Origin of the sequence: Kitasatospora sp. NPDC097691 (genome assembly GCF_040302665.1) — a bacterium.
GTDB lineage: Bacteria > Actinomycetota > Actinomycetes > Streptomycetales > Streptomycetaceae > Kitasatospora.
The window spans coordinates 1-57,671 of sequence record NZ_JBEORY010000057.1; the positions used below are offsets into that span (position 1 = coordinate 1).

At 73.4% G+C, this 57,671-nt stretch carries 41 protein-coding genes, 1 other RNA gene and 1 pseudogene (1 of these 43 running past the window's edge); 31 read left to right on the forward strand and 12 right to left on the reverse strand.

Annotated elements, in window-relative coordinates; genetic code table 11:
* Positions 1–232 precede the first annotated feature (232 nt).
* Entirely contained in the window at positions 233–640 is a 408-nt protein-coding gene (locus tag ABTY56_RS30195) for a YciI family protein (RefSeq protein WP_350632527.1), read from the forward strand.
* Positions 641–648: 8 nt separating this feature from the next.
* A complete protein-coding gene (locus ABTY56_RS30200) occupies positions 649–1,806 on the forward strand; it encodes an RNA polymerase sigma factor (RefSeq protein WP_350632562.1) in 1,158 nt (385 codons plus the stop codon).
* A 23-nt stretch (positions 1,807–1,829) separates the two neighbouring features.
* Here the strand turns inward: ABTY56_RS30200 and ABTY56_RS30205 are convergent, their stop codons facing one another.
* The 5 genes from ABTY56_RS30205 to ABTY56_RS30225 all read right to left on the reverse strand — a co-directional run bounded on the left by ABTY56_RS30205 (position 1,830) and on the right by ABTY56_RS30225 (position 7,400).
* Positions 1,830–3,140 (reverse strand): DUF58 domain-containing protein, encoded by a 1,311-nt coding sequence (locus ABTY56_RS30205; RefSeq protein WP_350632528.1) that lies wholly within the window; start codon positions 3,138–3,140, stop codon positions 1,830–1,832.
* 147 nt (positions 3,141–3,287) lie between these two features.
* The gene (locus ABTY56_RS30210; protein ID WP_502893214.1) at positions 3,288–4,301 is read right to left on the reverse strand and encodes an AAA family ATPase; all 1,014 of its coding nucleotides are present in this window, start codon (positions 4,299–4,301) and stop codon (positions 3,288–3,290) included.
* On the reverse strand, positions 4,298–5,518 hold the full coding sequence (locus ABTY56_RS30215) for a DUF4350 domain-containing protein (RefSeq protein ID WP_350632529.1): 1,221 nt from the start codon (positions 5,516–5,518) through the stop codon (positions 4,298–4,300). Before ABTY56_RS30215 ends, ABTY56_RS30210 begins: the two co-directional genes overlap by 4 nt.
* Positions 5,515–6,222 carry a DUF4129 domain-containing protein gene (locus tag ABTY56_RS30220; RefSeq protein ID WP_350632530.1) on the reverse strand — a complete coding sequence of 236 codons (708 nt, stop codon included), beginning with the start codon at positions 6,220–6,222 and terminating at the stop codon, positions 5,515–5,517. Before ABTY56_RS30220 ends, ABTY56_RS30215 begins: the two co-directional genes overlap by 4 nt.
* Positions 6,223–6,227: 5 nt before the next feature.
* Entirely contained in the window at positions 6,228–7,400 is a 1,173-nt protein-coding gene (locus tag ABTY56_RS30225; RefSeq protein ID WP_350632531.1) for a DUF7847 domain-containing protein, read from the reverse strand.
* Positions 7,401–7,688: 288 nt separating this feature from the next.
* Here ABTY56_RS30225 and mtrA point away from each other — a divergent pair, with 288 nt between their 5' ends.
* Genes mtrA through ABTY56_RS30240 form a run of 3 tightly spaced genes read left to right on the forward strand, consistent with a single transcriptional unit; the run spans position 7,689 to position 12,340 of the window.
* Entirely contained in the window at positions 7,689–8,366 is a 678-nt protein-coding gene (mtrA, locus tag ABTY56_RS30230) for an MtrAB system response regulator MtrA (RefSeq protein ID WP_030061806.1), read from the forward strand.
* A 1-nt stretch (position 8,367) separates the two neighbouring features.
* Positions 8,368–10,473 carry an MtrAB system histidine kinase MtrB gene (gene mtrB / locus ABTY56_RS30235; RefSeq protein WP_502893215.1) on the forward strand — a complete coding sequence of 702 codons (2,106 nt, stop codon included), beginning with the start codon at positions 8,368–8,370 and terminating at the stop codon, positions 10,471–10,473.
* Entirely contained in the window at positions 10,448–12,340 is a 1,893-nt protein-coding gene (locus ABTY56_RS30240) for an LpqB family beta-propeller domain-containing protein (RefSeq protein WP_350632532.1), read from the forward strand. The genes mtrB and ABTY56_RS30240 overlap by 26 nt, the downstream gene beginning before the upstream one ends.
* Positions 12,341–12,436: 96 nt before the next feature.
* Here the strand turns inward: ABTY56_RS30240 and ABTY56_RS30245 are convergent, their stop codons facing one another.
* Positions 12,437–13,159 (reverse strand): ComF family protein, encoded by a 723-nt coding sequence (locus ABTY56_RS30245; protein ID WP_350632533.1) that lies wholly within the window; start codon positions 13,157–13,159, stop codon positions 12,437–12,439.
* A 372-nt stretch (positions 13,160–13,531) separates the two neighbouring features.
* Between ABTY56_RS30245 and hpf the strand changes: the two genes are divergently transcribed.
* Both hpf and ABTY56_RS30255 read left to right on the forward strand, forming a co-directional pair.
* The gene (gene hpf / locus ABTY56_RS30250; protein ID WP_350521750.1) at positions 13,532–14,224 is read left to right on the forward strand and encodes a ribosome hibernation-promoting factor, HPF/YfiA family; all 693 of its coding nucleotides are present in this window, start codon (positions 13,532–13,534) and stop codon (positions 14,222–14,224) included.
* Between the two features lie 202 nt (positions 14,225–14,426).
* Positions 14,427–15,179 (forward strand): response regulator, encoded by a 753-nt coding sequence (locus tag ABTY56_RS30255; protein WP_350521751.1) that lies wholly within the window; start codon positions 14,427–14,429, stop codon positions 15,177–15,179.
* 51 nt (positions 15,180–15,230) lie between these two features.
* Here ABTY56_RS30255 and ABTY56_RS30260 read toward each other — a convergent pair whose 3' ends face one another.
* On the reverse strand, positions 15,231–16,439 hold the full coding sequence (locus tag ABTY56_RS30260; protein WP_350632534.1) for a winged helix-turn-helix domain-containing protein: 1,209 nt from the start codon (positions 16,437–16,439) through the stop codon (positions 15,231–15,233).
* Positions 16,440–16,503: 64 nt separating this feature from the next.
* Complete coding sequence (locus tag ABTY56_RS30265) at positions 16,504–17,061, reverse strand: GNAT family N-acetyltransferase (protein WP_350632535.1); 558 nt, start codon at positions 17,059–17,061, stop codon at positions 16,504–16,506.
* A gap of 242 nt (positions 17,062–17,303) precedes the next feature.
* Between ABTY56_RS30265 and secA the strand changes: the two genes are divergently transcribed.
* Entirely contained in the window at positions 17,304–20,066 is a 2,763-nt protein-coding gene (gene secA, locus ABTY56_RS30270) for a preprotein translocase subunit SecA (protein ID WP_350632536.1), read from the forward strand.
* 107 nt (positions 20,067–20,173) lie between these two features.
* Here the strand turns inward: secA and ABTY56_RS30275 are convergent, their stop codons facing one another.
* Positions 20,174–20,653, reverse strand: a complete 480-nt coding sequence (locus ABTY56_RS30275; protein ID WP_350632537.1) for an Rv3235 family protein — start codon at positions 20,651–20,653, stop codon at positions 20,174–20,176.
* A 340-nt stretch (positions 20,654–20,993) separates the two neighbouring features.
* Between ABTY56_RS30275 and ABTY56_RS30280 the strand changes: the two genes are divergently transcribed.
* The 6 genes from ABTY56_RS30280 (at position 20,994) to ABTY56_RS30305 (ending at position 31,561) form a co-directional block, all read left to right on the forward strand.
* Positions 20,994–22,181 carry a patatin-like phospholipase family protein gene (locus ABTY56_RS30280; RefSeq protein ID WP_350632538.1) on the forward strand — a complete coding sequence of 396 codons (1,188 nt, stop codon included), beginning with the start codon at positions 20,994–20,996 and terminating at the stop codon, positions 22,179–22,181.
* 117 nt (positions 22,182–22,298) lie between these two features.
* Positions 22,299–22,808: a DUF6912 family protein gene (locus ABTY56_RS30285; protein ID WP_350632539.1), complete on the forward strand. Its 510-nt coding sequence runs from the start codon at positions 22,299–22,301 to the stop codon at positions 22,806–22,808.
* 96 nt (positions 22,809–22,904) lie between these two features.
* Positions 22,905–23,561 (forward strand): HAD family hydrolase, encoded by a 657-nt coding sequence (locus tag ABTY56_RS30290; protein ID WP_350632540.1) that lies wholly within the window; start codon positions 22,905–22,907, stop codon positions 23,559–23,561.
* A 130-nt stretch (positions 23,562–23,691) separates the two neighbouring features.
* Positions 23,692–25,317: an L-glutamate gamma-semialdehyde dehydrogenase gene (pruA, locus tag ABTY56_RS30295; RefSeq protein WP_350632565.1), complete on the forward strand. Its 1,626-nt coding sequence runs from the start codon at positions 23,692–23,694 to the stop codon at positions 25,315–25,317.
* Between the two features lie 286 nt (positions 25,318–25,603).
* A complete protein-coding gene (locus ABTY56_RS30300) occupies positions 25,604–30,550 on the forward strand; it encodes an NAD-glutamate dehydrogenase (RefSeq protein WP_350632541.1) in 4,947 nt (1,648 codons plus the stop codon).
* 162 nt (positions 30,551–30,712) lie between these two features.
* A complete protein-coding gene (locus ABTY56_RS30305) occupies positions 30,713–31,561 on the forward strand; it encodes a hypothetical protein (RefSeq protein ID WP_350632542.1) in 849 nt (282 codons plus the stop codon).
* Between the two features lie 159 nt (positions 31,562–31,720).
* Here ABTY56_RS30305 and ABTY56_RS30310 read toward each other — a convergent pair whose 3' ends face one another.
* The gene (locus tag ABTY56_RS30310) at positions 31,721–34,573 is read right to left on the reverse strand and encodes an FtsK/SpoIIIE domain-containing protein (protein WP_350632543.1); all 2,853 of its coding nucleotides are present in this window, start codon (positions 34,571–34,573) and stop codon (positions 31,721–31,723) included.
* A gap of 411 nt (positions 34,574–34,984) precedes the next feature.
* Between ABTY56_RS30310 and ABTY56_RS30315 the strand changes: the two genes are divergently transcribed.
* From ABTY56_RS30315 to prfB, 3 genes are all read left to right on the forward strand, one after another.
* Complete coding sequence (locus tag ABTY56_RS30315; protein ID WP_350632544.1) at positions 34,985–36,847, forward strand: serine/threonine-protein kinase; 1,863 nt, start codon at positions 34,985–34,987, stop codon at positions 36,845–36,847.
* A 279-nt stretch (positions 36,848–37,126) separates the two neighbouring features.
* Positions 37,127–38,380 (forward strand): serine/threonine-protein kinase, encoded by a 1,254-nt coding sequence (locus ABTY56_RS30320; protein WP_350632545.1) that lies wholly within the window; start codon positions 37,127–37,129, stop codon positions 38,378–38,380.
* A 58-nt stretch (positions 38,381–38,438) separates the two neighbouring features.
* Positions 38,439–39,554: a peptide chain release factor 2 gene (gene prfB, locus ABTY56_RS30325; protein ID WP_350632546.1), complete on the forward strand. Its 1,116-nt coding sequence runs from the start codon at positions 38,439–38,441 to the stop codon at positions 39,552–39,554.
* 151 nt (positions 39,555–39,705) lie between these two features.
* Here prfB and ABTY56_RS30330 read toward each other — a convergent pair whose 3' ends face one another.
* Positions 39,706–39,900 carry a hypothetical protein gene (locus ABTY56_RS30330; RefSeq protein ID WP_097237691.1) on the reverse strand — a complete coding sequence of 65 codons (195 nt, stop codon included), beginning with the start codon at positions 39,898–39,900 and terminating at the stop codon, positions 39,706–39,708.
* Positions 39,901–40,250: 350 nt separating this feature from the next.
* Between ABTY56_RS30330 and ftsE the strand changes: the two genes are divergently transcribed.
* The 8 genes from ftsE (at position 40,251) to ABTY56_RS30370 (ending at position 49,275) form a co-directional block, all read left to right on the forward strand.
* Positions 40,251–40,940: a cell division ATP-binding protein FtsE gene (gene ftsE / locus ABTY56_RS30335; RefSeq protein ID WP_030059730.1), complete on the forward strand. Its 690-nt coding sequence runs from the start codon at positions 40,251–40,253 to the stop codon at positions 40,938–40,940.
* Between the two features lie 79 nt (positions 40,941–41,019).
* Positions 41,020–41,931, forward strand: coding sequence for a permease-like cell division protein FtsX (ftsX, locus tag ABTY56_RS30340; RefSeq protein ID WP_350632547.1), 912 nt, complete (start codon positions 41,020–41,022; stop codon positions 41,929–41,931).
* Positions 41,932–42,042: 111 nt separating this feature from the next.
* Positions 42,043–43,182 carry a S41 family peptidase gene (locus tag ABTY56_RS30345; protein WP_350632548.1) on the forward strand — a complete coding sequence of 380 codons (1,140 nt, stop codon included), beginning with the start codon at positions 42,043–42,045 and terminating at the stop codon, positions 43,180–43,182.
* 64 nt (positions 43,183–43,246) lie between these two features.
* On the forward strand, positions 43,247–43,723 hold the full coding sequence (smpB, locus tag ABTY56_RS30350) for an SsrA-binding protein SmpB (protein ID WP_350632549.1): 477 nt from the start codon (positions 43,247–43,249) through the stop codon (positions 43,721–43,723).
* Positions 43,724–43,809: 86 nt separating this feature from the next.
* Positions 43,810–44,191: a transfer-messenger RNA gene (gene ssrA / locus ABTY56_RS30355) on the forward strand.
* 151 nt (positions 44,192–44,342) lie between these two features.
* On the forward strand, positions 44,343–46,643 hold the full coding sequence (locus ABTY56_RS30360; RefSeq protein ID WP_350632550.1) for a HelD family protein: 2,301 nt from the start codon (positions 44,343–44,345) through the stop codon (positions 46,641–46,643).
* Positions 46,644–47,009: 366 nt separating this feature from the next.
* Positions 47,010–48,482 carry an NAD-dependent malic enzyme gene (locus ABTY56_RS30365; RefSeq protein WP_350632551.1) on the forward strand — a complete coding sequence of 491 codons (1,473 nt, stop codon included), beginning with the start codon at positions 47,010–47,012 and terminating at the stop codon, positions 48,480–48,482.
* A 508-nt stretch (positions 48,483–48,990) separates the two neighbouring features.
* Positions 48,991–49,275: an HU family DNA-binding protein gene (locus tag ABTY56_RS30370; RefSeq protein WP_030242980.1), complete on the forward strand. Its 285-nt coding sequence runs from the start codon at positions 48,991–48,993 to the stop codon at positions 49,273–49,275.
* A gap of 76 nt (positions 49,276–49,351) precedes the next feature.
* On the opposite strand, the gene murA is transcribed toward ABTY56_RS30370, so the two are convergent.
* The gene (murA, locus tag ABTY56_RS30375; protein ID WP_350632552.1) at positions 49,352–50,692 is read right to left on the reverse strand and encodes a UDP-N-acetylglucosamine 1-carboxyvinyltransferase; all 1,341 of its coding nucleotides are present in this window, start codon (positions 50,690–50,692) and stop codon (positions 49,352–49,354) included.
* Between the two features lie 301 nt (positions 50,693–50,993).
* Between murA and ABTY56_RS30380 the strand changes: the two genes are divergently transcribed.
* From ABTY56_RS30380 to ABTY56_RS30405, 6 genes and pseudogenes are all read left to right on the forward strand, one after another.
* Positions 50,994–51,578, forward strand: a complete 585-nt coding sequence (locus tag ABTY56_RS30380) for a YqgE/AlgH family protein (RefSeq protein WP_350632553.1) — start codon at positions 50,994–50,996, stop codon at positions 51,576–51,578.
* Positions 51,579–51,640: 62 nt separating this feature from the next.
* Positions 51,641–51,919 (forward strand): DUF3039 domain-containing protein, encoded by a 279-nt coding sequence (locus ABTY56_RS30385; protein WP_350632554.1) that lies wholly within the window; start codon positions 51,641–51,643, stop codon positions 51,917–51,919.
* Between the two features lie 88 nt (positions 51,920–52,007).
* A complete protein-coding gene (locus ABTY56_RS30390; RefSeq protein WP_350632555.1) occupies positions 52,008–53,618 on the forward strand; it encodes a beta-N-acetylhexosaminidase in 1,611 nt (536 codons plus the stop codon).
* A gap of 345 nt (positions 53,619–53,963) precedes the next feature.
* Positions 53,964–54,830, forward strand: coding sequence for an FAD binding domain-containing protein (locus ABTY56_RS30395; RefSeq protein ID WP_350632566.1), 867 nt, complete (start codon positions 53,964–53,966; stop codon positions 54,828–54,830).
* 71 nt (positions 54,831–54,901) lie between these two features.
* Positions 54,902–55,426 (forward strand): annotated as a pseudogene (locus tag ABTY56_RS30400) ((2Fe-2S)-binding protein); the annotation flags it as partial.
* 710 nt (positions 55,427–56,136) lie between these two features.
* Positions 56,137–57,671: the 5' portion of a xanthine dehydrogenase family protein molybdopterin-binding subunit gene (locus ABTY56_RS30405; protein WP_350632556.1), read on the forward strand. It continues 793 nt past the right edge of the window; only the first 1,535 of its 2,328 coding nucleotides appear in the window; its start codon is at positions 56,137–56,139; the stop codon falls past the right edge of the window.

The following is a 57,671-nucleotide window of genomic DNA, read 5'->3' on the forward strand; positions in this document are numbered from 1 at the left end:
GTACTGCAGGGGGGACCCTGTGGGAGAGTAGGACGCCGCCGAACAATCATTGTGAAGAACCCCCATCCGGATTCCGGATGGGGGTTCTTCGCGTTCCCGGACCAGTGAGGGGCCGTTCGGGGAGGCGCCCCCAAAAAATCTTGGCCGGCGGTGTCGAGAAGCCGTGGTCTGCTCCGTCCCCGGGGTGAATGCGGCCCACAATGGGTGGCACCAGCACCGAGGGAGAAGCACGATGGCCAAGTACCTGCTGCTCAAGCACTACCGAGGCGCCCCGGACGCGGTGAACTGCGTGCCGATGGACCAGTGGACGCCGGAGGAGATCTCCGCGCACATCCGGTACATGCAGGACTTCGCGGTCCGGCTGGAGAAGACCGGCGAGTTCGTCGACGGCCAGGCACTCGCCCCCGAGGGGACGTGGGTGCGGTACGACGGTGAGGGCCGCCCGCCGGTCACCGACGGCCCGTTCGCGGAGACCAAGGACCTCATCGCCGGCTGGATGGTGATCGACGTCGACAGTTACGAGCGCGCCGTCGAACTGGCCGGGGAGCTGTCGGCGGCGCCGGGGGCGGGCGGCAAGCCGATCCACGAGTGGCTGGAGCTGCGTCCGTTCCTGGCCGCGCCGCCGACCATCACGGAGTGACCTTCCCGATGAACGAGGCCCTGCTCCGGAGCCTCACGCCGAGCGTGCTCGGGATCCTCGTCCGCCGCGGAGCCGACTTCGCGGCGGCCGAGGACGCGGTTCAGGAAGCGCTGGTCGAGGCGGTCCGCGTCTGGCCGGGTGAGCAGCCCCGCGACCCCAAGGGCTGGCTGGTCACCGTGGCCTGGCGCAAGTTCCTCGACGTTGCGCGGTCGGACACCGCCCGCCGCCGGCGTGAGGACCTGGTCGACCAGGAGCCGGCTCCGGGGCCGGCGGCCGAAGAGGACGACACGCTCCGGCTCTACTTCCTGTGCGCCCACCCGTCGTTGACGCCGTCCTCGGCGGTGGCGCTCACCCTGCGGGCCGTGGGAGGTCTGACCACCCGCCAGATCGCGCAGGCCTATCTGGTGCCGGAGGCGACCATGGCCCAGCGCATCAGCCGGGCCAAGCGCACCGTCTCCGGCGTGCGGTTCGACCAGCCGGGTGACCTCTCCACCGTGCTGCGAGTGCTGTACCTGGTGTTCAACGAGGGGTACTCCGGGGACGTCGACCTCGCCGCCGAGGCCATCCGGCTCACCCGGCAGCTCGCGGCCGCGATCGACCACCCCGAGGTGGCCGGACTGCTGGCCCTGATGCTGCTGCACCACGCCCGACGGGCCGGCCGCACCGCGTCCGACGGCAGCCTGGTGCCGCTGGCCGAGCAGGACCGCAGCAGGTGGGACACCGGGTCGATCGCCGAGGGCGTCGGGATCCTGCAGGGCGCCCTCGCCCGCGACCGGTTGGGCGAGTTCCAGGCCCAGGCCGCCGTGGCCGCGCTGCACGCCGACGCGCCCACGGCCGAGGAGACGGACTGGGTGCAGATCGTCGAGTGGTACGACGAGCTCGTGCGCCTGACGGGCAGTCCGGTCGCCCGGCTCAACCGTGCGGTGGCGGTCGGCGAGGCGGACGGGCCGCGGGCCGGGCTGGCGGCGCTCGCGGAGCTGGACGACTCGCTGCCCCGCCACACGGCGGTGGCGGCGTACCTCCACGAGCGCGACGGCGACCCGGGGACGGCGGCACGGCTGTACGTCGAGGCGGCGCAGAAGGCGTCCAACCTCGCCGAGCGCGACTACCTGACGCGTCAGGCGGCCCGGCTCAACGCCGGGTTGAACGCCCGTCGGCCACGCTGAGGGGGGCGCGCTGCCCGAACGGGTCAGAGGCGGCCGGCCGCCTTCAGCGCCAGGTAGGTGTCGGCCAGGGCCGGGGCGATCTGCGTGGGCGGGGCGTCGAGGACGGTGACGCCGTGGCGGGTGAGACGGTCGGCGGTGGTGCGGCGGTCGGCGCGGGTCTGCTCGGCGGCCGCCGCGCCGTAGACCGCCTCGACGGTGCCGCGGCCGGCGGCGAGGACGTCCAGCTGCGGGTCGGCGACGGAGGCGAGGACGACCTCGTGACGCTTGGTGAGCAGCGGCAGCAGCGGGCGCAGGCCGTCCTCGACCGGCGCCGCGTCGAGGCCGGTGAGCAGGACGATCAGCGAGCGCTGCGGCGCCATCTTGAGGGCGGTGGAGACCAGCGAGCGCATGTCGGTCTCGTGCAGCGCGGGCTCCAGGCCGGCCATCGCGTTGGTGAAGGCGGGCAGCACCTCGTGGGCCGAGCAGCCGGCCACGGAGACGCGCTTGACGGCGTCGTGGGCGAGCAGGTCGACGCGGTCCCCGGCGCGGGTGGCGAGGGCGGTGAGCAGCAGGGCCGCGTCGAGGGTGGCGTCCAGTCGGGGGGCGTCGCCGACACGGCCGGCCGAGGTGCGGCCGGTGTCGAGGACGACGAGGATGTGCCGGTCGCGTTCGGGGCGCCAGGTGCGGACGGCGACGGTGTTGCGGCGGGCGCTGGCGCGCCAGTCGATGGAGCGGACGTCGTCGCCGGGCAGGTACTCGCGCAGGGAGTCGAACTCGGTGCCCTGGCCGCGGGTCAACACCGAGGTGCGGCCGTCGAGTTCGCGCAGGCGGGCGAGCCGGGAGGGCAGGTGCTTGCGGCTGGCGAACGGGGGGAGCGCGCGGACCGTCCAGGGGACCAGGTGGGAGCCCTGGCGGGCGGCGAGGCCGAGCGGGCCGAACGAGCGGACCGTCACCCGGTGGGCGTGGTGGTCGCCGCGGCGGGTCGGGCCGAGCACGGTGACGGTCCGGCGCCGTTCGCCGCTCGGGACGGTCAGGGTGTGCCGGGAGGCGGTCTCGGCGGTGCCGGGGCGCCAGGAGGACGGGGCCCAGGCGTCCCGGACCAGGGCGCGGAGGGGACGCCCGGAGGGGTTGGTGACGGTCAGTTCGACCGACGCCGGCTCGCCGAGCCGGACGGTGGTGTCGCCGCCCCGCTCGAACCGCAGGCCGCGGACGGGCGCGGCGAGCACCAGGTCGACCGCGGCGGCGAGCAGGACCACGCCGGTGACCAGCCAGATCCCGGACGTCGACGGCAGCAGCAGGCCCACGACGAGCGCGCCGAGCGCGGCGAGCAGGGCGGTTCGCCCGGTGAGGGCCATGCGGTGCGCTCCTTCGGAGACCCGTCGCCCCGGGCCCCGCGGCGGGACGACGGGCGGCGGGGCGCGGTCGGTGGATCAGGCGGATCGGTCGGGATCAGGCGGATCGGTCGTGTCAGGCGGATCAGGCGGATCAGGTGACCGGTCGGATCAGCGGGGTGCGGGCGTCTGGGCGAGGACCGCCTGGATGACGGAGTCCGCGGTGACGCCCTCCATCTCGGCCTCGGCGCGCAGTGCCACCCGGTGCCGCAGGGTGGGCAGGGCGAGCGCCTTGACGTCGTCCGGGGTGACGTAGTCGCGGCCTGCCAGCCAGGCCCAGGCCCGCGAGGCCGCGAGCAGGGCGGTGGCGCCGCGCGGGGAGACGCCGATGGACAGCGACGGGGACTGCCGGGTGGCCCGGCAGAGGTCGACGATGTAGGCGAGGACCTCGGGGGACACGGTCAGCTTGGCGATCTGCGCGCGGGCGGCGGCGAGGTGCTCGGGCCCGGCGACCGGGCGGACGCCGGCGGCGGCGAGGTCGCGGGGGTCGAAGCCGGCGGCGTGCCGGGCGAGGACCTGGAACTCCTGGTCGCGGTCGGGCAGCGGCAGGATCAGCTTGAGAAGGAAACGGTCCAGCTGGGCCTCGGGCAGCGGGTAGGTGCCCTCGTACTCGACCGGGTTCTGGGTCGCGGCGACCAGGAACGGGACGGGCAGGGCGCGCGGTTCGCCGTCGACCGTGACCTGGTGCTCCTCCATGGCCTCCAGCAGGGCGGCCTGGGTCTTCGGCGGGGTGCGGTTGATCTCGTCGGCGAGCAGCAGGTTGGTGAAGACCGGGCCGGGCTGGAAGGAGAACTCGGCGGTGCGCGCGTCGTAGACGAGCGAGCCGGTGACGTCGCCGGGCATCAGGTCGGGGGTGAACTGGATGCGCTTGGTCTCCAGGCTGAGCGCGGTGGAGAGGGTGCGGATCAGCAGGGTCTTGGCGACGCCGGGGACGCCCTCCAGCAGCACGTGGCCGCCGCAGAGGAGCGCGACCACCAGCCCGGTGACGGCGGCGTCCTGGCCGACCACGGCCTTGCCGATCTCTGCGCGCAGGGCGGTCAGTGCCGCCCGTGGGTCGGTGCTGCCGGGGGTAGCGGTCGCCGTGCCGGGAACGGTGCGGAGCTGGGCGGTTGCCTGGTCGGTCACGGGTTCCGTACCTGCCTTTCGAGGGTGTCGAGGTCGTCGGCGAGCCGCAGCAGTGCGGCGTCGTCGGTCGGGGGCGGGCCGTACAGCAGGCCCCGGACGTCCCCGGCGGGCCGGTCGGGGAGCCGGTCGGCCACGGCCGCGCAGAGTGCTTCGGGGTCGGGCACGCCGGCCCGGAGCGGGACGCCCAGGGCCGGGGCGAGGCGGTGGGCGGCGGCACGGCGCAGGGCCTCGGCGGCGCGGCCGTGGGCCTTGGCGCGGCGGTAGAGGCGGGCACGGCCCTCGGTGGTCTCGGAGGCGCGGACCACCACGGGCAGGTCCTCGCTGACCACCGGCCCGAGCCGTCGGCCGCGCCAGAGGGCGGCGAGCCCGGCGGCGACGACGAGCTGGTAGTAGGCCCAGTGCCAGCCGCTCGGGATGTAGTCCTCGAAGCTCTTGATGCCGTTGTCCTCGGCGAGCGGGGCGGAGTAGTCCGGCAGGTGCCAGGTCAGGCGGGGCTGCGAGCCGAGCAGGCCGAGCGCCAGGGCGGCGTCGCCGTCCGTGGCGAGCTGCCCGTTCTGCAGGAAGGCGCCGCTGCCGAGCACGATGACGTCGCCGCCGTCGTCGTTCCGGGTGCCGACCAGCGGGTAGCCGTGGCCGCGCGGGTAGCAGCCCTCGCCGCGGCTGCCGCTGGTGTAGAGCATGCCGCCCAGGTGGGCGCTGCCGGCCCGGGCGGCCTCGATGAGCGCGCACTCCGCGTCGGTGCTGCGGACGGAGGCGTACGGCAGGCCGCCGTCCTCCTCGGACAGCCGGATGCCGGGGGCTAGCGCGGTGAGGGCGCCCGGGCCCGGGGCGATCAGGACCAGCCGCCGGTGCCGGGCGGCCGCGACGGCGCGCAGCTGGGCGGGGGAGAGCAGGTCGGGCTCGGGCAGGACGAGGGTGTCGGGGCCGGCCGGGCTGCCGGTCGGGTCGGCGGTGAACTCGGCCTTGAGGCCCTGGCGTTCGAGGAGTGCGACGACGGCGTGGGCACCGTCGTCGTCGTACGAGCGCGGGTCGAGCCGTGGGTAGAGGTGGTCCCGGCCGAGGGAGGTCACGAGGAGGGCGCCGATCAGCAGGGCGCCGAGGAAGGCCAGGTACCAGCGGGCGCGGCGCCACAGGCCGCGCCCGGTGGGGGCGAGGCTGGTCGGGGCGGTGCCGGGGGGCGTCTCGGAGACCGGCGGCGCGGCTTCGGTGGCGGTCATGCCGTTCCTCCCGGGGCCCGGGCCGGCGCGGGGGCCGGGACGGCCGCCGAGCCCGGTACGAGGACGGGACGGGAGCGCTCCAGCGTCCGGTCCAGCTCGTGCAGCAGTCGGTACGCGGCCTGGTCGGCGGTGCGCTCGCCGTACGCGATGTCGTCGAAGGTCCGGGCGGCCGCGGCCAGTGCGGCGGCGTGCTCGGGCAGCGCCCGGCCGGCCTCGGCGGCGGCCTCGTCGGCGGTGCGGCCGGGGCGGGTGTCGAGCAGGGTCCGCTCCTCCAGGCTCCGGACCAGGGCACGCATCTGCTCGCGGACGGCCTCGACCCAGCGCCCGGCGGCGGCGTGCTCGGCGGCGTCCGCCCGGTACTGCGCGGCGCTGCGCGGGCCCTCGACGCCGTACACGTCCCCGATGGTGCGGGCGGCGCGTCGGGGCGCGCCGAGGCGCCACCACAGTGCGGCGCCGATCAGCACCGCGACGATCAGGAAGAGCACCAGGCCGGTGGTGCCGTCGGTGCCGTCGCCGGAGATGCTGCCGAGCGCGCCGGAGATGTGGTCCCAGAACCAGTCCGTTACCCGTTGCAGGATCGACGGGTCGTGCTTGTGGTACTCGGCGTCGAGCAGCTCGTCCCGGGCGGCGTCGCGCGCGGGATCGCGCGGGACGGTGACCGGGGCGCCGCCCGCGGCGAGGAGCCTGTCCCCCCAGGTAGGCATCCGGTTCAGCGCCCCGCCGGGGTCTGGTCGGCCCGCTCGCCCCAGCCGGTGCCGCCGTACTCGGGGAGGCCGGCGGCGCGGGCGAGCTCGATGTCCAGGGCCTCGCGGCGGATCCGCTGGTCGACGTAGAGCAGTACGCCGACGGCGGCCATGAAGGGGGTGGTGAGGGTGCCGGCGATGATCCCGGCGACCGCCATGAGGGCCACCATCGCGGCGCCCTGCTGGGCGGCGCCGGTCAGGCCCCGGCTGTCGAGGCTGTCGAAGCCCAGCACCACGCCGAGGAAGCGGAACGGGACGGCGATGACCACCGCGACGACCATCGACAGCAGCTTGCTGACCAGGGTGATGCCGAACACCCGCCACCAGGCGCCGCGGACCAGGCGTCGCGAGCGGGACAGCGCGGTGGTCACGCCCTGCTTCTCCAGCATCAGCGCGGGGGCGGCGAGGCTGTAGCGGATCCACAGCCAGGCGGCCACCGGCAGGGCCAGCAGGCCGACGAGGGCCAGCAGCACGACGGTTCCGGGCTCAGTGGCGCCGGAGGTGATGTAGCCGACGTACGGCGCGAAGCCGAGCAGGGCCACACCGAAACCCATCAGGGCGGTGAGCAGGGTGAGCCCGAGCAGCTGCAGGAGCCGCGGCCGGGCGTCGCGCCAGGCCTCGCCGGCCGTCGCGGAGCGGCCGAGTACGGCGCGGCTGACGACGATGGTGAGCAGCGCGGCGGCCAGTACGTCGAGCAGCAGCTGCAGCGGCAGGGCGGCCAGCAGCCGCAGGGTCTGGGTGGCGGCGCCGGTCTTGCCCTTGACCAGCAGGTCGACCACGACGGTCCCGCCCTGGGCGACCACCGCGATGCCGAGTGAGAGCGCGAGTACCGTCCGCCACTGCCGGCGGACGGTGCTGACGGCGCCGTCGAGCAGTTCGCCCATGCCGAGGGGGCGCAGCGGGATGACGCCGGGCTTGGGGCTCTGCGGCGCGCCCCAGCCGTACGGCCGCGGGCTGCCGGGGGGCTGCTGTCCCCACTGCGGACGGCCGTGCTCGCCCGGGTGGGCGTTCCGGCCGGGGGTGGTCTGCGGTGGTGCCGACGGCCCGGGCACGGCGGCGGGCGCGTCGACCGGGGGCCGGACGCCGTCGCGGGGTGGCTCGGACGAGCCGGGCGAGGCCCAGCCCGGAGTGTCGGTCATCACTGCTCCTCGGAGGGGCGTCGTGGGCGCGACTCCGGATGGATCTTCCACCCGCGCGCAGCGCCAATCGTGCCATGGGGTCGGAGCAGGCCCCATGGGGATCCGGTTGCTGATCGGCAACGGGGGCCCGCGGTGGGGCGGGCTGCGGGCCGCGGACGGTTCGGAGGTGCTCCGCCGGGGGCCATTCGCCCGGTATGGCCGGAATTCACCCGGCGCAGGAGTTGGCCGTTCTGGAGCAATGGCACTGCTGTGCGGCAGGTCACAATCCGGTAATGAGAAGATGGACGCATGAAGGGACGCGTCCTCGTCGTTGATGACGACTCCGCACTGGCCGAGATGCTCGGCATCGTGTTGCGTGGTGAGGGTTTTGAGCCGTTTTTCGTCGCCGACGGGGACAAGGCACTAGCCGCGTTCCGGGAGACCAAGCCCGACCTGGTCCTGCTCGACCTGATGCTGCCCGGTCGGGACGGCATCGACGTGTGTCGGCAGATCCGGGCCGAGTCCGGCATTCCGATCGTCATGCTGACCGCGAAGACCGACACGGTCGACGTCGTGGTGGGCCTGGAGTCGGGCGCCGACGACTACGTCACCAAGCCGTTCAAGCCCAAGGAGCTGGTGGCCCGGGTTCGTGCCCGGCTGCGCCGCGCCGAGGAGCCGACGCCCGAGCAGCTGACCATCGGCGACCTGGTGATCGACGTGGCCGGCCACTCGGTGAAGCGGGACGGCCGGGGCATCCCGCTGACTCCGCTGGAGTTCGACCTGCTGGTCGCGCTGGCCCGCAAGCCCTGGCAGGTGTTCACCCGCGAGGTGCTGCTGGAGCAGGTCTGGGGCTACCGCCACGCGGCGGACACCCGCCTGGTCAACGTCCATGTGCAGCGCCTCCGTTCCAAGATCGAGAAGGACCCGGAGCGCCCCGAGATCGTGGTGACCGTCCGCGGCGTCGGCTACAAGGCCGGACCCAGCTGACGTGACGGACCGGGCTGACGAGACCCCGTCGGGTACCGCGACCGACGGGGCCGGGGCCGTGCGCGGGGACGTGCTGAGTTCGACCACCCGCCGCCGCCGCGGCCCTTCCGGCGTGATCGGACTGGTGAAGCGTCAGCTGCGCCGTCCCACCCACCGGGTGACCGCGCTGTACCGGCGGTCGATCCAGCTGCGCGTGGTCGCGGTGTCCCTGCTGGCCTCCATCGCGGTGGTCCTGGTGCTGGGCGTGGTCGTGGTGGCGCAGGTGCGCACCGGCCTGCTCGACACCAAGATGGACGCCGCGCGGGCGCAGGCGAGGATCGGCTTCCAGGTCGAGCAGAAGAAGATCGACGAGGCCAGGGACCAGAAGCTGCGGGGCACCGCCGACCCGACCGTCGACGAGACCGGCACCTGGCTGCTGCGGCAGGTCAACGACCTGGCCGGGAGCGGGCAGACGGTCTACTCGGTGATCGCGATGGCGCCCGGCACCGGCGCCGTCGTCCCGGACAGCGGGGGCTTCGCGCCGCGCTACTCGGGCGACATCCAGCCCAGCAGCATCCCGGACACCCTGCGGGCCAAGCTCATGTCCGAGCCCGGCCAGATGTTCGACCAGCCGACCCGGATCCACCGGGCGCCCGAGAGCAGCGTGAAGTCCGAGCCCGGGCTGGCCCTCGGCATGCAGTTCGTCGGCCCGGCCGGGAACAGCTACCAGATGTTCTACGTGTTCTCCTTCGGCCAGGAGACCGACACCCTCAACCTGGTCACCGGCACCCTGGCGACCGCCGGCGTGTTCGTGGTGATCCTCATGGGCGGCATCGCCTGGGTCGTGGTGCGCCAGGTGGTCACCCCGGTCCGGATGGCCGCCGGGATCTCCGAGCGGCTCGCCGACGGGCACCTGGAAGAGCGGATGAAGGTGACCGGGACGGACGACATCGCCCGCCTCGGGGAGTCGTTCAACCGGATGGCCAACGCCCTGCAGGCACAGATCCGCCAGCTGGAGGAGCTGTCCCGGGTGCAGCGGCGGTTCGTCTCGGACGTCTCGCACGAGCTGCGCACCCCGTTGACCACGGTGCGGATGGCCGCCGACCTCATCTACGACAGCCGCGAGGACCTGGACCCGATGGCGGCCCGCTCCGCGGAGCTGCTGCAGGGCCAGCTGGACCGCTTCGAGTCGCTGCTCGCCGACCTGCTGGAGATCAGCCGCTTCGACGCCGGCGCCGCCATCCTGGACGCCGAGCCGGTCGACCTGCGGGAGATCGTCGGTCGGGTGGTGGAGGCCGCCGAGCCGCTGGCCGAGGCCAAGGGCAGCGCGGTGGTGATCCGCGGCGACGGCGAGCCGGTGCTGGCCGAGGTGGACTCCCGCCGCATCGAGCGCATCCTGCGCAACCTGGTGGTCAACGCGCTGGAGCACGGCGAGGGCCGCGACGTGGTGGTCCGGCTGGGCTCCGCGGACGGCGCGGTCGCGGTCGGCGTGCGCGACTACGGCATCGGCCTCAAGCCGGGCGAGGCGTCCCGGGTGTTCCACCGCTTCTGGCGGGCCGACCCGTCCCGGGTGCGGACCACCGGCGGCACCGGCCTCGGCCTGTCCATCGCGGTCGAGGACGCCCACCTGCACGGCGGCTGGCTCCAGGCCTGGGGCGAGCCCGGCGGCGGGTCGCACTTCCGGCTCACCCTGCCGCGCACCCGCGGCGGCGAGATCTCCCGGGCGCCGTTCCGCCTCGAACCGGAGGACTCCCGCAACAACCGGGGCCTGGGCACGTACGGCATGCCGTACCGGCGGGCGATCAGCCCGGTCGGTTCGACGGCGATGACCGTCGCCGAGGAGCCCGCGGAGGCGCCGGACGTCAGCGGACCCGGGTTCGGCAGCGGGCTCGGCGGGGTGCTGAACATCGGCCCCGGCCTCGGCCGGAGCCGAATGCCCGAGGGGCCGCGCTCGGACCCCTCGGACGTGCGGACGGCGGGAGCGGGTTACGGGGCGACCGGCGCCCAGGTCATGGTGGACCCGACGCCCGGACGGCCGTCGGTGGCACAGCGGACGGCGGAGCCGGACGTGACGGGTGGGACGGACGTGGAGGGGTCGCAGCGTGCGAGGGACGAGCAAGAGGACTGAGCCGCGGCTCCTCGCGGTGGCCGGCGCGCTGCTCGCCCTGACGGCGAGTGGCTGCGCCGCCATGCCCGACTCCGGTGGCATCACCAAGGTGGAGCTGAACCAGGGCTCGGCGGACAAGAACCTGCAGGCCAGGGTCTACCCGGTGGCGCCCGGCAAGGGCGCCAAGCCGCGCGAGCTGCTGACCGGGTTCCTGGACGCGGTGACCGCCGACGAGGGGTACGAGACCGCACGCAAGTACCTCACCGAGAGCGCCGCCGCGGCCTGGAAGCCGGAGGCCGGGATCCGGGTGCTCTCGTCCACGACCATCCCCGGTGGTCAGGACGTCATCGACACCGACTCCCAGGCCACGGTGACGGTGAGCGGGCAGCTGGTCGCCAGCGTCGACGAGAGGCACTCGTACCTGCAGGTGGCCGGGCAGAACAACAACGTCTCGTCCGACTTCACCTTCGTCCGGGAGAAGGACGGCGAGTGGCGGATCGACAAGCTGCCGCCCGGCGTGATCATGAACGAGACCAACTTCCGGAACAGCTTCCGGCAGGTCGAGCGGTTCTTCTACACCGCCCCGGACCCGTCCGCGGTGGCCTCCGGCAACGTCGGCCAGGAGGTGCTGGTCGCCGACCCGATCTACCTGCGGCGCCGAATAGACCCGCTGACCACGGCCGCCCAGGCGCTGGCCGGCGGGCCCTCGACCTGGCTCTCGCCGGTGGTCCGGACGGCCTTCCCGAACGGCGCCAAGGTCGACCGGGTGACCATCGACGACAGCCGGGTCGCCCACGTGCAGCTCGGCGCGGCGGACGTCGGCGAGCCGATGGCCTGCCGGCGGATGGCGACCCAGCTCTTCTACACCCTCGCCGACCAGGGCAAGGGCCAGGTCGAGCGGCTGGAACTGAAGGGGCAGCGCGGCTCCTGCACCGCCAGCCGCACCGACGTGCCGGCCACCGGCCCCGGCGCCCTGGCCGGGCCGACGCCCACGACGCAGTACTACCAGCGTGCCGACGGCGCCCTGGTGGCGACCGACGAGGGCCGCCCCGGGGACCCGGTCCACGGCGTCCTCGGCCGGCCGCAGTCGAACACCAAGCCGGCGATCGGCGCCATCGCGGTCGGCCGGGGCGGCTCCCAGGCCGCCGCGATCAGCGAGGACGGCCACCAGGTCTACTCGGTGCCGCTGACGGACGCCGCGGTGGGCCTGGGCGATCCGGTGCTCTCCTCGCAGGCGAAGCCCGGCGACAAGGAGGACGGTTTCGCGTCGCCCAGCTGGGACGGCCGCGGTGACCTCTGGGTGGTGGACCGCAACCAGCAGGGGCAGCGGGTGGTGATGGTGCGCGGCAACAAGGCGTACACCGTTCCGGTCGAGGGCCTGACCGGGCAGACCGTGCAGTCGCTGAAGATCTCCTCGGACGGTGTCCGGGTGGCCCTGGTGGTCAAGACCCCGGGCGTGGCCATCCGCTCGCTGATGTTCGGCCTGGTGGTGCACGGCGGCACCCCGCAGGCACCGACGGTGAAGATCACCGGGCTGCGCCGGGCGGCCCCCACGCTCACCGACGTCGCCTCGGTGTCCTGGGCGGAGACCGACCAGCTGCTGGTGCTGGGCAAGGAGGCCGACCGGACCCAGCAGCTGTACTTCATCAGCACCGACGGGTCGCAGAGCACGGACACCCAGCTGCAGAGCGCCGAGAGCATGATGACCGTCGCGGCCTCGGAGTCCCGGGGGGACCGCCTGACCCAGGCACCGCCGGTGCTCGCGATGGCGGAGGTCAAGCAGGCGGACGGCAAGCCGAGCGAGCTCAAGGCCTACCGCCTGGTCAACAACCAGTGGCGGGAGGCCCCGCTGATCGACAAGCCGAAGTCCTTCTTCTACGCGGGCTGACACCGCGTCCGGGCGGGCCGACGCACCGTCCGGGCCGGTCCGGGGCGCCGCCGGTACGGGCTGACGCGTCGTCGGCGACGCAGGTCGGCCCGCCGGTCACCCCGCCGGGTGCAGCTCGGTGGCCGCGACCGTGGCGGCGGCCCAGGCCGGCAGGCCGGCGTCGGCCAGTGCCCGGGCGGCCTCGGCGAGGCTGGCCCCGGTGGTCACCAGGTCGTCCACCAGGACGGGGTGACGCCCTGCCAGGCCCGCCCTCGCCCGCGGCAGCACGGTGAGTGCGCCGTGCAGGTTGCGGCGGCGCTCCGCCGCGTTCAGCCCGGTCTGGTCGGCGACCGGTCGGGCGTGACGCAGCATCGACGCCGCCCGGGCGTCCAGGCCTGCCCGGCGCAGCGAGCGGGCGGCGGCCCCGGCCAGCCGCAGCGTCGGGTCGTGGCCGCGGGCGCGGACGGCCGCGCGGGCCGAGGGCATCGGCACCAGCAGCAGCGGCGCGGCACCGGCCCGCGCCCCCAGGGCGGAGCGCACCGCCCGTCCGAGGGCCTCGCCGAGCGGGCCGACCAGCCGCAGCGCGCCCCGCTCCTTGTGTGCGAGCAGCAACTGCCGGACCGGGTCGGTGTACGGGGCGGCGGCGTGCGCCCAGGGCAGCAGGGTGGGGCCGGGCCGCGCGCCGGCGAGGACCCGCCGGCAGGCCGGGCAGAGCTGGGTGCGTTCGGTGCCGCAGCCGGCGCAGTTCGCGGGAAGCAGGACGTCCAGCAGCCCGGCCAGTGCGTGGCCGAACGGTCCGTGTCCGGACGGTGGACGGGTGGGGGAGGGGGGCGGCGGCACGGCTGCTCCTGGCGGCGGCGGGCACGGGGAGTGAGCAAAGGATGCGCCGTATGGGGGTCGTTGTCCAGGTATTTACCCATACTTCACTCTCGGGAGGGTAGACAGGGTGCAACAGCTTGACCGCCCGATCGCAGTATCGGGTCATACCCCCCTTCCCGCCCGGGGAGGCGAAAACCCCGTGTGAGGTGTTCGATAAGGCACCAGGGGGGTTTCAACCGTCCCTGGTGGGGAGGAAGTGAGGTGAGGGCCAGTCGTTTCCCGCCGCTGGCGGCGGGGGGCGGGGGGCCGGCAGTGGACGGGCTGGTCCAGCTGGGTCTCAGCCCGATCCGGTAGCACCCGGATCGGCGTCAGCACGAGGGATCGGAGTTCTGCGTGGACATCGTCGTCAAGGGCCGCAAGACCGAGGTGCCCAAGAGGTTCCGCGAGCACGTGGCCGAGAAGCTGGAGAAGGTCCAGAAGTTCGACGGCAAGGTGATCAGCCTCGACGTCGAGGTGTCCAAGGAGCACAACCCGCGGCAGGCCGACCGGTCGGAGCGGGTGGAGATCACCCTCCGTACCCGTGGGCCGGTGATCCGGGCCGAAGCCGCCGCCGGCGACCCGTACGCGGCGCTCGACCTGGCTTCGGCGAAGCTCGACGCGCAGCTGCGCAAGTCCGCAGACCGGCGCCGGGTGCACAAGGGCGGCGCGAACGGCCGCACCCCCATCAGCGTCGCCGAGGCGACCGCGGCCCTGGCCGCGCTGCCGGAGCCGTCGCTGGAGGGCGGCACGAACGGCGCCGTCCGCAAGACCATGATGGGATCCCTGGAAGTGGAGGGCGAAGGCCCGCTGGTGGTCCGGGAGAAGACGCACCCGGCCGCCCCCATGGCGCTGGACCAGGCGCTCTACGAGATGGAGCTGGTCGGCCACGACTTCTACCTCTTTGTGGAGAAGGACAGCGGCCTGCCCAGCGTCGTCTACCGCCGGCACGGCTACAACTACGGTGTCATCCACCTGCAGACCGATCTGCAGGCCGGGCCGGGCAGTGGCGCGGGAGGCGCGATCGGCGGGGCCGACGACGAGGACTGACCGTCCGAGCAGCGATGGAGGGGTGACCCCGGTGGCCGCGGCCGCCGGGGTCACCGGCGTTCGGGGGCCGGGTGGTTCGACCGCGGTCGGGTTCCGGGCGCGGGGTCACCCGATGCGAGGGAATCGGCACCGGAGGGTGACCGTGGCGGCGGCCGGGCGTGGAATGATTGGCGCACGACGACCCGCGAAGGGGGAGGAGCGGATGGGGGATCACTTCGGGCTGGGGCCCGCGGCTGGGCCCGGACTGCCGTTGGGGCCGGAGGAGGAGCCTGCGTACGCGCCGCACCGGGGTGAGCCGATCCGTGTGCTGGTGGTGGACGACCACGCGCTGTTCCGGCGGGGATTGGAGATCGTCCTGGCGGAGGAGCCGGACATCAAGGTCGTCGGCGAGGCGGGGGACGGTGCCGAGGCCGTGCTGAAGGCCGCCGACCTGCTGCCCGACATCATCCTGATGGACGTCCGGATGCCGCGCCGCAGCGGGATCGAGGCCTGCACGGCGATCAAGGACGTGGCGCCCAGCACCAAGATCATCATGCTGACGATAAGCGACGAGGAGGCCGACCTCTACGAGGCGATCAAGGCGGGTGCCACCGGCTACCTGCTGAAGGAGATCTCCACCGACGAGGTCGCCACCGCGATCCGCGCGGTCGCCGACGGGCAGTCGCAGATCAGCCCGTCGATGGCCTCCAAGCTGCTCACCGAGTTCAAGTCGATGATCCAGCGCCGCTCCGACGACCGGGACCTGGTGCCCGCACCCCGGCTCACCGACCGGGAGTTGGAGGTGCTCAAGCTGGTGGCGACCGGGATGAACAACCGGGAGATCGCCAAGGAGCTGTTCATCAGCGAGAACACCGTGAAGAACCACGTGCGCAACATCCTGGAGAAGCTCCAACTGCACTCCAGGATGGAGGCCGTGGTGTACGCGATGCGGGAGAAGATCCTCGAAATAGGGTGAGCCGGGCCGGGCGGGCTCACCCGCCCGCCGGCCGCTCCTTCGCGGCGGGGCTCAGGCGTCCGCCAGCAGCTTCTCCAGGGCCGGGCGCAGGCGCTCGTCGTGCAGCGCCTCGACCCGTACGGTGTCGCAGCCGACCCAGGCCGCCGCCTCGCGCAGGGCCGCCGCCAGCGGTTCGAGGTGTCGGGCGCCGCCCCGGTCGTCGGCCAGCGAGAGCTGTCGGGCGATCAGGGTGCGGCCCTCGCGGGCCGGGTCGACCCGGCCGACCAGCCGGCCGCCGGTCAGCAGCGGCATCGCGAAGTAGCCGTGCACCCGCTTGTGCTTGGGGGTGTAGGCCTCCAGCCGGTGCGACATTCCGAAGATCCGCTCGGTGCGGGCGCGGTCCCAGATCAGCGAGTCGAACGGCGAGAGCAGCGTGGTGCGGTGGCGTCCGCGCGGGGTGCCGGCCAGGGCGGCCGGGTCGGCCCAGGCCGGGGCCGGGGTGCCGTCCGGGCCCCAGCCGGCCACCTCGACCGGGACGAGCCCGCAGTCGGCGAGCACCGGGTCCAACTCCTCGGCACGCAGCCGGTGGTAGTCCAGCAGGTCGGCCCGGGTGGCCACGCCGAGCGCGGCGCCGGCCTGCGCGACCAGGGTGCGCACGCACTCCTCGTCCGACCGCTCCTGCCCGAACAGCGCGGCCGGGATGGCCTGTTCGGCCAGCGCGTAGACGCGCTTCCAGCTCCGGCGCTCGGTGCAGACCACGTCGCCGAAGGCCAGCGCCCGCTCGACCGCGATCTTGGTGTCGGACCAGTCCCACCACTCGGCGGTCTTCTTGGCACCGCCCAACTCGGTGGAGGTCAACGGCCCCTCGGCGCGCAGCCGGTCGAGCACCAGCCGGTAGGCCTCGGGCGTGACCTGGTGGCCCCAGAGGTGGCCGCGGTCGCGGTAGCGGCGGCGCCGGAAGGCGAACAGCGGCCACTCCTCGACCGGCAGGACGCAGGCCGCGTGCGACCAATACTCGAAGCTCGTGCCGCCGCCCCAGTACGCGGCCTCGACGGCCGGGCGGCCGACCGCGCCGAGACGGGCGTACGGCACCAGCTCGTGCGAGCGGGCGAGCACCGAGATGGTGTCCAGCTGGACGGCGCCCAGGTGCCGCAGTACCCCGCGAACGCCGGCCCGGCGGTCGGGCGCGCCGAGCAGACCCTGGGCCCGCAGGACGATCCGGCGGGCGTCGTCGGCGCTCAGGACGGTGACGGGGGCGCTGTGCGGGGCTGCGGCGGTCATGCCGGCGAGCGTAGCCCCGGGGACTGACAGCGCCCCGGGCGCCGACAGCGGCCCCGGGCCCGCGTCAGTCCAGGTCGGAGGCCAGCAGCGAGGCGACCCAGGCGTCGTGGAAGACGCCGCGCTGCTCGGCGTACGAGCGCAGCGTGCCCTCGAAGCGGTAGCCGACCCGTTCGGCGACGGCGCGGGAGCCCTCGTTGCCGACGTAGGCCTGCCACTCCAGGCGGCGCAGGCCGAGTTCGCGCAGGCCGAAGCGGGAGACCGCGCGGGCGGCCTCGACCGTGTAGCCGCGGCCGCGGAACTCCTTCGTGGCCCACCAGCCGATCTCGGCGCACCCCGGGTCGTTCTCGCGCAGGACGAGGCCCTGGGAGCCGACCAGGGCTCCGGACCCGCGCTCGAACACGCACCAGATCCGGTTCGCGCCCGTCCGCCAGCCGCCGACGGCGAGATCGCGCACGAAGAACTCCGCGTCCTGGCGCCGGTACGGGGAGGGGACGACCGTCCACCGCTGGATCTCCGCGTCCTGGCAGGCGGCGAAGACGGCGTCGATGTCCGATTCCGCCGGGGCGCGCAGGACGAGGCGCTCGGTGGTGAGGGTGACCGGTTCGCTCGGGGGCTCTTCCATGAACGGATTATTTCTCCGGAGCGGAATAGCGGGCATCCGAATAAGGGGCCAACTCCTCGGCCCGTCGACCGATTTGTCCGGGTGGACGGTGCTATCGGGCCATGTGCTCGCGCGGGTGACACGGGAATACCGTGCTGACGCACCTCCCGGGGCATTGGACTCCTCGCATACGATGGCCCGTGCGGTGGGGTGGACCCCCCGTGCAGTCGTCCAGTGCCAATACAGGCAAGGAGCCCGCTCAAGTGTCCGTCTTCGACAAGATCCTGCGCGCAGGCGAAGGCAAGATCCTTCGCAAGCTGCAGCGGATTGCTGCCCAGGTCAACTCCATCGAAGAGGACTTCGTCAACCTCACCGACGCCGAGCTGCGGGCACTGACCGACGAGTACAAGCAGCGGCTCGCGGACGGCGAGAGCCTGGACGACATCCTCCCCGAGGCGTTCGCCACCGTCCGTGAGGCCGCCAAGCGGGTGCTCGGCCAGCGGCACTACGACGTCCAGCTCATGGGTGGCGCGGCGCTGCACCACGGGTACGTCGCCGAGATGCGCACCGGTGAGGGCAAGACCCTCGTCGGCACCCTGCCGGCGTACCTGAACGCGCTGACCGGCAAGGGCGTCCACCTGATCACCGTCAACGACTACCTCGCCGAGCGCGACTCGGAGTGGATGGGCCGGGTGCACCGCTTCCTCGGCCTCGAAGTCGGCGTGATCCTGGGCAACATGACGCCCGCCGAGCGCAAGCGCCAGTACGGGATGGACATCACGTACGGCACGAACAACGAGTTCGGCTTCGACTACCTGCGCGACAACATGGCCTGGTCGAAGGACGAACTCGTCCAGCGCGGCCACAACTTCGCGGTCGTCGACGAGGTCGACTCGATCCTCATCGACGAGGCCCGCACCCCGCTGATCATCTCCGGCCCGGCAGACCAGGCGACCAAGTGGTACGCCGACTTCGCCAAGCTGGTGCAGCGCCTGAAGATCGACCGCGACTACGAGGTCGACGAGAAGAAGCGCACCGTCGGCATCCTGGAGGAGGGCGTCAGCCGGGTCGAGGACTACCTCGGCATCGACAACCTCTACGAGTCGGTGAACACCCCGCTGGTCGGCTTCCTGAACAACGCCATCAAGGCCAAGGAGCTGTACAAGGCGGACAAGGACTACGTCGTCATGAACGGCGAAGTCATGATCGTCGACGAGCACACCGGTCGCATCCTGGCCGGCCGCCGCTACAACGAGGGCATGCACCAGGCGATCGAGGCCAAGGAGGGGGTGGAGGTCCAGAACGAGAACCAGACCCTGGCCACCATCACCCTGCAGAACTTCTTCCGCCTGTACGACAAGCTCGCGGGCATGACCGGTACCGGCACCACCGAGGCCGCCGAGTTCCACCAGATCTACAAGCTCGGCGTGGTGCCGATCCCGACCAACAAGACGCCGCTGCGCATCGACCAGCCCGACCTGATCTACAAGTCGGAGCCGGCCAAGTTCGCCGCCGTCGTCGAGGACATCGCCGAGAAGCACGAGAAGGGCCAGCCGGTGCTGGTCGGCACCGTGTCGGTCGAGAAGTCCGAGTACCTGTCGCAGGAGCTGCGCAAGCGCGGCATCCCGCACGAGGTGCTGAACGCCAAGCACCACGAGCGCGAGGCGCAGATCGTCGCGCAGGCCGGCCGCAAGGGCGCCGTCACCGTCGCCACCAACATGGCCGGCCGCGGTACCGACATCATGCTGGGCGGCAACGCCGACCACCTGGCCGCCGCCGAGCTGGCGCAGCGCGGGCTCACCCCGACGGACACCCCGGACGAGTACGAGGCCGCCTTCCCGGCCGCGCTGGAGAAGGCCAAGGCCTCGGTCAAGGCCGAGCAGGACGAGGTCAAGGAGGCCGGCGGCCTCTACGTCCTCGGCACCGAGCGGCACGAGTCCCGCCGGATCGACAACCAGCTGCGCGGCCGCTCCGGCCGTCAGGGCGACCCGGGCGAGTCCCGCTTCTACCTGTCGCTGGGCGACGACCTGATGCGCCTGTTCAAGGCCGGCATGGTCGAGCGCGTGCTCTCGATGGCCAACGTGCCGGAGGACGTGCCGATCGAGTCCAAGATGGTCACCCGCGCGATCGCGTCCGCGCAGACCCAGGTCGAGCAGCAGAACTTCGAGATCCGCAAGAACGTCCTCAAGTACGACGAGGTGCTCAACCGCCAGCGCGAGGTCATCTACGGCGAGCGCCGCCGCGTGCTGGAGGGCGAGGACCTGCAGGAGCAGGTCGGCCACTTCATGGACGACACCGTCGAGGCCTACGTCAAGGCGGCCACCGGCGAGGGCTTCGAGGACGACTGGGACCTGGACAAGCTCTGGTCCGCGCTCAAGCAGCTCTACCCGGTCACCCTGGACCTGGCGGACCTGGAGGAGGAGGCCGGCGGCTCGGCCGGCCTGACCCCCGAGTTCCTGGTCAAGGTCGTCCAGGAGGACATCCAGGCGCAGTACGGCGCCCGCGAGGACCAGCTCGGCGCGGAGATCATGCGCGAGCTGGAGCGCCGGGTCGTGCTGTCGGTGCTGGACCGCCGCTGGCGCGAGCACCTCTACGAGATGGACTACCTCCAGGAGGGCATCGGCCTGCGGGCCATGGCGCAGCGCGACCCGCTGGTCGAGTACCAGCGCGAGGGCTTCGACATGTTCACCGCGATGATGGAGGGCATCAAGGAGGAGTCCGTCGGCTACCTGTTCAACCTGGAGGTCCAGGTCGAGCAGCAGGTCGAGGAGGTCCCGGTCGAGGACGCCCAGGTGGTGCTCGACAAGCTGGAGAAGGACGCCGCCCGCCCGGAGATCAAGGCCAAGGGCCTGGAGGCCCCGAAGCCGCAGCGACTGCACTACACGGCCCCCTCGGTGGAGGTCGGTGGCGGTGTGGTCGAGGGCGACTTCGAGGACCTCGCGCCGGAGGACGAGGGCGACGGGATGACCCGCGCCGAGCGCCGCAAGGCCGCCAAGTCGGCCAAGGGCCGCCGCCGCAAGAGCTGAGCCGTCCGCACGGCCCGGGCGGGCCGTGGGACACCAGGCAGGACATCGCGCAGGGCGCCGCTCCCGGACGGGGGCGGCGCCCTGCGCCGTTCCCGGGCCGTGCGCCGTCACCGGGCCTCCACGGCGGTGCACTGCCACTGCCCGGCCGGGCCGCGCTGCTCCAGCCGGAAGGCCACCATGTGGTGCCGTCGGCCGAGGTCGACCCGGACGCAGGCCTCGACCGCGTCGGGCGAGGGCGAGCGGTCGTGCACCGGGCCGAGCCGGGGCCGGTCGGCGGCCCCGCCGCGGCGCAGCGCGCCCATCCGGACCAGCGAGGCGAGCTGCCCGTAGCCGTCCAGGCTGGTGTGCCGCATCAGCTGGCCGGAGGGCCGCGCGCCGGTGAGCACCTCGACCAGCTGGTGGGCGAACCGGGAGGCCAACGCGCGGGGGTCGTGCCCGGGAGTGCCCGTGCAGGCGGCGCGCGGGTGCCGGGGTCGGCGCCCGGCCGGGTCGCAGGTGCCGTCGGCGGTGCGCGGGCGGTGATGCGGACGGGCGGTGAGGCGGGCGTCGGGACGGGCGGTGGGACGGGCGTTGGGGTGCGCGGTCACGGTGGCTCCTCGACAGGGTGGTGCGGGTACGGACGGGGCCAGGCTGGCGGTGCCCCGCGCGGGGCCGCAACGCCTTTCCGGGGCGGCCGGAGCCGGCCTCCGAGTTCACCTATCCGGGTGAACCGGCCAGTGCGGCGACGGGCCGGCGCGGCGGTCGAGCGGCGTCCGGTTGACGTGTGGCGGCGAGCCGTACGGCCCGAAAGGGGACGCTCCGACTGGGCGGACCGGGTGGCGGCGTCGGGCTGTCGCATTGCGCCGCCCGGGCCCGGCGCGCACCATCGGAGCTTGACCGGGAACCGAGGGGAGCGGCAGCCACCCCCCACGACGACGGGCGGCCGGTATGACGACACGGGCAGTAGCGGTGCCGACCCCGGCGGGCGCGGGCACCGCCGCGCGCGCCGGGGGCGCACCCCGTCGCGGCCTGGTCCTGGGCGGCGGTGGCATGCTCGGAGCGGCCTGGACGGTCGGCGCGCTGTGCGCCGTCGAGGAGGCCACCGGGCGGCAGCCGGGCGAGGCCGACGTCCTGCTGGGCACTTCGGCGGGCGCGATCCTCGCCGCGATGCTGTCCGGCGGTGTCCGCCCCGAGCAGCTGCGCGACCACCAGCGCGGGCTGCCGATCGAGGACGGCCCGCTGGCCGGGCTCGCCTTCGACTACGACACGGCGGTCGGCGGTGCGACGCCGCCCCGCCCCCGGGCCGGCATCGGCTCGCCCGACCTGCTGCGTGACGCCGTCCGGCACCCGCGCGAGTACCCGCTGCTGACCATGGTCTCGGCGATGGCACCGCACGGCCAGGGCTCGCTGGCGCCGGTCGGCGAGCTGGTGCGCGGCCTGCTCGGGCCGGGCGGCTGGCCGGACCCGGACCCGGACCCGGGCGCGGACGCCCCGCCCGCGCCCACCCCGGGCACGGCCGCGGGCGCCGGTGACGCCGCGGGCTCGCCCCTGCGGGTCGCCGCCGTGGACTACCGCAGCGGCCGCCGGGTGGTCTTCGGCGACCCGGACGCCCCGGCGGTCGCGGTCGCCGACGCCGTGATGGCCTCCTGCGCGATCCCCGGGTGGTTCGCGCCGGTGCGCCTGAACGGTTCGGCCTACGTGGACGGCGGCTGCTGGTCGGCCACCAACGCCGACCTGCTGCTCGGCCGGGGGCTGGACGAGGTGTACGTGCTGGCCCCGATGGCCCTGCGGCTGGATCCCCGGCCCGAGCGGGTGGAGCGGGCCGGGCGCGCCGACGGGTCAGGGTCGGCCGGGCGCGGGCGCGACACCCTGGCCGCGCTGCGCGAATGGCGCACCCGGGACCGTCCGCGCGGCGTGCTGGCCCAGCTGGTCAGCCGCTACCGCCGCGCCGTCACCCGGCAGCTGCTGCGCGAGGCCGCGCTGCTGCGGGCCGAGGGCGTCCGGGTGCGGCTGCTCGCGCCGACCCTGGCGGACCTCGCGGTGATGGGCCCGAACATGATGGACCCGGCCCGCCGCGGCGCGGTCCTGGAGAGCGCCCTGCGCACCAGCCGGGAGGCGCTGCGGGCCGCGCGGTGATCGGCCGGACCCGGGACGGGAGGTGATCACGGGAGCCCGGCGGAGCTTATTCTTGGGGCGCTGGAGAATCCGTTCCGCTGGACGAAGCCCGCTGGACCGAACCGGAGAGTGCCACCGATGCGCGTGTACGTGCCCACCACCCTGACCGGCCTGGCGGCGGCGCGCGAGGGCGGCGCCCTGGAGCAGTCCGCGGCGTACGCCGTGACGCCCGCGCTGCGCGAGTGGTACGTCAGCGACGACATCGAGGAGCTGGAGTACGCGGCGCTGAACCGCGCCGCCCAGGCCTCCCTGCGGCTGCTGGCGGCCGAGCCGGACGCCCCGCGCCGCCGGGTCGTGGTGGCGCTGGACGTGGCCGACGCGTCCGTGCGGCCGTTCCCCGGCGACGAGTACCAGGACCAGGCCTCGCTCGGCCGGGTGGTGCTGGCCGGCCCGGTGCGGCTGGCCAAGGCGGCGGCGGTGCACGCGGACGTGTCCGACGACGAGGTGGTCACGGACGTCGCCGCGGCGGTCGCCGCGGTCGCCGCGGCCGACGCGGGCGACCAGGACGCCCAGTTCACCGTGGACGGCGCCGAGGACCACGACCTGCTCTGGTTCGCGACCCAGGAGATCCCCTCGCTGCTCGCCTGAGGCGGGTGCGCGAGGGGTGCGCGACGGGGTGCCCGAGGCGGGTGCGTGAGCTCCGCCCTACCGGCGTGTCGGTGCCCGGCGTTACCGTTGTCCCCCGTGCGCACTCACATCGTTTGGGACTGGAACGGCACCCTCTTCCACGACATGGAAGCGGTGCTCGGGGCGAGCAACGCCGCTTTCGCGACCATCGGCGTCGGGCCGATGAGCCTGCAGGAGTACCGCGAGCAGTACGAGATCCCGATCCCGCGCTTCTACCGGCGGCTGCTCGGCCGGGATCCCTCCGAGGAGGAGTGGCTGAAGCTGGACGACGCCTTCCACGACCGCTACCGCGAGCTGAGCCCGTCCTGCGGGCTGACCGAGGGCGCCCGCGACCTGGTGGCCGGCTGGCAGGCGGCCGGGCACAGCCAGTCGCTGCTGTCGCTGTACGTCCACGACCAGCTGGTGCCGCTGGTCGACACCTTCCGTCTGACCGGCCACTTCCTGCGGGTGGACGGCCGCAGCGGCCCGGCCGGCGGGCAGAAGGCGGAGCACCTGGTCCGGCACCTGGCGGCGCTCGGCGAGCAGGTGGACCCGGCCCGGACCGTGCTGATCGGCGACGCCGCGGACGACGCCCTGGCGGCGCTGAGCGTGGGCGCGCACGCGGTGCTGTACACGGGCGGCTCGCACACCCGGGAGAAGTTGGAGCCGGTCGGCGTCCCGGTGGTGGACACCCTTGCCGAGGCGGTCGCGCTGGCGGGCCGGATCACCGGCTGAGCGCGCCCGGGCGGGGCCGCAGTGGCGGGCGCCACGTCCGCCGTCCGCGTGTCTGAGCGGGCGGATCGGGCCGTCGCTGGTCAGGCTGGACCGACAGCCGAGCAGTCAGCAGGACGGAGCCGCCATGCCCATCGACGCAGTCACCGAGGTGCCGATCCCGGTCAACGAGCCGGTGCACGCGTACGCGCCCGGCAGTCCGGAGCGGGACCGGCTGGTCCGGCGGCTGGACGAGCTGGCGGCCGAGCAGGTCCCGCTGCCGATGACCATCGGCGGCGAGCAGCGGTTCGGCGGCGGCGAGCGGATCGAGGTGGTCCAGCCGCACCACCACGCGGCCAAGCTGGGCGTGCTCGGCAACGCCACCCGGGAGGACGCCCGGGCGGCGGTGGACGCGGCGCTGGCCGCCGGGCGGCAGTGGCGCTCGCTCTCCTTCGACGACCGTGCCGCGGTGTTCCTGCGCGCCGCCGACCTGCTCGCCGGGCCCTGGCGGGAGACGCTGAACGCGGCCACCATGCTCGGCCAGTCCAAGACCGCGCAGCAGGCCGAGATCGACTCGGCCTGCGAGCTGATCGACTTCTGGCGGTTCAACGTCCATTTCGCCCGGCAGATCCTGGCCGACCAGCCGCTGTCCTCGCCCGGCGTGTGGAACCGCACCGACCACCGCCCGCTGGAGGGCTTCGTCTACGCGATCACGCCGTTCAACTTCACGGCGATCGCGGGCAACCTGCCCACCGCCCCCGCGCTGATGGGCAACACCGTGGTCTGGAAGCCGGCACCGACCCAGACCCTGGCCGCGTACCACCTGATGCGGCTGCTGGAGGCGGCCGGCCTGCCGCCCGGGGTGATCAACCTGGTGACCGGCGACGGCCTGCAGGTCTCCCCGGTCGCGCTGGCCGACCCGGCACTCGCCGGGCTGCACTTCACCGGCTCCACCGCCACCTTCCGGCACCTGTGGCAGACCATCGGCGCCAACCTCGGCGGCTACCGCACGTACCCGAGGATCGTCGGCGAGACCGGCGGCAAGGACTTCCTGCTGGCGCACCGGTCGGCCGACCCGGAGATCCTCAAGACCGCACTGATCCGCGGCGCCTTCGAGTACCAGGGCCAGAAGTGCTCCGCGCTCTCCCGCGCGTACCTGCCGCGCAGCCTCTGGCAGAAGATCAAGGACGACCTCCTGGCCGAGGTGGACGCGCTCGCCGTGGGCGACGTGACCGACCTGTCCAACTTCATGGGCGCCCTGATCGACCGGCGCGCCTTCGAGAAGAACCGGGACGCCATCGACCGCGCCAAGGCCGACCCGACGATCGAGCTGGCGGCCGGCGGCCAGTACGACGACGCGATCGGCTGGTTCGTCCGGCCCACCGTGCTGGTCACCTCCGACCACCGCGCCGAGATCTTCCGGACCGAGTACTTCGGCCCGATCCTCGCCGTCCACGTCTACGAGGACTCCCGCTGGGACGACGTGTTCCGCCGGATCGACGACGGTGCCCCGTACGGCCTGACCGGCGCGGTGATCGCGCAGGATCGTTACGCCATCGCCCAGGCCGTCGAGGAGCTGCGCTTCACCGCCGGGAACTTCTACATCAACGACAAACCCACCGGCGCCGTCGTCGGTCAGCAGCCCTTCGGCGGCGGCCGGGCCTCCGGCACCAACGACAAGGCCGGAGCCGCCCAGAACCTCCTGCGCTGGACCTCCGCCCGTTCGATCAAGGAGTCCTTCGTGCCGCCGACCGACCACCGCTACCCGCACATGGGCTGAGAGTGAACATCAGCCTCCGGTTTGGACATGCCGTCCAGGACGGACCCGACATCCTGCAGGTTTGCGCCTCCCTGTCCCTGTGCACCTTCGATTGATCCGGTTAGGCTGGCTGGCGTCGTCGGGTGGCTTGCAGGACGAACGTGACGTCCTACCCACTGGGAGGACGTTTCATGCGCGCCATGAGCCCCTTTCAGTCGGATAGTGCGGCAGGATTGCGGCTGACCCGTCGGTGTACACCCACACACCACCGAGTCACGCAACGGCGCGCGACAGGAGCCAAGAAGTCATGCAGACCAAGCTGGACGCAGCCAAGGCCGAACTGCTCAAGAAGGCAGCCGCAGCCGCTGAGAACAGCCAGGTGGGGGGAGCGGCGCCGGGAGAGGGTCTGAGCAACGGCGCTCTGACCGCGTACCTGCACCACTACTACCTCCACACCGCGCCCGAGGACCTGGTCGACCGCGACAAGGTCGACGTCTACGGCGCGGCCGCCTCCCACTACCGCCTGGGCCTCAAGCGCCCGCAGGGCACCGCCGAGGTGCGGGTCCACACCCCCTCGGTCGAGGAGAACGGCTGGTCCTGCGGCCACACGGTGGTCGAGGTGGTCACCGACGACATGCCGTTCCTGGTCGACTCCGTCACCAACGAGCTGTCCCGCCAGGACCGCGCGATCCACATCGTGATCCACCCCCAGCTGGTCGTCCGCCGTGACATCACCGGCAAGCTGCTGGAGATCCTGGACGTCGACGCCTGCTCCCGCAGCCAGGCCGCCGGCACCGAGTGGCCGGCCGACGCGACCGTCGAGTCGTGGATGCACATCGAGATCGACCGCGAGACCGACCGCGACGACCTGCGCACCATCGAGGGCGACCTGCGCCGCGTGCTCGGCGACGTCCGCGAGGTCGTCGAGGACTGGGGCAAGATGCGCGAGAGCGCGCTGCGCCTGGCCGACGAGCTCGCCGAGGAGCCCCCGGCCGGCCTGCCCGAGCAGGAGGTCGGCGAGGCCTGGGAGCTGATGCGCTGGCTCGCCGACGACCACTTCACCTTCCTCGGCTACCGCGAGTACGACCTGGTCGAGCACGAGGGCGAAGAGGTCCTCAAGGCCGTCGCCGGGACGGGCCTGGGCATCCTGCGCGCCGACCCGCACAGCCACGACGACCGCCACCACTCGGTCAGCGAGGCCTTCGGCCGGCTCTCCGCGCCGGTGCGCGCCAAGGCCCACGAGAAGAAGCTGCTCGTCCTGACCAAGGCCAACAGCCGCGCCACCGTGCACCGCCCGGCCTACCTCGACTACGTCGGGGTGAAGAAGTTCAACGCCGCCGGCGAGCCGATCGGCGAGCGCCGCTTCCTCGGCCTGTTCTCCTCCGCCGCCTACACCGAGTCGGTCACCCGCATCCCGGTCGTGCGCCGCAAGGTCCAGGCCGTCCTGGACGAATCCGGCTTCTCCAGCGAGAGCCACGACGGCCGCGACCTGCTGCAGATCATGGAGACCTTCCCGCGGGACGAGATCTTCCAGACCCCGGCCTCCGAGCTGCTCTCGATCGCCACGAGCGTGCTGTACCTGCAGGAGCGCCGCAAGCTGCGCCTCTTCCTGCGCCAGGACGAGTACGGGCGCTACTTCTCCGCCTTCATCTACCTGCCGCGCGACCGCTACACCACGCGGATCCGGCTGCTGCTCACCGACATCCTCAAGGAGGAGCTGAACGGCGCCACCATCGACTACACGGTGTACGCCACCGAGTCGGTGCTGACCCGCCTGCACTTCGTGGTCCGGGTCGCCCCGGGCACCGAGCTGCCGCACCTCTCCGACTCCGACATCGAGCGGATCGAGAACCGCCTGGCCGAGGCCGCCCGGTTCTGGATGGACGGCTTCCACGACCAGCTGCACCTCGACCTGGGCGAGGAGAAGGCCGCCGAGCTCGGCCACAAGTACGCCAACGCCTTCCCCGACGGCTACCGCGCCGACTTCCCGCCGCGCACCGCCGTCGCCGACATCAAGCAGATCGAGTCGCTGCACGGTGCGGGCGACTTCCGCCTGAACCTGTACCAGCCGGTCGGCGCCGGCGACGACGAGCGCCGCTTCAAGATCTACCGGGTCGGCGGTCCGATCTCGCTCACCGAGGTCCTGCCGGTGCTCCAGCGCCTGGGCGTCGAGGTGCTCGACGAGCACCCGTACGCGCTGCGCCGCTCCGACGGCACCACCGCGTGGGTCTACGACTTCGGCCTGAAGCTGAGCGAGGGCACCGGGCTCAGCGACGAGGCCCGCGAGCGCTTCCAGGAGACCTTCGCGGCCACCTGGACCGGCAAGGCCGAGAACGACGGCTTCAACGAGCTGGTCCTCACCGCCGGGCTGACCTGGCGGCAGGCGATGATGCTGCGCGCGTACGCCAAGTACCTGCGCCAGGCGGGCTCCACGTTCTCCCAGGACTACATGGAGGACGCGCTCCGCAACAACACCCACACCACCCGCCTGCTGGTCAACCTGTTCGAGGCCCGGCTGAGCCCGAGCCACCGTTCGGGCGCCCTGGAGCTGACCGAGGGCATCCTGGAGGAGCTGTCCGGCGCCCTCGACGAGGTCGTCTCGCTGGACGAGGACCGCATCCTGCGCTCCTTCCTGAACCTCATCAAGGCCACCCTGCGGACCAACTTCTTCCAGCACGCCGCCGACGGCGACTGGCACACCTACGTGTCGATGAAGTTCGACCCGAAGGCCGTCCCGGACCTGCCGGCCCCGCGCCCGGCGTTCGAGATCTGGGTCTACTCGCCGCAGGTCGAGGGCGTGCACCTGCGCTTCGGCAAGGTCGCCCGCGGCGGTCTGCGCTGGTCCGACCGGCGCGAGGACTTCCGCACCGAGATCCTGGGCCTGGTCAAGGCGCAGATGGTCAAGAACACCGTCATCGTGCCGGTCGGCGCCAAGGGCGGCTTCGTCGCCAAGCAGCTGCCGGACCCGTCGGTGGACCGCGACGCGTGGCTGGCCGAGGGCGTCTCCTCGTACAAGACCTTCATCTCGGCGCTGCTCGACATCACCGACAACCTGGTCGGCGGCGAGGTCGTGCACCCGGCCGACGTGGTCCGCCACGACGAGGACGACACCTACCTGGTCGTCGCCGCCGACAAGGGCACCGCGACCTTCTCCGACATCGCCAACGGCGTCGCCGAGTCGTACGGCTTCTGGCTGGGCGACGCGTTCGCCTCCGGCGGTTCGGCCGGCTACGACCACAAGGGCATGGGCATCACCGCCCGCGGCGCCTGGGAGTCGGTCAAGCGCAACTTCCGCGAGCTCGGCGTCGACACCCAGACCGAGGACTTCACCGTCATCGGCATCGGCGACATGTCCGGCGACGTCTTCGGCAACGGCATGCTGCTCAGCGAGCACATCCGCCTGGTCGCCGCCTTCGACCACCGTCACATCTTCCTGGACCCGAACCCGGACGCGGCCGCCTCGTACGCCGAGCGCCGCCGTCTGTTCGACCTGCCGCGCAGCTCCTGGGACGACTACGACAAGTCGCTGATCTCGGCCGGCGGCGGGGTCTTCCCGCGGTCCGCGAAGGCCATCCAGCTGACCCCGCAGGTCCGCGCCGCGCTCGGCGTCGAGACGAGCAAGCTCACCCCGGCCGAGCTGATGAAGGCGATCCTGCAGGCGCCGGTCGACCTGTTCTGGAACGGCGGCATCGGCACCTACATCAAGTCCTCCGCCGAGACCAACGCCGAGGTCGGCGACAAGTCCAACGACGCCATCCGGGTCAACGGCGAGCAGGTCCGGGCCCGGGTCATCGGCGAGGGCGGCAACCTCGGTTGCACCCAGCTCGGCCGCATCGAGTACGCGGCCACCGGCGGCCCGGAGGGCACCGGCGGCTGGATCAACACCGACGCGATCGACAACTCGGCCGGTGTGGACACCTCGGACCACGAGGTCAACATCAAGATCCTGCTCAACCAGGTCGTCGCCGAGGGCGACATGACGGTCAAGCAGCGCAACGCCCTGCTGGCCGAGATGACCGACGAGGTCGGCCACCTGGTGCTGCGCAACAACTACGCGCAGAACGTGGTGCTGGCCAACGCCGTCGCCCAGGCGCACAGCATGGTCAACGTCCACGCCCGGATGATCAACCGCTTCGAGGCGGCCGGCCGCCTCGACCGGGGGCTGGAGTTCCTGCCCACCGAGCGCCAGATCCGTGACCGCCAGCAGAACGGCCGCGGGCTCTCCCAGCCCGAGATGTCCGTGCTGCTCGCCTACACCAAGATCATCCTGGCCGACGAGCTGCTGGCCACCGACCTGCCCGACGATCCGTACTTCCGCGCCGCGCTGCACGAGTACTTCCCCAGCGCCCTGCGGGCCCGGTTCGCCGACGCGATCGACAGCCACGCGCTGCGCCGCGAGATCATCACCACGCTGATCGTCAACGACACGATCAACCGCGGTGGCTGCACCTTCGCCTTCCGTCTGAAGGAGGAGACCGGCGCGACCTACGAGGAGATCGCCCGGACGCACACCGCCGCGCGGGCCGTCTTCGGCCTGGAGACGATCTGGGGCGAGATCGAGGGCCTGGACAACCAGGTCCCGGCCCGGGGGCAGACCAAGATGCGTCTGCACTCGCGCCGCCTGGTCGAGCGCGCCACCCGGTGGATGCTCAACAACCGCCGCCAGCCGCTCGACATCGCCGGCACCATCGAGTTCTTCCACGACCGGGTCAACCAGGTCTGGGGCTCGCTGCCCAAGCCGCTGCGCGGCGAGGACCTCGCCTGGTTCGAGTCCGTGTACGACGAGCTCGCCGCGGCCGGTGTGCCGGAGGAGCTGGCCACCCGGATCGCCGGCCTCTCCTCGGTCTTCCCGACCCTGGACATCACCGAGGTCGCGGACCGCTCCGGCAAGGACGTCGCCGACGTCGCCGAGCTCTACTACGACCTGGGCGACCGGCTGCAGATCTCGCACCTGCTCGACCGCATCATCGAGCTGCCCCGCACCGACCGCTGGTCGTCGATGGCCCGGGCCGCGATCCGCGAGGACCTCTTCGCGGCGCACGCGGCGCTGACCGCCGACATCCTGGCCTGCGGCCCCGAGGGTGCCACCCCGGAGGAGCGCTACACGGCCTGGGCCGAGCTCAACGCCACGCTGCTCAACCGGGCCAAGAGCACCCTCGACGACATAAGGGGTTCGGACAACTACGAGCTGTCCAGCCTCTCGGTCGCGATGCGCGTCATCCGCACCCTGCTGCGCACCGGTTCGATGCGCTGACGGACAGCCGCACGGAAGGGCCCGCGTCCACGGACGCGGGCCCTTCCGCGTACCCGGACCCCTGCCGCTCGCGCGGGCCCCCGTGACTCCGGAAACCGATTGTGGATCATGCGCGGCCCTTCGCTACGGTGATCCCCGATCGACCAAGTGGGGGTAAAGAACATGGGGAACAACCGAGCCTCGGTCCGCGCGGTGGGTGTGGGCATCTCGGTGGCGCTGCTGGTCGCCGGAGCGGCGGCCTGCTCGTCCGACGACAAGAAGAAGGACACGGCCAAGGCCGACACCGCGGCGACGGCCCAGCCGGGCGCGTCCTCGGCGGCGCCCTCGCCCAAGGGGCCGGAGGCCTTCGCGGCGGCCGGCTACCGCGGCCTGAAGCCGGGCATGGCGAAGGACGCGGGTCTGGCCACCGGGGCACTGGAGGCCGCGCCGGTCTCGCTGCTCGACGGCTGCACGGACTTCGTCTACAAGGGCGGCCCGGTGCCCGACCAGGCCCGGATGACCGCCGAGGCGGCCACCGAGGCCCGCTACAAGGACCTCAACGCCAAGGCCGACGCGGCTGCCGGCAAGACGCCCGCCCCCGGGGGCACCCTGCCGCCGAACGCCTCCGCGAAGGACGCGGCGGCGGCCGCCGCCGGTTCGGCCGCCGCGGCCAAGGACTCGGCCGCCACCGCCAAGCTGATGGCGGACGCGACGCAGTCCATCGTCGACATGATGGTCGCCCGGGAGACCAAGGAGAAGGCGTACCTGGCCACCGGTCGGGTCTCCTTCGCCGCGGCGGGCCTGCGCGAGCTGGTCGCCCCGGCGGAGGCGAAGACGGCCGAGGGCGTCGGCGCCGGCACCACCCTGGAGGCCCTGCAGGCGGCGTACGGCGCCAAGGGCCTCCAGCTCGCCAAGAGCGGGAAGTACGTGTTCCCGGTGGAGGGCCAGCAGGGCTGGCAGTACGAGTTCACCATGGACGGCGGCAAGGTCGCGGGGATGGCCGTGGTGAACCGCGACCTGAAGTGCGTCTGACCGGGCCGACCGGCTGACCGGCCGCGGAGGGCCCCGACGAACCACCCGGTTCGTCGGGGCCCTCCGTCGTTCGGCCGGGGGGCGGGCCCGACGGTTCGCCCGTGGGGACGCCTGCGGCGGGTCCGTCAGCGGCCGTTGGTGCGGAGCGGGCCGCCGGGATCAGCGCTGGGCGGCGGCGCGTTGGAGGGCGCTGGCCAGGAGGGCGAGGTCGGTGGGGCCGTTGCCGAGTTCGCGGACCGGGCGGCGGGCGGGCGGGGCGCCGAGCTGGAGCGGGTCTATGGCGACCACCGTCGGGCGCAGGGTGGCGGTGCGCGGGATGCGGCCGCTGATCCGGGCGGTCTGGAAGGCGGTGACGCCGCCGTCCGGCAGCCGCAGGTAGCCGCGGCCGGGGGTGTCCTCGGGGAGCGCTGCCGCGTCGCCGAGGTGGATCAGCAGGTCGGAGTCGGCCGGGTCGTCGGTGCGCAGCGCGATCCGCAGCAGGGCGGCCTCGTCCACCTCGGTGCCGGCGCTCTCCTCCGGGCGGCCGGTGGCGACGGCGAGGTGGACGCCGAGCGGGCCGCCGCGGCGGGCGATGTCGGCGAGCGCGCGGGCGAGCGGGCGGCCGGCCGGGGAGGTGGGGGAGAGCAGGGCGTCGTAGTCGTCCACGACGACGACCAGGCGGGCGGGGACGGGTGTCGCGGGGGCGGGCGTCGCGGGGGTGCCGGGCCGGGGGCCGTCCGCGCTGCGCGGCGCGATGATCCGGGGCGCGGGGGCGGCCGCGGCTCCGACGGTGGCGGGCACCGGCACCTGCGGGTGGTCCGCGGCCGCCGGCTGCTCGTCCAGGCCGTGCTGTGCGTCCAGGATCCGTGCGGCGTGCCAGGACGCGAAGTCCAGCCCGTCGAACAGCCGCTCCCGCAGGGCGAGTTCGTCCTCCAGCGTCTCGGCGGCGAGGAGTGCGGCGCGCGGGTCGGCGGCGGCGTTCACCAGCCCGGTGACGTGCGGCAGCTCGGTGCAGCCGTCCAGGCCGTCCTCGGTGGCCCGGCCCTCGACGATCGTGACGGTCAGCCGCTCGGGGCGCTCGGAGACGGCGAGCGAGGCGATCAGGGTGCGCAGCAGCTCGGTCTTGCCGGAGCCGCGGGCGCCGCCGATCAGCAGGTGCGGGCCGCCGGGGTCGGGGGAGGGGAGGGCGAGCTCGGGGTCGGCCAGGTCGAGCGTGCACAGCTCGTCCCGGGTGGTGCCGAGCAGTGCGGTGGCGGCGCCGATGCCGCCCGCGTGCGCGGCCCAGCGGGCGGACAGCTTGGCCGGGGTGACGGTGTCGAGCTGCAGCAGGTCGAGCAGGCGCAGCGCGTCGGGCAGCGGGCCGCGGGCGGCCGGGGCGGCCTCGCGCAACGGGGCGAGGACGCGGGCCAGCCGTTCGGCCCAGGCGTCGGAGACGGCGTCCAGCGAGACCTCGTGCAGGGTCTCGCGGCCTCGGGCGACGGGGCGGTCGAGCGAGAGCTGGGTGCCGACCTCGCCGGTGATCAGGGCGGTGGCGCCGAGGCCCCGGGGGAGCAGCTCGGGCTGCTCGGCGAGGCAGATCGGGAAGATGCCGACCGCCGGGCCCTGGCGCAGCAGCAGGTCGAGCGCGTGCCGGGCGGTCTCGGTGGCCGGGCGGCCGTCCACCACGACCACGGTGGCGGGGTGGCCGCCGAGGCCGCTGGGGCCGCTGAGCCGGGCGGTGAGCTCGGTCAGCCGGGCGGTGGCCTGATCGTCGTCGAGGCCGAGCAGCAGGCGGCAGTCCTGGCCGTCGGCCGGGCGCAGGTGGGGCAGCCACAGGGCCCAGGCCCAGGTGTCGGCGCGCTCCTCGGGGGCGCGGGTCGGGTCGGCGTCGACGACGACCAGGCTCAGGCCGGTGGGCGGGTGCAGTGCGGCGAGCTGGGCGACGACGGCGCGGGTGAGCGCGTCCAGGCGTTCGCGCGGGCCGCAGAGGCCGAGGCTGCCGGCGGTCTGCAGGTCGAGGGTGACCGGGACGGCGGGCAACAGGGTGCCGGGCGTGGTGCCGGGGCCGCCGGGTCGGTCGGCGGTGCCCAGGCGCAGGGTGAGCGCGTCGGGGTGGCCGGGGCCGCGCTCCCACAGCCGGGGGCCGGGGCCGACGGCGCTGAGCAGCAGGGCGGCGAGGTCGGGCCAGCGCTCGCGCTGGGCGGCGGTCTGGCGCAGTCGTACGGCGGCGTGGTGGCGTTCGGCGCTCTCCTGGCCGGGCGGTTCTGCGGCACGGCCGGGCAGCAGCGAGAACAGGCCGCGGCCGCGGCCGGGGGCGGGTTCGGGGGCGGCGGGCGGCTCGGCCACCGGCGGGGTGGGCCGGACGGGGCCCGGCGCGGCGAGCTGGAGGTGGCCGTGGCCGTCGGGCAGGGCGGCGCGGACGGCCCCGGCGGCGTCGGCCGGGTCGGGGGCGGTCACCTGGAGGGTCGACTCGCCGATCCGCAGGAGGGCGCCGGGTTCCAGCGGGACGGCGGCCTCGGACGGGCCGGGCGGGACGAGCCGGCCGTCCAGGGTGGTGCCGTTGGTGGAGCCGAGGTCGCGGACGGAGACCCGGCCGTCGTCGGTGAGGTGCAGCGCGAGGTGCAGCCGGGAGACGTCCGGGTCGTCGAGCGGGACGTCGGCCTCACCGGAACGGCCGATCCGGATCTCGCGGCCGTGCAGCCGGTGCACGCCGCCGGCGTCCGGTCCGCCGACGACGCGCAGTTCGGCGGCGGCGGGGGTGTCGTCGGCGCCGTCGGCGGTCGGGTCGGGCTCGTTGAGGCTGAGGACGGCTCCGTCGAGCAGCGGGGGGTGGCCGAGCAGGGTGTGCTCGTCCACCCGGTGCGCCCCGGCGTACAGGTGCACATGGGTGGCGGCCCGCGGCCCGCGCACGCCGACCGCGCCGGCGAGGGCGCCCGCGATGGCGCCGAGCGCGGTGCCGACGGGAGCGGTGACCAGCACGTCCACGTAGGGGATGGCGGAGCCGGCGGCGGTCGGGCCGCTGCGCGGTCGGAGGACGGTCAGCCGGATCTGCATCTCGCCCGCGGGTCCCTTCTGCTGGTGTGAAGCCTGGTACCCCGGCGCCGTCGCGGACGCACCGGGCGGCCGCGGCGACCCCATTGGGCCACACGAGTGGCGAGTGTCCATCCTGCCATCCGGCACGGACGGTCCGCGCACGGTACCGGATTTGACGATCTTGCGATCATCGCCATGGTGGAGGCGACGGTGAGTCAGGTCAACCACCCCCCTCGCGGCCCCCGGGCAGGCCCGCCGACCGGCTCCGGGCACTCCCCTAGGGGATGTCCCCCAACCCTGCTCGGATGGCCTGCCGGTCACCCCGAAAACCCGAACGGACACCGTTAGAGTGGCCGCAGACACGGGCCCGGCAGGCTCACCGCACCGGCGGAGGAGCGCCCCGCGCGGGCGGCACGGCGAGGAGTGCGACAGGTGCGGCCAGTCGGCAGCAAATATCTGCTGGATGAGACCCTCGGACGGGGCGCGACCGGAACCGTCTGGCGCGGCGTGGTGCGCGAGGACGTCCAGGTGCCGGGCAGCGAGCCCGGGCAGCGGGTGGCGATCAAGGTGCTGCGCGAGGAGCTGGCGGCCGACCCCGACGTCGTGATGCGCTTCCTGCGCGAGCGCTCGCTGCTGCTGCGGCTGACCCACCCCAACATCGTCCGGGTCCGCGACCTGGTCGTCGAGGGCGAGCTGCTGGCCCTGGTGATGGACCTGGTGGAGGGCCCCGACCTGGCCCGCTACCTGCGCGCCAACGGCCCGTTCAGCCCGATCGCGGGCGCCCTGCTGATGGCCCAGGTGGCGGACGCGCTGGCAGCCAGCCACGCGGACGGGATCGTCCACCGCGACCTCAAGCCGGCCAACGTGCTGCTCGCCTCCACCGTGGTGGACGGTGTGGAGCGGATGCACCCGCTGCTCACCGACTTCGGCATCGCCCGCCTCGCCGACTCCCCGGGCGTCACCCGCACCCACGAGTTCGTCGGCACCCCCGCGTACGTCGCGCCGGAGTCCGCCGAAGGCCGCCCGCAGACCTCCGCGGTGGACGTGTACGGCGCCGGGATCATGCTGTACGAGCTGGTCACCGGCCGCCAGCCGTTCCAGGGCGACAGCGCGCTCGCGGTCCTCCAGGCCCACCTGGCGCAGGAGCCGCAGCGGCCCAGCACCATGCCCGAGCCGCTCTGGACGGTGATCGAGCGCTGCCTGCGCAAGGATCCGGCCCAGCGGCCCGGCGCCACCTCGCTGGCCCGCGCCCTGCGGGTGGTCGCCGCCGGGGTCGGCGTGCACGCCTCGCCGGCAGCGGTGGACGAGGCGCTGGCCGTCGCCGCCCTGCTGCAGCCCGACCCGCAGCCCACCGTCGTCCCCGGCGCCGTCCCGGCGGGGCCGGCCGGCACCGAGGACCGGACCCGGGTGCTGCCGCCGAGCGCGCCCGACGCCCCGCACCACGACCCGGCCGCGGCGACCCGGGTGATGGGCACCCAGCCGCCGCCCGCGCCCCCGTACGGCGCCCCCGACCGCACCCGGGTGATGCCGCCCGTCGCCGTGCCGCCGCCCCCGCCCACCGCGCCCCCGGGGCCGCAGGAGGAGGCGCCGCACCCGTGGCAGACCCAGCTGCGCGCGGCGCGGGACCGCAACCAGCAGACCGAGGTCGGCTACTTCGGCCCGGAGGACTACGAGGAGTACGGCGAGCCGCAGGTCGCCCCGCCGCCCTACCAGGCCGGACACGGGGGGCAGCCCGGCCGGGCGCCGGGCCGTCCGCCGCAGGGGCAGCCGCCGGCCGGCTACCGGCAGGCCCCGCCGCCGCCCGGCTACGCGCAGCGCCCGCCGGTGGCCCCGCCGCCCTACCAGGCCCGCCAAGGGGGCCAGGCCGGCCAGGCGCCCCAGGGCGGACGCCCGGGTCGGCAGCAGCAGCCGCAGCCGCCCGGCGGCTACCGGCAGGCCCCGGCCGGGTACGGCCAGCCGCAGGGCGGCTACCCGCCGCCCGCGCCCGCCCCGGCGGCGCGCCGGGCCGAGCCGCCCGCGCCGCAGTACCGGGAGGCCCCGCCGCGCCGCGAGGAGCCGCCGCGCGAGCCCGCCCGCCGCGAGCCCGCGCCGGCCCGCGAGCGGCGCCCGCGCAGCCGCAACCGGATGTACATCCCGGGGCTCGGCTGCCTCAAGGGCTGCCTGATGGTGCTGCTGGTGCTGGCCGTGGCCGCGCTGGCGCTGTGGAACTTCACGCCGCTGCCGCACTACTGGGACAACGTCGTGGGCTGGTTCGACTCGGCGCGGGACTGGGTGAACGGGGTCTTCGGCAAGTAGCGCCGCCGCGGCCCCGGGCCGGCCCGCTCCGGCAGGCCCGGATCGGCCCGGTTCGGCCCGGTTCGGCCGGCGGAGCGGGCTGATCGGGACTCCGAACCGGTGCCGGGCGGCAAGATTGACGCTTTGTCGACAATTCACGAGATTTCCCGCCCGAGACTCCCGCTCCGGGCCCCTCAGGCGGCCCCCGCGGGGCCTCCGGGCGCGTAGGTTGGTCGCTGTTGTCCCGCCCCACCGAGCGAACCGGACCCCCGGAGCGCTCCCGCCGCCCACGGAGCAGCATTGGCACGCAAGATCGGCAGCCGGTACACCGTCCACCAGGTGATCGGCCGGGGTTCGGCCGGGACGGTCTGGCTCGGTGAGGGGCCCGACGGCCCGGTGGCGGTCAAGCTGCTGCGCGAGGACCTCGCCTCCGACCAGGTGCTGGTCGGCCGCTTCGTCCAGGAGCGCACCGCGCTGACCAGCCTCGACCACCCCCGGGTGGTCGGCGTGCGCGACATGGTCGTGGACGGCAGCGACCTCGCCCTGGTGATGGAGCTGGTCCAGGGCACCGACCTGCGCTCCCGGCTGGAGCGGGACAGCGCGCTGCCCCCGCAGACCGCCGCCTCGATCATCGCCGACGTCGCCGACGGCCTGGCCGCCGCGCACGCGGCCGGGATCGTCCACCGCGACGTCAAGCCGGAGAACGTCCTGCTCGACCTCGCCGCCGCCCCCGGCCCCGGCGGCGCCCCGCGCGCCAAGCTGACCGACTTCGGCGTGGCCCGCCTGGTCGACGCCCCGCGCCGCACCCGCGCCACCCGGATCATCGGCACCCCCGACTACCTCGCCCCCGAGATCATCGAGGGCCTGGAGCCGCGCGCCGCCGTCGACATCTACGCCCTCGCCACCGTGCTGTACGAGCTGCTGGCCGGCTCCACCCCGTTCGGCGGCGGCCACACCGGCGCGGTGCTGCGCCGGCACGTCACCGAGCAGGTGCCGCCGATCCCCGGCCTGCCGGACGGGCTGTGGCGGATCATCTCCGAGTGCCTGGCCAAGGCCCCGGCCTCCCGGCTGCGGGCCGCCGAGCTGGCCGTCCGGCTGCGCGAGCAGCTGCCCTCGCTGGCGGGCCTGCCGGTGCTCGCCGTGCCCACCCAGGGCCGCGCCCCGGCCGAGGAGCAGCTGACCCCCGGCGAGGCGGTCTACGCCGAGGTCGACGCCGGCCCGGGCCTGCACAAGCGCCGCCGCGGCCCGGCCGTCCCGCTGGTCCCCGGCGTCGCCCCGGACTCCACCCGGGACACCCACACCAGCCTGCGCCGCCCGTCCGCCGAGGAGCTGGCCGCGTACGCCGCCGAGTCCCGCGCCCAGCGCACCGCGCCGGGCCACCGCCGGGACCGCCAGGCCCTGCTGCGCCGCCGACGGCTGCTGGCCGTCCTGCTGGCCACCGTCCTGCTGCTGGCGGGTGCCGCCGCGGCCTGGACGGCCTTCGCGGCCACCGAGCCGGGCGGCGGCCACCCGGCCCGTCCGGCCGTCCACAGCACCGCCCCGCGGGCGCCCTGACCCCGATGGGAACGGGGGTGTCGTCATGACCACCCCCGGAACCATTACCCTGGGGGGCGTGGCAGCCGTCGATCCTTCCGAAGAGCTCAAGAACCTCGATACGACCATGGGGTCGATCGAGGCCGTCCTCGACCTGGACAAGATCCGGGCCGACATCGCGGTCCTGGAGGAGGAGGCAGCCGCCCCCACCCTGTGGGACGACGTCGCGAACGCGCAGAAGGTGACCAGCCGGCTCTCCTTCCTCCAGGGCGAACTGCGCCGGGTCGAGGGCCTCCGCAGCCGTATCGACGACCTGGGCGTGCTGTTCGAGCTGGCCGAGGCCGAGGACGACGCGGACACCCGCGCCGAGGCCGAGGTCGAGCTCGTCGCCCTCCAGAAGGCGGTCGAGGAGCTGGAGGTCCGCACCCTTCTGTCCGGCGAGTACGACGCCCGCGAGGCGCTGATCAACATCCGTGCCGAGGCCGGTGGCGTGGACGCCGCCGACTTCGCCGAGCAGCTGATGCGCATGTACCTGCGCTGGGCCGAGCGGCACGGGTACCCCACCGAGGTGTACGACACCTCGTACGCCGAAGAGGCCGGCATCAAGTCCGCGACCTTCACCGTGAAGGCGCCGTACGCCTACGGCACCCTCTCGGTCGAGCAGGGCACCCACCGCCTGGTCCGCATCTCCCCCTTCGACAACCAGGGCCGTCGGCAGACCTCCTTCGCCGGCGTCGAGGTGCTCCCGGTCGTCGAGCAGTCCGACCACGTCGACATCGACGAGGGCGAGCTGCGCGTGGACGTCTACCGCGCCTCCGGCCCCGGCGGCCAGGGCGTCAACACCACCGACTCGGCGGTGCGCATCACGCACATCCCGACCGGCATCGTGGTCTCCTGCCAGAACGAGCGCTCGCAGATCCAGAACAAGGCGTCCGCGATGAACGTCCTCCAGGCCAAGCTGCTGGAGCGGCGCCGCCAGGAGGAGAAGGCGGCGATGGACGCACTCAAGGACAGCGGCAGCTCCTGGGGCAACCAGATGCGCTCCTACGTCCTGCACCCGTACCAGATGGTCAAGGACGTCCGCACCGCGTACGAGGCCGGCAACCCGCAGGCCGTGCTGGACGGCGACATCGACGGCTTCATCGAGGCCGGGATCCGCTGGCGCAAGCAGCGCGAGACGTCGACCGAGGCGTGAGGAGTCCGGCCTCGATGAAGATCAAGCACAGCATCGAGGCCGGGATCCGCCGGCGCAAGCAGCGCGAGACCAGCGCCGAGTAAACGCAGGACATAGAGCGAAGGGCCCCCGACCGCAGTGGTCGGGGGCCCTTCGTCGTCGGTCGGCGGACTCAGGCCAGCGCCTGCCGGGCGATCAGCGCCACCGCGAGCAGCCCGGCCAGCAGGGCCAGCAGCAACGCGGGGGAGAGCGCGGCGAACGGCCCCTGCTGCTCCTGCAGCCGGGCCCGGTTGGCGCGGCACACCGGGCAACGCCCGTCGCTGACGCGGCCGTTGCAGTTGGCGCACACCAGATGGTCGCAGGTCATGCGATCTCCTCCTCGCTGCTTACTGCAAACGCACCGGACGGGGCTTTGGTTCCATTTCTTGCCCTGTACGGGGGAGCGGCCGGACACGGTCGCCACCTCCACTCTGCCAGGTTCCGGCGGTTCCGGCTCCCGGGCTGTGAGATGCCTCGCAATATTCGGGGCATAAGCGGACATTCTCCCGCAGATTCCGGGTACTGTCACGGGCTGCCCCTGCGGGCCGGTTGCCGATTCGCGTATGGTCCCAGACCGGGAGCGGCCGTCTGCGCTCCTTTCGCCCGCGCCCGGCCCGGGCCCCCGGGGCGGATCGACCGAGGAATGGCGCCGCCTAGGATGGCCTCCGTGATGCAGCCGTGATCAGATTCGACAACGTCTCCAAGACCTATCCCAAGCAGAACCGTCCCGCCCTGGACAACGTCTCGCTGGAGATCGAAAAGGGCGAGTTCGTCTTCCTGGTCGGCTCGTCCGGCTCGGGCAAGTCCACCTTCCTGCGCCTGTGCCTGCGAGAGGAGCGGCCCAGTACGGGCGCGGTGCACGTGCTGGGCAAGGACCTCGGCAAGCTGTCCAACTGGAAGGTGCCGCACATGCGCCGCCAGCTGGGCACCGTCTTCCAGGACTTCCGCCTGCTCCCCAACAAGACGGTCGCGCAGAACGTCGCCTTCGCCCTGGAGGTGATCGGCAAGCCCAAGAGCGCCATCAACAAGGTGGTGCCCGAGGTGCTGGAGCTGGTCGGCCTGGGCGGCAAGGAGGACCGCATGCCCGGCGAGCTGTCCGGTGGTGAGCAGCAGCGCGTGGCGATCGCCCGTGCCTTCGTGAACCGCCCGATGCTGCTGATCGCGGACGAGCCCACCGGCAACCTCGACCCGCAGAACTCGGTCGGCATCATGAAGCTGCTCGACCGCATCAACCGCACCGGCACCACGGTGCTGATGGCCACCCACGACCAGGCGATCGTCGACCAGATGCGCAAGCGCGTCATCGAGCTCGACAAGGGGCTGCTCGTCCGCGACCAGGCCCGCGGCGTCTACGGGTACCAGCACTGACCCACCAGCGCTGACCCCGTAGGGCCGCCGGCCCGAATCGCCAGACCCAGAGCAGTACCGACCCTGGAGTTGTTTCCGCATGCGTGCCCAGTTCGTCCTGTCGGAGATCGGTGTGGGTCTCCGACGCAACCTGACGATGACCATCGCGGTCGTCGTCAGCGTCGCGCTCTCCCTCGCTCTCGCCGGTTCCTCGCTCCTGGTCCGCGACCAGGTGAACAGCATGAAGGGGTACTGGTACGACAAGGTCGAGGTGAGCATCTACTTCTGCACCAAGGCGGATGCCCGCAACGCGCCCCAGTGCGACAAGGGCGCGGCCACCGACCAGCAGGTCCAGGACATCAAGGACCAGCTGGACAAGATGACCTCGGTGGTCCAGTCCTCCACCTACGAGAGCTCCCCCGAGGCGTACAAGCACTGGAAGGAGATGAACCCGGACAACCCGCTCATCTCCGTCCTGGGCCCGGACGCCATGCCGCAGTCCTGGCGGGTCAAGCTCAACGACCCGACCAAGTACGACGTGATCCAGAGCGCCTTCGCCGGCAAGCCGGGCGTGAAGTCGGTCGAGGACCAGCGGAAGATCCTGGAGAACCTGTTCGGCCTGCTCAACGGCCTGCAGACGGCGGCATTCGTGATCATGGTGCTGATGCTCTTCGTGGCCCTGCTGCTGATCGTCAACACCGTCCGGGTGTCGGCGTACAGCAGGCGGCGCGAGACCGGCATCATGCGCCTGGTCGGTGCCTCGAACTTCTACGTCCAGATGCCGTTCATCGCCGAGGCCGCGTTCGCCGCGCTGCTCGGCGCGGTGATGGCCTCCGGACTGCTGGTCGGCGGGCACTTCTTCGTCCAGAACTGGCTGGCCGACCGGGTGCAGTTCATCCACTTCATCGGCCTCGGCTCGGTGCTCGCGGTGATACCGCTGCTGGTCGTGGTGGGTATGGGCATGGCCGGTGTGGCGGCGTTCTTCACGCTGCGCAAGTACCTCAAGGTCTGATCCCGGACGCCTCGGCGGCCCCGGACGGCACTGCGCCGTCCGGGGCCGCCGCCGTTCCGCGCTCCCCGTTCCGGCCCTCCGCGCGCGACACGGTGTCTACACTCCGATGCCATGCTGCAAACTCCGCGCAGGGCACGTCAGGTGGCCGCCCTCAGCCTGGTGTTCGGTGCCGTCCTGCTGGTCGGCGCGGCCACCGGGGCCTGGGGGGACCCGAGCGACCTGCCGCCCCGCCCCTCCGCCGACGCCGCCCGGGCCGGCGGCGGCGGGCTCCCGGCGGACCCGGCCGGCAGCGCACTGTCCGAGCAGCAGGCCGAGCACCTGCTCGGGGCCAACGGCGACCGCTGGGGCGCGTACTACAGCGCGCAGGAGTACGCCGAGTTCAGCCAGGGACTGGACGGCCGGTACCTGGGCGTCGGCCTCTCCGTGGGCCGCGGCCAGGACGGCGTCACCGAGGTCTCCCAGGTCGCGCCCGAAGGCCCGGCGGCCGCGGCCGGGATCGCGCCCGGCGACCGGCTGCTGCGGATCGGCCAGGACCAGGCCGACCACCTGCCGGTCACCGAGGTGGTCGCGCGGCTGCGCGGCCAGGGCGACGAGCGCAAGGCCGGCTCCGAGGTCACCCTGGAGGTCCGGCGCGGCGAGGGCGACGTGCGCGAACTGCGGCTGCGGCGCGCGCTGCTGGACAGCCAACAGGTCGCCGCGGAGCACCTGGACAAGGGCGTCCTGCGGATCACCGTGCGGGCCTTCACCAGCGGCGTGGCCGATCGGGTGCGCGCCGCGCTGCGCGCCCCGCACACCGGCGTGGTGCTCGATCTGCGCGGGAACTCCGGCGGGTTGGTCGACGAGGCGGCCGGCACCGCCGGGATCTTCCTGGACGGCGGCCCGGTCGGCTCGTACCAGGAGCGCGGCGGGACCAGGGAGTTGACCGCCCCGCGCGGCGGCGACCAGCGCACCCCGCTGGTGGTGCTGGTGGACGGCGGCACGATGAGCGCCGCCGAACTGCTCGCCGGCGCCCTGCAGGACCGCAGCCGCGCCGTGGTGGTGGGCACGCGGACCTTCGGCAAGGGCACCGTGCAGCAGCCCAGCCGGCTCGCCGACGGCGCGGTGCTGGAGATGACCGTCGGCCGCTACTTCACCCCGGCCGGCCGCTCCCCGGACGGCACCGGCCTCACCCCCGACGTCCCGGCGGCCACCGGCGAGGACGCCGACGCGCTCGCCCTGCGCGTCCTCGCGGGGCTCGGCACCCGGGCCTGAGCGCCGGGACCCGCGCCTAAAGCAGCTGCCCGACCCGGCCCCGAAGTGCGAGAATGACCGCGCTATGGCAAAGGAAACGGGACACAAGCTGATCGCGCAGAACAAGAAGGCGCGACACGAGTACACGATCCTCGACACCTACGAGTGCGGCCTCGTACTCACGGGCACCGAGGTCAAGTCGCTGCGCGAGGGGCGGGCCAACCTGGTCGACGGCTACGCCTACATCCAGAACCACGAGGCGTGGATCGACAACGTCTTCATCCCCGAGTACACCCAGGGGACGTGGACCAACCACGCGGCCCGGCGCAAGCGCAAGCTGCTGCTGCACAGGATGGAGATCCACAAGATCGAGACCAAGGTCCGCGACGCGGGCCACACCCTGGTCCCGCTCTCGCTGTACTTCAAGGACGGCCGGGTCAAGCTGGAGCTCGCGCTCGCCGTCGGCAAGAAGCTGTACGACAAGCGCCAGACGCTCCGCGAGAAGCAGGACACCCGCGAGACGGCCCGTGCGGTGGCGGCGGCGCGGCGGCGCCAGGGTTAATCCGCTGGACCCTCGCCCGTCGCCTCGCGTACTATGGCGCAAGCAACACGGACGGTCACAGTCCGAGCTGTTTCTCAAAAAAACATGGGGATGATCGGTTTCGACAGGGGATGTTGAAACAGGGGAAGCGAGCCGAGGAACGCGGCAATGATCTCGTAAACCACGTGTCGCAAAAAAATAATCGCCAACTCTAAGCGCGATTCCCAGCAGTTCGCTCTCGCTGCCTAATAAGCACCGATAGCGCTTGGGTGTCAGACCGGGGAGTTCCCGACCCGGACCCTGGCATAATCTAGGGAACTCAACCGTCCGCCCGGGCTGCGGGGGTGGATGGGAAATCAAACAGCAGCTGGGCCTGTTGGCGGCTTGTCCGCGTGACCGCCAGGGCCGAGAAAATCACAGCGGACTGCGCTCGGAGAAGCCCTGAATTGACTCCACTGGACCCGGGTTCGATTCCCGGCATCTCCACCACCCCATGTTCATACCGAAGGCCGTCCACCGCTCCGCGGAGGGCGGCCTTCAACTTTTGTACGTTCCGGAGCAGCGCACCGCGGGGGTCGCGGCGTAGGATCATCCGTCCGCTCGTTTTCCGGAGCCGGATTCCGCCGCAACCACCGAGGCCATGAGCAACACGGACACCACCCCCACCGCCGATCACGAGACCGTCCGCGAGCGCGAGATCGCCGGTGAGCAGCAGCACCTCGACACCGTCTACCACCGGTTGGAGGAGAAGCTCGCCGAGGCCGAGTACATCCTGGAGGACGCCGCCAAGCGGGTCCAGGTCGGTACTCCCGGCGCGCTCGCCGAACGCGACGCCCAGGTCTACCGGGCCGGCGCGCACCTCCAGCGCCTCAACAACGAGTTCGAGGACTTCCTCTTCGGCCGGATCGACCTCCAGCAGGCGGACGCCCCGGAGGAGCACGGCATCCCCTCGAACACCCCAATGGACCCGGCCGACCCGGTCGTGGCCGAGACCCTCCACATCGGCCGCCTGGGCGTGCTGGACGCCGAGTACGGCCCGCTGGTGATCGACTGGCGCGCGCCCGCCGCCGCCCCGTTCTACCGCGCGACCCCGGTCGAGCCCGGCCGGGTCATCCGCCGCCGGGTGATCCGCTCCAAGGGCCGCAAGGTGATCGGCGTCGAGGACGACCTGCTGCGCCCCGACCTCACCCCGACCCTGGACGGCGAGGAGCTGGCCGTGGTCGGCGACGGCGCGCTGATGGCCTCGCTGGGCCGGGCCCGCAGCCACTCGATGCGCGACATCGTCTCCTCGATCCAGAAGGAGCAGGACGAGGTGATCCGCGCCGCCGCGGCCGGGGCCACCCTCGTCACCGGCGGCCCCGGCACCGGCAAGACCGCCGTCGCCCTGCACCGCGCCGCCTACCTGCTCTACCAGGACCGCCGCCGCTACGCCGGGGGCATCCTGGTAGTCTCGCCGACCCCGCTGCTGGTCTCCTACACCGAGGGCGTGCTGCCCTCGCTCGGCGAGGAGGGCCAGGTCGCCATCCGGGCCGTCGGCTCCCTGGTGGACGGCATCGAGGCGGGCAGCTACGACACCCCCGAGGCGGCGCGGGTCAAGGGCTCGGCCCGGATGGCGCAGCTGCTGCGCCGGGCCGCCCGTGCGGCGCTGGAGCTGGGTGCGCCGCAGGAGCTGAAGGTGGTCGCCCGCGGCGAGGTGCTGAAGCTGGACGCGGGCCGGCTGAAGGCCGTCCGCGGCAACGTGGTGGGCTCCGGCGGCACCCCGCTGAACCTGCTGCGCCCGCGCGCCCGCCGGCTGCTGCTGGACGCCCTGTGGCAGGAGGTCGTCAAGAACCTCCCGAAGCCCACCGACCACTACGCCCGGGAGCAGCGCCAGGAGGAGAAGGAGAGCTTCGACGAGTACGTCTCGGACGAGGCGCCGTTCCTGGACTTCCTGGACGCCTGGTGGCCCGCCGTGACCCCGCGGCGGGTGCTGGGCACGCTCAAGCAGCACCGCCACATCAACCGGATCGCCCGCCGCGCCGTCACGCCGGACGAGGCGCGGCTGCTGGCCGCCTCCTGGCGCCACCTGTCCCCGGAGGGCCAGGGGGCGCTGTCCGCGCACGACGTCGCGCTGCTGGACGAGCTCCAGGTGCTGCTCGGCGAGCCGGCCCGGCCGAAGGTCCGCGAGGTGGACGCGATGGACCTGCTGACCGGCCTGGAGGAGGTCACCACCTTCGCCGACCGCTCCACCCGCCAGCGCGACCGCCAGCCGGTGGAGCGCAAGGAGTACGCCCACATCATCGTGGACGAGGCCCAGGACCTCACCCCGATGCAGTGGCGGATGATCGGCCGCCGGGCCCGGATGGCCACCTGGACGATCGTCGGCGACCCGGCCCAGTCCTCCTGGCCGTTCCCGCAGGAGGCCCAGTCCGCGCTGGACGAGGTGCTGGCCGGCAAGCCGCGCCGCCGCTTCACGCTGACGGTGAACTACCGCAACCCGGCCGAGATCGCCGAGGTCGCGGCCAAGGTGCTGGCGCTGGCCGCGCCGGGCACGCCCTCGCCGAGCGCGGTCCGACACGTCGGCGTGGAGCCGCGCTTCGCGGCCGTCACCGACCCCTCGCCGGCGGCCTTCGGCAAGGCCGCCAGGGCCGAGTTGGAGCGGCTGCTGGCCGAGGTGGACGGCACCGTGGCGATCGTCGTGCCGATGGACCGCCGGGCCGAGGCGGCCGGCTGGGCCGAGGGCCTGGGCGAGCGCGTGGTGCCGCTGGGCAGCCTTGAGGCGAAGGGCCTGGAGTACGACGCGACGGTGGTGGCCGACCCGACCGGCATCGCCGGCGAGTCGGAGGCCGGCCTGCGGGTGCTGTACGTGGCGCTGACCCGCGCGACCCAGCGGCTGACCGTGCTGTCCGGCCCGGACGACCTGCCGGACGCGGACGGCGTGCCCGCGCTGCTGCACGGCTGACGGTCGCTGACGGACCGCCGCGCGAACGGAAGAAGGCCCCCCACCGCTTGGTGAGGGGCCTTCAGACGTTTAGTACACCGACCCGCCATGCTCGCCTCGCGGCAAGTGGTCCCTCGAAGGGACGAAGGTTGGGCCCGGGGGCTTGGATCGGGCCGGTGCCTGTCCAATGTAACGCATCGGCCCGGAGAGGCAAGGAGTGCGCGGGGGAAGGTCGGCGGGAGCCGGCCGGATTGTCGGATCCGCACACTCAATGAACGTTATTTCTGGCTACCCCTTGGAAGGTGCGACGATCGAGGTCTAGCATGCGCAGGCGATGCCTTCAACAAAATGTTGAGCCTGCGGGACAGACGGAAGAAGGAAGCGTCGATGGCGACGGTGCCCAGTGTCTCCAACTCGATCACGGTACGGCTGGAGGTCCCGGCCCGGGGCAACGCCGTCAGCGCGATCACCACGGCCGTGGAGTCCTCCGGCGGATCGGTGACCGGCCTCGACGTCACCGCCTCCGGCCTGGAGGCGCTGCGGATCGACGTCACGGTGGCGGCTTCCTCGGTCGCGCACGGCGAGGAGATCGTCGAGAAGCTCCGGGCGATCGACGGCGTGTCGATCGGCAAGGTCTCGGACCGCACCTTCCTGATGCACCTCGGCGGCAAGATCGAGATGTCGTCCAAGCTGCCGATCCGCAACCGTGACGACCTCAGCATGATCTACACCCCGGGTGTCGCGCGCGTCTGCATGGCGATCGCCGAGAACCCCGAGGACGCCCGCCGCCTCACCATCAAGCGCAACAGCGTCGCCGTGGTCACCGACGGCTCGGCGGTGCTGGGCCTGGGCAACATCGGTCCGGAGGCCGCGCTGCCGGTCATGGAGGGCAAGGCGGCGCTCTTCAAGCGCTTCGCCGGGATCGACGCCTGGCCGATCTGCCTGGACACCCAGGACACCGACGAGATCGTCGCGATCGTCAAGGCGATCGCCCCGGGCTTCGCCGGGATCAACCTGGAGGACATCTCCGCGCCGCGCTGCTTCGAGATCGAGGCCCGGCTGCGCGAGGCCCTGGACATCCCGGTCTTCCACGACGACCAGCACGGCACCGCGATCGTGGTGCTGGCCGCCCTCACCAACGCGCTGAAGGTGGTCGGCAAGGAGATCGCCGACATCCGCGTGGTGATGTCGGGCGCCGGCGCCGCGGGCACCGCGATCCTCAAGCTCCTGATGGCGGCCGGCGTCGAGCACGCCACCGTGGCGGACGTGCGCGGCGTGGTCCACCAGGGCCGTGAGGACCTCAACGACAACCTGCGGTGGATCGCCGAGCACACCAACCGCTCGGGCCGCACCGGCAGCCTCAAGGAGGCCGTGGCGGGCGCGGACGTCTTCATCGGCGTCTCGGCCCCGAACGTCCTGGACGGCGACGACCTGGCCACCATGGCCCCCGACGCGATCGTCTTCGCGCTGGCCAACCCGGACCCGGAGGTCGACCCCGGGGTCGCCCGGCAGACCGCCGCCGTGGTCGCCACCGGCCGCAGCGACTTCCCGAACCAGATCAACAACGTGCTGGTCTTCCCGGGCGTCTTCCGCGGCCTGCTGGACGCTCAGAGCCGTACCGTCAACACCGAGATGATGATCGCCGCCGCCCGGGCGCTGGCCACCACCGTCGCCGACGACGAGCTGAACGCGAACTACATCATCCCGAGCGTCTTCCACAAGGACGTCGCCAAGACCGTCGCCTCCGCCGTGCGCGAGGCGGCCCTGGCGGGCGGTCAGGAGGCCCCCGCACCGGCCCGTCCGACCCCGGGCATCGTCGGCACCCTGGACACCTCCGCCTTCCCCACCGTCAAGCTCTGACGACCGGGCCGGCGGACGTGTCGGCGGTCGCTCAAACGCACGAATAGCGGTCATACCCGCCCAGCCCGCCCCGAACCCTTGCGACACAAGGGCGAGGGGCGTGTTTGGGCTTGTCAGTCGTAGGGCGTACGGTAGCCCTGCACGGGGCAGGCGTGTCCGACAAGTACGGAACGTCCCCCTGGTCTTCCGGCGAGTCGTCCCGACCGCCGCCCGCGCCCGGTCCGCCGGAGCCGACGGAGCGTCACACCTCCAACGGGCGGGCGTTGTTCGGGTGGCCCGGCCGGGGCCCGATTGGCTTTCTCGGGGCCGGTCGGGGCAGGATTCGTATCCAGGCGGGCGGGCGGGCCTTCGAAGGCTCCGGCGCGCGGCATCGGGTACGGACCCGGCCTGCGACCACGCATTGCCTGCATGAGCACAGTGTGCGGACCTGCGGCCTATCCGGGTGCCCCCCGGTGGGAGCACCGATGGGCCCCCGCACACCGCAAGCGAACAGACCACAGGAGTACACATGAACCGCAGTGAGCTGGTGGCCGCGCTGTCCGAGCGCGCCGAGGTGACCCGCAAGGACGCCGACGCCGTTCTGGCCGCCTTCGCCGAGATCGTCGGCGAGGTCGTCGCCAAGGGCGACGAGAAGGTCACCATCCCCGGTTTCCTGACCTTCGAGCGCACCCACCGCGCTGCCCGCACCGCCCGCAACCCGCAGACCGGCGAGCCGATCCAGATCGCCGCGGGCTACAGCGCCAAGGTGAGCGCCGGCTCCAAGCTGAAGGAAGCCGCCAAGGGCGCTGCCTGAGCCACCCCTTGAACGCCCGAGAGGCCGGGCTCCCCGCGTGGGGAGCCCGGCCTCTCGCCGTGTGTCGGGCCGCCGATCAGGCGTCGACCAGCTGCTCGCTGGGCAGCTCGACGTGGGCGCCGAGGTCGCGCAGCTTGTCCATGAAGTTCTCGTAGCCGCGGTTGATCAGGTCGATGCCGTGCACGGTCGAGGTGCCCTCGGCCGCCAGCGCCGCGATCAGGTACGAGAAGCCGCCGCGCAGGTCCGGGATGACCAGCTCGGAGCCGATCAGCTTGGAGGGGCCGGAGACGACCGCGGAGTGCAGGAAGTTGCGGGCGCCGAAGCGGCACGGGGTGCCGCCCAGGCACTCGCGGTAGAGCTGGATGTGCGCGCCCATCTGGTTCAGCGCGCCGGTGAAGCCGAGGCGCGACTCGTACACCGTCTCGTGGACGATGGACAGGCCGGTGGCCTGGGTCAGCGCGACGACCAGCGGCTGCTGCCAGTCGGTCTGGAAGCCGGGGTGCACGTCGGTCTCCAGGGCGATCGCCTTGAGCTCGCCGCCCGGGTGCCAGAAGCGGATGCCCTCGTCGTCCACCTCGAAGGCGCCGCCGACCTTCCGGAAGGTGTTGAGGAAGGTCATCATCTCCAGCTGGCGGGCGCCGCGGACGTAGATGTCGCCCTTGGTGGCGAGCGCCGCGCAGGCCCAGGAAGCGGCCTCCAGGCGGTCCGGAAGCGCGCGGTGGGTGTAGCCGTTGAGCTCGTCCACACCGGTGATCAGGATGGTCCGGTCGGTGCCCAGGGTGATGATCGAGCCCATCTTCTGCAGGACGCAGATCAGGTCGACGATCTCCGGCTCGATGGCCGCGTTGCGCAGCTCGGTGACGCCCTCGGCGAGCACCGCGGTGAGCAGCACCTGCTCGGTCGCACCGACCGAGGGGTAGGGCAGCTCGATCTTGGTGCCGCGCAGGCGCTGCGGGGCGACCAGGTAGGTGCCCTGCGGGTGCTTCTCGATGGTGGCGCCGAACTGGCGCAGCACCTCGAAGTGGAAGTCGACCGGGCGGCCGCCGATGTCGCAGCCGCCGAGGCCCGGGATGAAGGCGTGGCCGAGGCGGTGCAGCAGCGGGCCGCAGAACAGGATCGGAATCCGCGAGGATCCGGCGTGTGCGTCGATGTCGGCGACATTGGCGCTCTCGACGTGCGAGGGGTCGAGGATCAGCTCGCCGTCCTCGTCGCCGACGCGCACCGTCACGCCGTGCAGCTGCAGCAGGCCGCGAACCACCTTGACGTCGCGGATGTCCGGGACGTTGCGCAGTCTGCTGGGGCCCTGGCCGAGGAGGGCGGCGACCATGGCCTTGGGGACCAGGTTCTTCGCACCGCGGACGCGGATCTCGCCTTCGAGCGGGTTTCCGCCGTGGACCAGCAGGACGTCGTCGGTCATCGTTCTCGCAATCCGGGGTGCCAGAGGAGTTTGGGGAAGGGCTCCGGTAGAGAGCCGGTGGTGGACCGGTCGTGCGGGCGTGTTCGGGCCCCCGGCGTGACCGAGTCGGCACCGCATAAGGGCGTCCACCAGACGTAGATGGTAGTAGGCGTCCCGATGGTTCCCGTGAGCCTCTCCCGTGATGGTGCTCTCTCCGGGGTCGGCGGCGCCCGCCGGTACGCCCGTACGGGTGTTCGTCCGGCGTCGCGGGGTTTCGCGCGTTGCGGTGTCCGAGCGGCCGTTCTGCGGGATCATGTGAGGCATGACGGCGGCCCATTCGCACGGAGGCCGGTCCCACACCGGCCGTCTGCTCGTCGCGACGCCCCTGCTCACCGATCCGAACTTCGCGCGGGCGGTGGTGCTCCTCCTCGACCACGACGCCGAGGGGGCGCTCGGTGTGGTCCTCAACCGGCCGACGCCGGTCGAGGTGGGCGCCGTGCTGGACGGCTGGGGCCGACTCGTCGGGCAGCCGGCCGTGGTGTTCCAGGGCGGGCCGGTGGCGCTGGACTCGGCGCTCGGCCTCGCGGTGGCGCCCGGGGATCCGGGCACCGGCGAGCCGCTGGGCTGGCGGCGGGTGCACGGCGCGATCGGCCTGGTGGACCTGGAGGCGCCGCCCGAGGTGCTGGCGGGCGAACTGGGCAGCCTGCGGATCTTCGCCGGGTACGCCGGCTGGTCGCCGGGGCAGCTGGAGGCCGAGCTGGAGAGCGGCGCCTGGTTCCTGGTGGACTGCGAGCCGGGGGACGTCTCCAGCCCCGAGCCGGAGCGGCTGTGGCGCTCGGTGCTGCGCCGCCAGCGCGGTCCGCTGGCCCTGCTGGCGACCTACCCGGACGACCCCACGATGAACTGAGGAGCGGGCCCCGCGGCGCGACACTGGCCCGGTTTCCCGGGGCGCCCATAGACTTGGCACTCATGAGCACTCTTGAGCCCGAGCGCGGCCTCGGCACCGGCACCCTGGTCGAGCCCGTCCCGCAGACGTCCAACGGGGACGGTGACCACGAGCGCTTCGCGCACTACGTCCAGAAGGACAAGATCATGGAGAGCGCGCTCTCCGGGTCTCCCGTGGTGGCGCTGTGCGGCAAGGTGTGGGTGCCCGGGCGCGACCCGAAGAAGTACCCGGTCTGCCCGATGTGCAAGGAGATCTACGACGGCATCGGCAAGCCGCAGGGCGGCGACGGCGACAACAAGTAGTCCGCCGGTCCCGCGGGGCCGTTTTGCATGGCACCGCGATCGCACCGTGGTCTATGCCAATCGTTCCGGGCGTGGGCAGGATGTCGGAATGGACCTCATTCCCGCACCTTCGAGTGCCGTCCGCCGCCCGGACGAGGACTTCCCGCTCGACGCCGCCACCACGCTGACCGCACCGCCCGCGCTGGCCGACGCCGAGCGCTGGCTGCGCGGCACGCTGTCCGCCGCCACCGGGCTGCCCCTGGGCCCCGGTCGGCCGGGCGCGGGCATCGAACTGGTCCAGGACGACGCGCTCGCCGCCGAGGCGTACCGGGTCACGGTGCGCCCCGGCCACGCGCTGCTCGCCGCGGGCGGCCCGGCGGGCGCGCTGTGGGCGGCGCAGACCCTGCGGCAGCTGCTCGGGCCGGACGCCTACCGGCGGTCGCCGCTGCGCCACGAGGGCTGGGTGCTGCCCGGCGCCGACATCGAGGACGCGCCCCGGTTCGGCTGGCGCGGCGCGCTGCTCGACGTCGCCCGGCACTTCCTGCCCAAGTCGGACGTGCTGCGCTTCGTCGACCTGCTGGCCGCGCACAAGCTCAACGTGCTCCACCTGCACCTGACCGACGACCAGGGCTGGCGGGTGGAGATCAAGCGCTACCCGAGGCTCACCGGGCGGGGCGCCTGGCGGGAGCGCTCGATGGTCGGCTACCGCGCCGGTCAGCGCCGCGACGACCGCCCGCACGGCGGCTACTACACCCAGGACGACCTGCGCGAGATCGTCGCGTACGCGGCCGCGCGCGGGGTGACCGTCGTCCCGGAGATCGACCTGCCCGGCCACACCCAGGCCGCCGTCGCCGCCTACCCCGAGCTGGGCAACACCGACGTGGTGGACACCGCCGCGCTCGGCGTCTGGACGGACTGGGGGGTGAGCCACCACGTGCTCAACGCCTCCGAGGAGACCCTGCGCTTCTTCGAGGGGGTGCTGGAGGAGGTACTGGAGCTCTTCCCGTCCGAGTTCGTCCACCTCGGCGGCGACGAGTGCCCCAAGGAGCAGTGGAAGGACAGTGCCGCGGCCCAGGCCCGGATCCGCGAGCTGGGCCTGGCCAACGAGGACGAGCTGCAGAGCCACGTCATCCGGCACTTCGACCGCTGGCTGGCCGAGCGCGGCCGTCGGCTGATCGGCTGGGACGAGATCCTGGAGGGCGGGCTCGCCCCGGGCGCGGCCGTCTCCTCCTGGCGCGGCTTCGGTGGCGGGGTCGCCGCCGCGAGGGCCGGGCACGACGTGGTGATGTGCCCCGAGCAGCACGTCTACTTCGACCACCGGCAGGCGGACGGACCGGACGAGCCGATCCCGGTCGGATTCGTGCGCACGCTGGAGGACGTCTACCGCTTCGAGCCGGTGCCCGCGCAGCTGGACGAGGCCGCGGCGCGGCGCGTGATCGGCACCCAGGCCAACCTGTGGAGCGAGTTCGCGGACAGCGCCCGGGACATCGACTACCGGGCCTTCCCCCGGTTGGTCGCCTTCGCCGAGGTCGCCTGGTCCGAGCTGCCCGCCCGTCCGGCCGAGCGCGACTTCGCCGGCTTCGAGCGGCGGCTGGCCGCGCACCTGAAGGCGCTGGACGCGCTCGGCGTCGAGTACCGACCGGCCGACGGGCCGCTGCCCTGGCAGCGCCGTCCCGGGGTGGCCGGCCGGCCGATCGAGGGCCCGCCGCCGGTGCGGTAGGCCGGGGCGTCGCACTCCTGTCCACGGGGGCGGCGACAGCACGGGTCGTACTCGCCGGGAACTTCTGAGTGGTCATCGGACGTCAAGAACAGATGAACATCTGCCCTGGCCCCATCCGGCCCGGGGCAGATACCGCCCGGTAACGGTCCCAATCGGGCAGTCCCGTTCACCGGCCCCGAAATGATCATCGAGCATTGTGTGCCAGAGTTGCCCAACCCGGCCCGATCGCCCGTACCCTACGGGCCAGGCCGGGCTGCTGACGCGGACACCACGGCCCAAGGCCGCGGGCGGCAGGCGATCGATGAGCAAGTGGAGCACGGTGGGACCCAGGTGAACCGGACGATCATGCTGCCGGCCTCGCTCGACGAGGCCGTCGACGCGCTGGCCGCCGCCCCGGCCGCGGTACCGGTGGCCGGAGCCACCGACCTCATGGAGGCCGTCAACGCCGGACGGCTGCGCCCCGCCGCCCTGGTCGGCCTCGGCCGGATCACCGAACTGCGCGGCTGGCGCTACGAGGACGGCGGCACCGCCGTGCTCGGCGCCGGACTCACCCACGCCCGGATGGACCGCCCCGACTTCGCCGCGCTCATCCCCGCCCTCGCCGACGCCGCCCGCACCGCCGGGCCGCCGCAGGTCCGCAACGTCGGCACCCTCGGCGGCAACATCGTCACCGCCGCCCCGGCCGGCGACACCCTCCCGGTGCTCGCCGCGCTGGAGGCCACCGTCACCCTCGCCCGGGCCGGCGCCAGCCGCGAGGTGCCGGTCAGTCACCTGCTCACCGGCCTCGACCCGGTGCGCCCCGGCGAACTGCTCACCTGGGTGCGCGTCCCGCTCCTGCACGCCCCGCAGGTCTTCCTCAAGGCCACCGGCCGCAGCGGCCCGGCCCGCGCCACCGCCTCCGTCGCCCTCGTCCTCGACCCCGCCCGGCGCTCGGTGCGCTGCGCCGTCGGCGCCGTCGCCCCGGTGCCGCTGCGCCCGCTGGAGGCCGAGGCCTGGGTGGCCGGCTGCATCGACTGGGACGGCAGCCGGGAGATCGACCCGGCCGCGAACGCCGCATTCGGCGAGTACGTGGCCACCGCCTGCGTCCCCGACAACTACGGAGCCGACGGCGCCTGGGAGGCCGTGACCGAGGGGCCGACCGCGGCCGCCGTTCGGCTGCGGCGTACCGTAGCGGTGCTGGCCCGACGGGCACTGGGAAGGGCGCTGAAGTGACCACAGACCCCATCGAGACCCTCGACGCCGACCCGCTCGGCCTCTCCCCGCAGGTCAGCCGCGAGCTGCGCCCGTGCGCCTCCTACACGCTGCGGGTCAACGGTTTCGAACGGCCCGTCACCGACGCCTGGATCGGCGAGAGCCTGCTCTACGTGCTGCGCGAGCGGCTCGGCCTGGCCGGCGCCAAGGACGGCTGCGAGCAGGGCGAGTGCGGGGCCTGCTCGGTGCAGGTGGACGGCCAGCTGGTGGCCGGCTGCCTGGTGCCCGCCGCGCTGGCCGCCGACAGCGAGATCAACACCGTCGAGGGCCTGTCGGCCGGTGGCGGCGCGAGCGACGTCCAGCAGGCGCTGGCCGCCTCCGGCGCCGTGCAGTGCGGCTACTGCACCCCCGGCATGGCGATGGCGGTGCACGACCTGCTCCAGCGCAACCACCGTCCCACCGACGTCGAGGCCCGGCAGGCGCTCTGCGGCAACCTCTGCCGCTGCACCGGCTACAAGGGCGTGCTGGCCGCCGTGCAGACCGTCGCGGAGGCCCGCGCGGCGGAGGCCGAGGAGGCGGAGGAGGCGGCTGCGTCGGCCGAGGCCGCCACCGCGCAGCCCGCTGTCGGGGCACCGGCCGACCCGGCGGGCGAGGCGGCCGCCGAGGCCCTGGCCGCCGTGCCCGCCGAGCCCGAGGCCGCCGTCGAGCCGCCGGTCTACACCGACGCCGACGCCTGGATCGAGCACGTCCCGCAGCCGCCCGTCGAGCCGCAGCACGTCGAGCCGCAGTACGTCGAGCCGCAGTACGTCGAGCCGCAGTACCTCGCGGCCCACCCCGTCGAGGCCCACCCGGTCGCGCCGCAGCCCGCCGAGCAGACCCACGCCCCGGCCGGGATGCCGTACGGCGACGTGCCGGGCGGCTACGACACCGGCGTGTACGACACCACCGTGCCGATCCCGGTCCACGGCGCCGTCCCCGCCCAGACCGCCGACGGCCAGGTCTACTACCCGCCACAGGGCTACCCCGAGCAGCCGTACCAGGGCACCCCCGCCCACGGCACCTACCTGCCCTACCCGGACGGCCACCAGCAGCAGAACGGCTACGACACCGGGTACGACACCGGCTACGACGCCCCGGTCTACGAGCCGACCCCCGCGCACGGCACCCCGCTGCCCGGCGCCGTCCTCGACGGCACGCCGCCGCACGGCACCCCGTACGTCGCCCCGCACCCGCACGGTGCCCCGGTCGAGGGCGGTGCCCCGGCCGGCGTCCCGTACACCGCCACCCCCGCCCACGGCATCCGGCTCCCCGAGGACGACCACGCATCATGACGTCGCCTACCGACATCGGCGCAGCACTCCAGCAGGACGGCGGCGAGGGCGGCGCACCGGAGCCGTTCGGCCTGGGCAGCTCCCCGCTGCGCAGCGACGCGCTGCCCAAGGCGCTCGGCATCTACCCGTACGCGGCCGACCTGTGGGCCGAGGGGCTGCTGTGGGGCGCGGTGCTGCGCTCGCCGCACCCGCACGCCCGGATCCGCGGCATCGACACCTCGGCCGCGCTGGCGCTGCCCGGCGTGCACGCCGTGGTCACCGCCGCAGACCTGCCACCCGGCCCGGACGGCACCCCCGACGGCGCCCCGGCCGGCCCGGTCGTCGCCGACCGGCCGGTGCTGGCCGCCGGCGTGGTGCGCCACCACGGCGAGCCGATCGCCGCGGTGGCCGCCGACCACCCGGACACCGCCCGGCTGGCGGTCGGTCTGATCGCGGTCGACTACGAGCCCATGGAGGCCGTGACCGACCCCGAGCAGTCCTTCACCGCTCCGGCGCTGCACCCGGACGGCAACCTCTTCCGCCACCTGCCGCTGCGCACCGGGGACCCGGACGCGGTCGGCGAGATCGTCGTCGAGGGCCTCTACCAGGTCGGCCGGCAGGACCCGGCACCGCTCGGCGCCGAGGCCGGGCTGGCCGTGCCGCGCCCGGACGGCGGCGTCGAGCTGCACCTGTCCTCCACCGACCCGCACGGCGACCGCGACCGCACCGCCGCCTGCCTCGGCCTGGAGCCCGACCGGGTCCGGCTGGTGGTCACCGGCGTGCCCGGCGCCACCACCGACCGCGAGGACCTCTCCTTCCAGGTCACCCTGGCGCTGCTGGCGCTGCGCACCGGCCGCCCCGTGAAGATGACCCTCACCCGCGAGGAGTCCTTCCACACCCACGCCTCGCGGCACCCCGCACTGCTGCGCTACCGCCACCACGCCGACGCCGAGGGCACCCTGGTGAAGGTCGAGGCGCAGATCCTGCTGGACGGCGGCGCCTACGCGGACGTCTCCGCCGAGGCGCTGGCCGCCGCGACGGCGTTCTCGGTCGGACCGTACGTCTGCCCCAACGTGTTCGTGGACGCCTGGGCGGTGCGCACCAACAACCCGCCGGCCGGTCGGATGCGCGGCGAGGGCGCGCTGCAGGCCTGCTTCGCCTACGAGTCGCAGCTGGACCAGCTGGCAGCCCGGGTGGGCGTGGACCCGGTGGAGATCAGGCGGCGCAACGCGATGTCCACCGGTGACCCGCTGCCCACCGGACAGGCCGTCACCTGCCCGGCGCCGGTGCGCGCGCTGCTGGACGCGGTCGCGGACGAGCCGCTGCCGGCCCTGCCGGTGGACGACCCGGACGCCGAGTGGCTGCTGCCCGGCGGGCCCGGCGGCGCGGGCGACCCGGTGGCGGTGCGGCGCGGCATCGGCTACGCCGTCGGCATGGTGCACATGCTGGGCGCCGAGGGCGAGGACGAGGTGTCCACCGCGACCGTGCGGGTCAGCGGCGACCACGCCACGGTGATCTGCGCGGCCGTCGACGCCGGGCAGGGCTTCGCCAC

Coding starts and splice junctions, on each gene's coding strand:
- ABTY56_RS30220 (WP_350632530.1), bottom strand. CDS start 6,222: ATGCCTACCTGGGGGGACAGGCTCCTCGCCGCGGGCGGCGCCCCGGTC.
- ABTY56_RS30360 (WP_350632550.1), top strand. CDS start 44,343: ATGAGCAACACGGACACCACCCCCACCGCCGATCACGAGACCGTCCGC.
- ABTY56_RS30345 (WP_350632548.1), top strand. CDS start 42,043: ATGCTGCAAACTCCGCGCAGGGCACGTCAGGTGGCCGCCCTCAGCCTG.
- ftsX (WP_350632547.1), top strand. CDS start 41,020: ATGCGTGCCCAGTTCGTCCTGTCGGAGATCGGTGTGGGTCTCCGACGC.
- ABTY56_RS30265 (WP_350632535.1), bottom strand. CDS start 17,061: ATGGAAGAGCCCCCGAGCGAACCGGTCACCCTCACCACCGAGCGCCTC.
- ABTY56_RS30200 (WP_350632562.1), top strand. CDS start 649: ATGAACGAGGCCCTGCTCCGGAGCCTCACGCCGAGCGTGCTCGGGATC.
- ABTY56_RS30385 (WP_350632554.1), top strand. CDS start 51,641: ATGAGCACTCTTGAGCCCGAGCGCGGCCTCGGCACCGGCACCCTGGTC.
- ABTY56_RS30285 (WP_350632539.1), top strand. CDS start 22,299: ATGCGCGTGTACGTGCCCACCACCCTGACCGGCCTGGCGGCGGCGCGC.
- smpB (WP_350632549.1), top strand. CDS start 43,247: ATGGCAAAGGAAACGGGACACAAGCTGATCGCGCAGAACAAGAAGGCG.
- ABTY56_RS30310 (WP_350632543.1), bottom strand. CDS start 34,573: ATGCAGATCCGGCTGACCGTCCTCCGACCGCGCAGCGGCCCGACCGCC.
- ABTY56_RS30330 (WP_097237691.1), bottom strand. CDS start 39,900: ATGACCTGCGACCATCTGGTGTGCGCCAACTGCAACGGCCGCGTCAGC.
- ABTY56_RS30280 (WP_350632538.1), top strand. CDS start 20,994: ATGACGACACGGGCAGTAGCGGTGCCGACCCCGGCGGGCGCGGGCACC.
- ABTY56_RS30260 (WP_350632534.1), bottom strand. CDS start 16,439: ATGACCGCCGCAGCCCCGCACAGCGCCCCCGTCACCGTCCTGAGCGCC.
- ABTY56_RS30380 (WP_350632553.1), top strand. CDS start 50,994: ATGACGGCGGCCCATTCGCACGGAGGCCGGTCCCACACCGGCCGTCTG.
- ABTY56_RS30300 (WP_350632541.1), top strand. CDS start 25,604: ATGCAGACCAAGCTGGACGCAGCCAAGGCCGAACTGCTCAAGAAGGCA.
- ABTY56_RS30205 (WP_350632528.1), bottom strand. CDS start 3,140: ATGGCCCTCACCGGGCGAACCGCCCTGCTCGCCGCGCTCGGCGCGCTC.
- ABTY56_RS30390 (WP_350632555.1), top strand. CDS start 52,008: ATGGACCTCATTCCCGCACCTTCGAGTGCCGTCCGCCGCCCGGACGAG.
- mtrA (WP_030061806.1), top strand. CDS start 7,689: ATGAAGGGACGCGTCCTCGTCGTTGATGACGACTCCGCACTGGCCGAG.
- murA (WP_350632552.1), bottom strand. CDS start 50,692: ATGACCGACGACGTCCTGCTGGTCCACGGCGGAAACCCGCTCGAAGGC.
- ABTY56_RS30195 (WP_350632527.1), top strand. CDS start 233: ATGGCCAAGTACCTGCTGCTCAAGCACTACCGAGGCGCCCCGGACGCG.
- ABTY56_RS30215 (WP_350632529.1), bottom strand. CDS start 5,518: ATGACCGCCACCGAAGCCGCGCCGCCGGTCTCCGAGACGCCCCCCGGC.
- ABTY56_RS30255 (WP_350521751.1), top strand. CDS start 14,427: ATGGGGGATCACTTCGGGCTGGGGCCCGCGGCTGGGCCCGGACTGCCG.
- ABTY56_RS30365 (WP_350632551.1), top strand. CDS start 47,010: ATGGCGACGGTGCCCAGTGTCTCCAACTCGATCACGGTACGGCTGGAG.
- ABTY56_RS30305 (WP_350632542.1), top strand. CDS start 30,713: ATGGGGAACAACCGAGCCTCGGTCCGCGCGGTGGGTGTGGGCATCTCG.
- ABTY56_RS30395 (WP_350632566.1), top strand. CDS start 53,964: ATGCTGCCGGCCTCGCTCGACGAGGCCGTCGACGCGCTGGCCGCCGCC.
- ABTY56_RS30370 (WP_030242980.1), top strand. CDS start 48,991: ATGAACCGCAGTGAGCTGGTGGCCGCGCTGTCCGAGCGCGCCGAGGTG.
- ABTY56_RS30225 (WP_350632531.1), bottom strand. CDS start 7,400: ATGACCGACACTCCGGGCTGGGCCTCGCCCGGCTCGTCCGAGCCACCC.